Below are 44,874 nucleotides of genomic sequence, written 5' to 3'. Positions count from 1 at the left end.
ACTCAATCCCTCAAGATGCCCCCGGCCTCTCCCGAGCGTCTCCGCCGTCTCCAGCGTCCCAGCAACCGCCTCAGCAGCGCCGGTGAAGGGGTATTTACGGATTGGTCCGGGAACCTGCAACCCCCATTTTGAAAAAACTTCACATTTCTCAGCAGAAACTCACTCACTTTAATGAAAACAACAGGTTAGCTTTAGAATTTCCCTCGCTGCCGCCTGCGAATGCCGGTGGAAACCTCGGAAAGGTTGGTCCTTGAGCGGAATCGTACCCAATGCTTGGTATGCCCCCGAGACTCGGGCGCAAAAAAACGCCGCCCGAGTCCCCTCGGGCGGCGTCGCTTCGTGAGTGGTCGTCCTGTTTACTTCAAATCAAACCGATCCGCGTTCATCACCTTGTTCCAGGCTGAAACGAAGTCGCAGACGAATTTGCCCTCGGCATCGGCCTGACCATAGACCTCGGCCAGAGCCCGCAATTGCGAATTCGAGCCGAACACCAGATCGACGCGGGTGCCGGTCCATTTGACATCACCGCTGGAGCGGTCGCGGCCTTCGTAGACGCCTTTGCCGGAGGGCTTCCATTCGGTGCTCATGTCCAGAATGTTGGTGAAGAAATCATTGCTGAGCGTTCCGACGCGGTCAGTGAACACGCCATGCTTGCTGTCGCCGAAATTGGCACCCAGCACACGCAGACCGCCGACAAGCACCGTCATCTCGGGCGCGGACAGGGTCAGCAACTGCGCCCGGTCAACCAGCAGTTCTTCGGGTGACACTGTATAGTCGGCCTTCTGGTAGTTGCGGAAGCCGTCAGCGATAGGCTCCATCACCGAGAAGCTATCCACATCCGTCTGCTCTTGCGTCGCATCGGTGCGGCCCGGAGTGAACGGGACCTCGACATCCTGACCGCCCGCTTTGGCCGCCTGTTCGACACCTACAGCACCCGCCAGAACGATCACATCCGCCAGTGACACTTTCTTGCCGCCCGACTGTGCATCGTTGAAGGCTTTCTGAACGCCCTCCAGCGCGTCCAGCGCCTTGGACAGTTTCATCGGCTCGTTGACGTCCCAGTCTTTCTGCGGCGCAAGACGGACACGGGCACCATTGGCACCGCCCCGCTTGTCCGACCCGCGGAAGGTCGAGGCCGAGGCCCATGCGGTCGAGACCAGTTCCGATACCGACAGGCCGGTAGCAGCAATCTTGGCTTTCAGGTCGGCCACATCCGCATCATCGACCAGATCGTGATCCACGGCGGGTACGTTGTCCTGCCACAGCAGTTCCTCGGCCGGGGCTTCGGGGCCAATATAGGCCGCGCGCGGACCCATGTCGCGGTGGGTCAGTTTGAACCACGCACGGGCGAAGGCATCGGCGAACTCTTCTGGGTTCTCATGGAAGCGTTTCGAGATCGGGCCATAGATCGGATCCATGCGCATCGCCATATCGGCGGTGGTCATCATGGTTTTGACCTTCTTGGACGGATCATGCGCCGCCGGGGCCATGTCTTCTTCCTTAACACCGACCGGTTCCCAGATATATGCACCTGAGGGGCTTTTGGTCAGGTTCCAGTCATAGCCGAACAGCAGATCGAAATATCCATTGTCCCATTTGATCGGGTTCGCAGTCCATGCTCCTTCAATGCCCGATGTGGTGGTGTCATCCCCCTTGCCCGAGCCGAACTTATTGATCCAGCCAAAGCCCATCTCTTCAATCGGAGCAGCCTCAGGGTCAGGGCCGACCAGATCGGGGTCACCCGCACCGTGCGCTTTACCGAAGGTGTGACCACCGGCAACCAGCGCGACAGTTTCCTCGTCATTCATCGCCATCCGGCCAAAGGTATCGCGGATGTCGCGGCCCGAGGCCAGGACGTTCGGCTCGCCATCCGGGCCTTCGGGATTCACATAGATCAGGCCCATCTGCACGGCAGCCAGCGGGTTTTCAAGATCACGCTCACCCGAATAGCGGCTATGCGGGTTGTTGGTCGGGGCCAACCATTCGGTCTCGGACCCCCAATAGATGTCTTCCTCGGGTGCCCAGATATCTACTCGGCCACCGGCGAAACCGAAGGTCTTGCCGCCCATCGACTCGATTGCGCAATTCCCGGCCAGGATCATCAGGTCCGCCCAGGAGATTTGGTTTCCGTATTTCTGCTTGATCGGCCACAGAAGACGGCGCGCCTTGTCCAGGTTGCCGTTATCCGGCCAGCTGTTTAGCGGCGCGAAACGCTGGTTCCCGGTCGAGGCACCGCCACGACCATCGGCGGTGCGGTACGTCCCGGCGCTGTGCCAGGCCATACGGATGAAGAATCCACCGTAATGGCCATAGTCCGCAGGCCACCAGTCCTGCGAATCCGTCATCAGCGCATAGAGGTCTTCCTTCAGAGCCTTCATGTCCAGCTTCTTGAATTCTTCGGCATAGTCAAAATCCGAACCCAGCGGGTTCGACGCAGGCGTGTTCTGGTGCAGGATCGACAGGTTTAGCTGGTTCGGCCACCAATCCCGGTTTGACCGGGTACCCGCGCCGTGCATTACCGGGCAACCGCCCGTTTTGGGGTTATCACTTCCGTCCATATCGATCTCCAATCCTGGCTAATTTCCGGCAGGTTCGCGCGGTCAAAACTCGGTCGATCAAGAACACATGTAGAGGGCACTTTTACCCCGCCAAGGATGCGCGATGCGTCCTGTGCAAGGTATCGGCGACTCTGTTGTCTTGTCCCTTTCAGAAGTAACAAATCAAAGCCATGCAAAAAAGTTTTGTTTAGTGATGAGTTTAATAGGAAATGGTTATGATAATTTTAGAATTGGTCAGCCCGGACCTCAATAACCTTGGGTCACATCCCGGATACGGCAATTGTATTTTCCCGTCGCTCGGCCACAGTCTTGGACAAGGCTGACTTGGCACCACTCTGCCCGGTCGGGCAAGAGGGGGAAATCGGAATGGAATTCGACTATGTCATTGTCGGCGGCGGGTCCGCAGGCTCGGTGCTGGCCAGCCGTCTCAGCGAAGACCCAAGCAAACGCGTTTGCCTGCTTGAGGCTGGCGGGCGCGGCGACAGCATTCTGGTCCGGATGCCCTCGGCCGTAGTTGCCGCCCTTCCCGGACGTCCCAAGATCAACAACTGGGCCTTTGAAACGGTGCCGCAACCGGGGCTGAATGGGCGGCGGGGCTATCAACCGCGTGGCAAGGCACTGGGCGGGTCCAGCGCAATCAATGCGATGCTTTATATAAGGGGTCATCGTCAGGATTATGACGGCTGGGCCGAGCTGGGCTGTACCGGTTGGGGCTGGGACAGTGTGCTGCCTTATTTCAAATGGTCCGAGAATAATGAGGATGGCGCCGATGATCTACATGGCGCGGCTGGCCCGCTGCAGGTGTCAAACCAGAAAGAGCCGCGCCCGATCACCCATGCCTTCGTTGAGGCGGCCGAGCAGATGCAGCACCGCCGCACCGATGATTTCAATCGCGGCGACAACGAAGGGGTTGGTCTGTATCAGGTGACGCAGTTCCACGACCCGGCCAAAAACGGCGAGCGGTGCTCAGCCGCTGCGGCTTATGTCTTTCCAGCCATCGGCCGCCCCAACCTGACGGTCATTACTCAGGCCTATGCCAAAGAACTGACCTTTGATGGCAAACGCGCGACCGGGGTGATCTACAAAAAGAAAGCTAAGGGCGCCGATATCACGGTCACGGCAAAGCGTGAGGTACTGGTTTGCGCCGGAGCGCTGAAATCTCCGCACTTGCTGCAACTGTCCGGGATCGGTGCTGCCGAGGACCTGACTAAACATGGTATTGCCCTGCGCCACAACCTGCCCGGTGTGGGCAAAAACCTGCAGGACCATCTGGATTTCATCCTGTCCTACAAAACCAAGGACCCCGACAATTTCGGAATCAGCCCGATGGCGTCGGCAAAGCTGACCCGTCACCTTTTGCGCTGGCGTAAGACCGGCGTGTCGATGGCGGCGACTCCCTTTGCCGAAGGGGCCGGGTTTCTAAAAACCTCAGCCGATCTGGACCGGCCTGACATTCAGCTGCATTTCACCATCGCGCTGGTCGATGATCACGCCCGCAAGCTGCATTACGGCCACGGCTTCACCTGCCATGTCTGCAAATTGCGCCCCGAAAGCCGTGGAACGGTTGGCTTGAACAGCGCCAATCCTTTTGCCGCACCCGCCATAGATCCGGCCTTCCTGTCCGACGACCGCGATCTGGACACGATGATCAAGGGCGCGCGGATGATGCGGGATATCCTCGAAGCCCCGGCGCTGGCCAAATACCGGCACAAAGAGATGTTCGGAACCGACGCCGCACGTACTGACGCCGATTGGGAACAACACATCCGCGCCCGCGCCGACACCATCTATCACCCGGTTGGAACCTGCAAAATGGGGGTGGATGAGATGGCCGTGGTTGACCCGGAGCTGCGCGTACGCGGGATCGAGGGGCTGCGGGTGGTCGATGCCTCGGTCATGCCGACGCTGATCTCGGGCAATACCAACGCGCCAACCATTATGATCGCCGAGAAAGCCGCCGACCTGATCAAAGCCGCGGGGTGATCCTCAGACGTCTGTCATCAGAGCCTCAAGTCCGGTGCGATAGTCCGGATAAAGTAGGCGCACGCCCAGTTCATCCTTGATCCGGTCATTTCGGACGCGCTTGTTTTCATTGTAAAAGCTGCGGGCCATCGGGGTCAGGTCGGCCTCACCAAACGGAATGGCGGGCGGTAGAGGCAGGCCCTGCAGCTCGGCGGCATAGGCGATGACGTCCTGTGGTGGCACCGGCTCATCATCGCAGACATTATATATGGCGCCGGGATTGGGTGCAGCCATCGACGCCGCCAGAACCTGCGCGATGTCGGCCACGTGAATGCGGGAGAACACCTGCCCGGGCTTGATGATGCGACGCATTCCCGCCCGTTTGAGCTTGGAAAACGGGCCGCGACCGGGGCCATAGATGCCAGCCAGCCGAAAGATATGGACCGGCAACCTGGGGATGTTCTGCCATTGCTGTTCGGCCCTTACCCGCCACCGGCCTCGCTCTGCCGTAGGTGTGGGCGGCGTGGACTCATCCACCCATTCCCCCTGATGATCGCCATAAACGGCCGTCGTCGACAGGTATCCAACCCATTTGATTTGCGCAGCCCGTGCGGCGATCTCATCCTGAAACGCGGCCAGCACCGGATCACCGTCTTTTTTGGGGGAAGTCGAAATCAAAAGATGCGTCACCCCATCCAGATCCGGTGTCTGTCCGGGCCAGATCAGTGGTTCAGCGCCTGATGCCCGAATGGTGGGGGATTGGGCGGGATCGCGGGTGGTGCCGACGATGCGCCACCCTTGGGGTTTCAGTAGCTGGGACAAGGCTTGCGCCGAATATCCGTGGCCGAACGAAAAAAGAGTTCCAGTCATGCCGCCTTTGATGATCCGCAATCCCGGCGGATGCAAGCACCTGCGTCTGAATACTTGATTCGAATCCCTCAATGCGCCTTTCTTTTAAGCATGGCTGAGAAAACACCAAACCTGCACACCGCTTATTCCCTGGAAACGCCCGACGATCACAAAGAGCTTTATGCAGAATGGGCCGGGGACTATGACGAGACCTTCGCTGCGCGCGAAGACTATCAGCTCCATATTCACACGGCCCGCGCCTTTGTGGCTGCCGGTGGGCAAGGCCCGGTTCTGGATGTGGGTGCGGGTACCGGGCTGTGCGGCGCGGTTTTGGCCGGGCTGGGTGTCGGGCCGATCGACGCCACCGATATCAGCGCCGAGATGCTGGATCAGGCGATGCGCAAGGATATCTACCGCGACGCGATCGTGGCCGATTTGAATCAGGGCATCCCGGTTCCGCGCGACAGCTATTCCGGCATTGTGTCCTCGGGCACGTTCACCCATGGCCATCTGGGCCCCGAGGCCCTACCCGCCTTGCTACGCATTGCCCGCCCCGGCGCACAATTCGCTCTGTCGATCAACGCGCAGCACTATGAAAAGCTGGGCTTTGCTGAGGCATTGCACAAACTGGCACAGGGTCAGATACACAACCTGACCCTGCCCGAGGTGCGGATTTATGGCGATCTGGCCGTAGGCCCCAACAAGGACGACACCGCGCTGATTGCCTTGTTCGAGCGCACCTGACCCTTAAGTATACATCTGCTTTTTGAAGGCCCGGGTCCGCGTCGTCGCCTCGGCCGAGCCGTCGTGATAGGTGCCAAACCACTTGTCGAAGGGAATCTCGGACGTGCCGTAGTTGCACTCGAAATACCTGTGATGCAGCTGGTGAAAAAAGTCCCCCGCACGGGCGGCATCGGTCTCTCCGGCTTTCAGCTTTTCAAAGCCGGAATGCGACAGGACCGGGCTGATCTGCTGGAAGTATGTATGGAAAAGCACATGCAGCGGGTGTGACGGCACGATCAGGTGGATGAAGTAGGTGGTGAAATACAGCAGGTTTTCATACCAGTGGTTCGATATCCCCGACCACGGTCCGATATTGACGTTCCGGTGATGAACGGCGTGGACATGTTTATAGAGCTTGGGGTGATGCTCCAGCCGATGTACCCAATAAAAATGCAGCCCCGACCACATAGGAATGAACAGCATCCAGACCACACACCAGACCGGTGCGCTGGCCCATGTGACCGTCGGCACATAGCCATTGGCCATCGCCCAATAGATCACCCACTGATACACGGTCGCCACTGTCATCGCGCTACCCAGTGTCCACCAGATATTGTCCCAGACCTGATTGCGGAAGGTGAAGTTGCCATTGTTGCGGGTCAGGTCTCGGCGGTCGAACTTCTTATACATGCCCTGGCCTTTGCGCATGTAAAGCCACCAGTGCAGGCTGCCAGCAACCAGAATTTGCGGCACCATGTTCAGCAGCCAGATGCGGAACATCCAACCGGGCGCAAAGCTTTTCATCGTCTCTAACGCAGGGAAAAAGAAGACATAAGCCGTGACGGCCAGCACCATGCACAAGGTCAAAGCGGTGATCTGCAGCCACGCGCCGCTATACCATTTCAGCACAGCAGCAGGACGCGGAGGCCAGTTGAACAGCGGGTTCAGCCCCACCGGCCCCTCGGGGTGATAGTGCCAGCGGGCAGCTTCGGGGTCTTGGGTGACGTCGGTCATGGCAATACCCTATTTGTGGCGTAGTCGGGTTATGTGGCGTAGTCCGAGCCTTCGGCATCCAGCAGAGCCTTGATCTCGCGCAGATGCGCCTCACCCTGACCGGGATAGTCGTCAAGCTCCTGCGCTGTCTTCTCGGCGATCTCATCCGACAGCACGCGCAGGGGCTGACCGGTTTGCAGTGCTCGGATGTAGGTTTCCGCCGCGCGTTCGAAATAATAGAGGCGATTGAAAGTATCCGCCGGGTCGCTTCCGATCACCAGCACACCATGGTTGCCCATGATCATGACCTTTTTCTTCGGGTCCGACAGCATTCCGGCGCAACGCTCGCCTTCGCTTTCAAAGGCCAGACCGCCAAACTCCTGATCGACCACATAGCGGTTGTAGAAAGTGGCGGTGTTCTGATCGATCGGAGGCAAGGTGCTGTCTGCCAACGAGGCCAGAACCGTAGCAAATATCGAATGCACATGAATCACACAGCGCGCATGCGGACAGTGGCGGTGGATCGAGCCATGAAGCCCCCAAGCGGTAGGATCAGGCGCGCCGGGCTGAGACATCACGCCCGGGTCGTTGGCATCCAGCAGCAACAGATTCGACGCCGTGATCCGCGCGAAATGCATTTGGTTGGGGTTCATCAGGAACTGGGTGCCGTCCTCATTCACCGCAAGACTGAAATGATTGGCCACGCCTTCATGCATGTTCAAACGCTCGGTCCAGCGGAAGGCGGCTGCAAGGTCCACACGTTCCGCCCAATGGTCGATATTCGGGCGCAGGTTGGTGATGGTCATTTCGAGCTCCTGTTGGGCTAGCTGGGGCTTTGGCAAAAGCGTGCCTGCGGCGCGCATGTTTGACCAACGAAAAAAACAGACCTATCTCATTAGCTGAGCTAATGGCAGGGTTATGCACATGCAGAATTCACTTCCTCCGCTGGGCTGGCTGCGCACGTTCGAAGCCTCGGCCCGGCATCTGTCCTTTACCGGTGCGGCCCGGGATTTGAACATGACCCAAAGCGCGGTCAGCCAGCAGATCAAATCGCTGGAGGGCTATCTGGGCCAGCCGCTGTTTGTACGCCGCCCGCGCGCGTTGGAGTTGACAGAGGCGGGCATCACCTATCTGCCCGTGGTGCGCGAGGCGTTTCGAACACTGGTGCGCGGTACGCAGGCCGTCACCGGAGCGCAGCAAAATGCGGTGCAGGTGCAAAGCAACATCAGTTTTGCGGTCAACTGGCTGGCCCCGCGCCTGCCGCAGTTTCGATTCGAGCACCCTGAGGTGCAGCTGAATATCTTTATCGAGCTGTGGGAACCGCGCGAGATGGCAGAGGGGGCCGCGGTGGAAATCCGCTATTCGCTGCGGCCCTCCGACACGGTGCGCACCGAATTGCTGCGGACCGATCACTATTATCCGGTTTGCGCTCCCGGTTATGAGGTGACGCTGGACACGTTGCAGCAGCAGCCGCTTTTTGACTGCTCCAACCTGATGTCCAACTGGGCGAGTTGGGCAGAAGATCAGGCTCTAAATTGGGGAAATCCGCCTGTTACCTATTCGACGACCTATCTGGTCAGCCTGTCCGTTGCGATGGCCGGAGGAGGCCTGTGCCTGACCCACGACACCATCGCGCGCGATCTGATCCGGCAGGGGCGCTTGGTGGCGCCGTTCTCCCACCGCGCGGTCATGCCCGAGGCCTATTACCTGCTGTTGTCCCCACAGGCCGAGGAAACCCCGGGGGCTCTGGCCTTTGCCGATTGGTTGCGGCGCGAGATGGAGGCCGATCGGCTGGCGTAACCGGGCCGCTCCCGCCCATCGTCAATGCCGCTTTGCGGCATCTCCTCTGGTTGGGCAGGGCAGCGCTTGCGCGCTGCGTGACGGTTTCATGATAGCTGCGCGCCGGGGGTTGCACCTTTTTGTGCATTCGGGAAAGTTGAGCCATGGAATACACGCCTTTCCCAAGTTGGCCCGATGTCGCCCCCAGATTGATTGCAGTTGCCGCAGGACGCGAACCCGCCGATACGGTCATTCGCCGCGGGTTCTGGGTCAATGTCCACAGCCGCGAGACGCTGGCCGATCATGACATCGCCATTGCAGCCGGGCGTGTGGCCTTTGTCGGGGCGGATGCGTCCCACTGCATTGGACCTGGCACGCAAATCATCGAAGCGAGCGGCCGTTACATGCTGCCGGGCCTGTGCGACGCCCATATGCATATCGAATCGGGCATGTTGACCCCGGCTGAATTCGCCCGCGCGGTGATTCCGCATGGCACCACCTCGATGTTCACCGACCCGCATGAGATTGCCAATGTGCTGGGGTTAGATGGCGTGCGCATGATGCATGACGAGGCGCTGATGCAGCCGGTTAACATCTTCACCCAGATGCCGTCCTGCGCGCCGTCCGCGCCGGGGTTGGAAACGACGGGGTATGAGATCACCCCCGAAGACGTGGCCGAAGCAATGAATTGGCCCGGTATCATCGGGCTGGGCGAGATGATGAATTTCCCTGGCGTGATCCATGGTGATCCTAAGATGCTGGCAGAGATCGCGGCGACTCAGCGGGCGGGCAAGACGGTGGGCGGGCATTATGCCTCGCCGGATTTGGGGCCTGATTTCGCGGCCTATGTCGCGGGCGGCCCGGCGGATGATCATGAAGGTACCTGCGAGGCAGATGCGATTGCGCGTGTCCGGCAGGGAATGCGGTCGATGATGCGGCTGGGGTCGGCCTGGTATGACGTGGAAAGCCAGATCACCGCCGTTACCGAAAAGGGGCTGGATCCGCGAAACTTTATCCTGTGCACGGATGACTGCCATTCTGGCACACTGGTCAATGAGGGCCACATGAATCGGGTGGTGCGCCACGCGATTGCCTGCGGATGCGATCCGCTGATCGCACTGCAGATGGCGACGATCAACACCGCAACCCATTTCGGGCTGGAGCGTGAGATCGGCTCGATCACGCCGGGACGGCGGGCGGATGTTATACTCAGTTCGGACCTGACGGAGTTGCCCATCGAACTGGTTATCGCCCGAGGTCAGGTGGTGGCAGAGAATGGGGCGATCACCGTCGACTGCCCACATCTGAACTGGCCAGACACCGCCCGAAACACCGTGCATCTGGGTCATGCGTTGACCGATGCGGATTTCGAAATCAAAGCCCCAGCTGGCGCCAACCGGGTGCAGGCCAATGTCATCGGTGTGGTCGAAAATCAGGCCCCGACCAAGGCGCTGAAGGCGGAATTGCCGATCATCGGCGGGCTGGTTGAGGGTGAAGGTGACGTCTGCCAGATCGCTCTGGTCGAACGCCATCGCGCGACCGGCGGGGTGACCAACGCCTTTGTCTCGGGCTTTGGCTATCAGGGCAAGATGGCGATGGCCTCGACCGTGGCGCATGACAGCCACCATATGATCGTGGTCGGCACCGACCGGGAGCAGATGGCGCTGGCCGCGAACCGCTTGGCTAAGGTCGGCGGTGGCATCACCCTGTTCCGCGATGGAGAGGAACTGGCGCTGGTGGAACTGCCCATCGCTGGCCTGATGTCCGACAGCCCTGCCGCTGACGTTGCCGCCAAAGCGGACAAGATGGTCGAGGCAATGCAGGCCTGCGGCTGTCAGCTGAACAACGCATACATGCAGCACTCACTGCTGGCTTTGGTTGTGATCCCCGAATTGCGGATCTCGGATCTGGGGCTGGTGGATGTGCGCACATTTGAAAAGATCGACCTTCTGGAACCTCTTGCATGACAATAATAAAAACACCTGACGTCCCGACGCCCGAGAAATTCACTGACCCCGCCGCCGCCGTGGCCCGCCTGGAAGAGCTGTACGAGAAGGCGACCCAGTTCCTGTGCGACAGCTTTGCCAAAGCGATGGAACAGGGCGTACCGGCCGAACGTTATCGGGCGTTTTATCCGGAAATCCGCATCAAGACCTCTTCCTATGCGCAGGTCGATAGCCGCTTGAGCTTTGGCCACGTGTCCGAGCCCGGCACCCATGTGACCACTGTCACGCGGCCCGATCTGTTCCGATCCTACCTGACGCAACAGATCGCCCTGCTGATCAGGAACCATGATCAGCCGGTGACGATTCAGGCGTCCGACACTCCAATCCCGGTGCATTTCGCGGTAGCCAACAACCCAAATCTGGTGGTGCCACATCAGGGGGCCGCCGGATTCACCCTGCGCGATGTGTTCGATGTGCCGGACCTGACCACCACCAATGATGACATCGTGAACGGAGTGTATGACACCGAGGATGAGACCGGCCCGCTGTCCCTGTTCACTGCACAGCGGGTGGACTACTCGCTGGCACGACTTTCGCACTACACGGCAACCGACCCCGACCATTTCCAGAACCACGTTCTGTTCACCAACTATCAGTTCTATGTCTCGGAGTTCGAGAGCTACGCGCGTGAGCAGCTCGCTAACCCAAACAGCGGCTATACCAGCTTTGTCTCAACCGGAAATGTCGAGATCACGACGCCAGACGGTGTACTGGAGCAGCCTCTGAAACTGCCCCAGATGCCGACCTACCACCTTAAACGCGCGGATGGGGCCGGGATCACATTGGTTAATATCGGCGTCGGGCCGTCGAACGCAAAAACGGCCACGGACCATATTGCCGTTCTGCGCCCGCACGCCTGGCTGATGGTCGGCCATTGCGCCGGGTTGCGGAATACGCAGGCATTGGGGGATTTCGTGCTGGCCCACGCCTATCTGCGCGAGGACAAGGTGCTGGACGATGACCTGCCGGTTTGGGTGCCAATCCCGCCGCTGGCCGAGATTCAGGTCGCTTTGGAACAGGCGGTGGCCGAGGTCACCGAACTGGAAGGTTATGAACTGAAAAGGATCATGCGCACCGGCACCGTCGCGTCGGTGGACAACCGCAACTGGGAATTGCGCGACCAGTCCGGCCCGGTGCAGCGCCTCAGCCAATCCCGGGCGATTGCGTTGGATATGGAGAGCGCCACAATCGCCGCTAATGGCTATCGCTTCAGGGTTCCTTACGGCACTTTGCTGTGTGTCTCCGACAAACCGCTGCACGGGGAATTAAAGCTTCCCGGCATGGCTTCGGCGTTCTATACCACTCAGGTCAGCCGTCATCTGGCAATCGGAATACGTGCGATGGAGCATCTGCGCGGAATGCCATTAGAGCGCCTGCACAGCCGGAAATTGCGTTCCTTCGACGAAACGGCCTTTCTCTGAAGCAAAAAAGCAACGTTTTCCCCATATTTTTAGGGTTTTCCGCGCTACTATTCGTTGTGTTCGTCCACAATATCCCGTTACAGTTACGCGGTGAGGCCCTATTTATCGGGCACGTTAAGGAGACCAAGAAATGGCAAAGCCTATGACAAAGACTCAGCTGGTTGCTGCTCTCGCTGAGGAGATGGGGACTGACAAGAAAGCCGCAAACGCTGCGCTGGAGGCCATGACCGGCCTGATCACCCGCGAAGTTTCGGCTGGCGGTGCGGTGACCCTGCCCGGCGTTGGCAAAATCTACTGCCGCGAACGCCCCGAGCGCATGGTGCGCAACCCCGCCACCGGCGAGCAGTTCAAGAAAGAGGCCGACAAAGTGGTCAAGATGACCATCGCGAAGGCACTGAAGGACAGCGTGAACGGCTGATTTCAGCTTTCACCGCAACATGATCAAGGGCCGCCGGTTGGGGGCCCTTTTTCTTTGGCTCAGTGCAGGCTTAGCAGCACTTCCAGATCACGACGGCTGAGGCGGGTCAACAAAGCCCTGTCATCAGCAGACAGTTTTGCCCCCTTGCGAATGTAAGCCTCAAGATACACGGCAATTTCGCTGGTCGAGCGATAGTACAAATCCGGCGAAGACCGGCTGAATTCGTCTACAAGCCGAAACAGCAGTTTCTTCTGTTTTTCCGAATCCAAATCTTTGCGTTTTTCTTCCAGCATTAATGGCCTCATCCGTTTTGTGAAAAATCTAGCTCAACAGGGACCAATTCCAACTCTAAGTCGAAACGAAAAACGGGCGCCACGATGGGCGCCCGTTTTCAGATTGCGGTTTCGAAACAGATCAGTGAACCGTTTCAACCTTATGGAAGTCCAGATCGCGGTCCTCCGGCATCGAGTCGATGCTCAGCACCTCTTTGCGCTTGGCGATCAGGATATAGACCACACAGGCCAGATACAGACCGACGACCACGGCTCCGATCCACTGGATTTGCAGCCACTGGCTTTGGAACAGCAAGGTCAGGACGAACAGCAGCGCAACGTTGCCAGCCACGTAGGGGGCCTTGCCGAACCGCTGAACTGTCATGTTCAGGTTGTCGGTGTACAGGCGGATCAGCGAGTCCAGCGAGTTGATAACGAAGGTCACACCCACGATCACCATCGCGATGTTGATGAGGCCTGCGGTCTCGATACCGTTCAAATGGTAGTAGTATAGAACGGTGAACCAGATACCCAGCGGGATCGATGGGAAGATCAGCAGTGCCGCCAGCAGCTGCCACGTGGTCAGGCCACCAACAAAGCGCGAGGTGAACTGGCCGATCATGATCGACCACGCGAACCACCAGAACAGGTAGAAGGCGTGATAGTCGGTCAGCGGCAGGACGAACTTGTGGATGTTCGCGAAGTAGGCACCGATGTTACTGCCGGTTTCCATGAACCCGGTCACACCCATACCGGCTGCGGCCCACATGCCAAGGATCAGCGCCAGGAACAGGAAGGTCGAGCCCACCGAGAGGATGCGCACGTATTTCAGGTCGGTCGACGAATAGGCCGCAGCCAGAATGACGACGAAGACGATGATGTAGAAGGTGCCGACTACGGATTCACCGTCGCCCACTTCGGGCAGGTAACCCGGCAGGTAAATAAGGAACAGGCTGGCGGTGAAGGCGCAGGTGCCGATGATGACCACGTTGTTGACCAGTTTGACCAGCGGGATCTCAAAGAACTTTACGCGGGGCTCGATCACACAGAAATAGAACGCCGTCAGGAAGTAGAACGCCCAGATCAGAAAACCCCAAAAGCCAAACTCGATGGCAAGCGGATTGGCAAAGGCGTATGCGGGTTCTTCGGCATAACCACCGAACTCGGTCAACGGGAACATGATCAGGCCCACATCCAGACCGGATGTGAACAGGATCGCAATGAAAGTGAACAGATGGACGGGGGTAACGCCGACACAGCGCAGGTTCCACCACTTCACCACAAAGAAAGCGACCAGGCCCAGGGCCAGCAGGACGCCAAACGACAAGATGTATTCCAGAAGCACCAAAACGCCTCCCATGATATTTCGGATGCGGCTGCTGTTATCTTTTATTGGTCAGTCAATCAATAAAAACGACCTTAACGGTAAGGTAGCAGGCCGGATGTGCCTTTTTTGACGCAAAAAGGGGCGCATCTTGCGGCGAGTGCGAATTCGATCAACAGTGCGCGAAAGTTATAAGGGGGACCGGAATGGATCTTCGCGCCATTGCCATGGGGCTGACATTTGCGTTCATCTGGTCGTCGGCCTTCACCTCGGCCCGGATCATCGTTGCGGACGCATCACCGCTGTTTTCGCTGGCCTTGCGGTTCCTGATCTCGGGCCTGCTGGGCGTCGCCATTGCCCGTGCCATGGGCCAAAGCTGGAACCTGACCCGACCCCAGTGGCGGGCGACGATTCTGTTCGGAATTTGCCAGAATGCCCTTTATTTGGGTCTGAACTTCTATGCGATGCAAACGGTTGAAGCCTCCCTTGCCGCCATTATCGCCTCGACCATGCCGTTGCTGGTGGCGTTGGCGGGTTGGGTGTTTATGGGTGAAAAACTGCGACCGATTGCGGTGCTGGGCCTGTTTGCGGGCTTTGCAGGTGTAGCCCTGATCATGAGCACGCGGATCGGTGGCGGTGTGGATATGTTTGGCGTGGCCCTGTGTTGTCTGGGCGCCCTGGCGCTGACCTTTGCCACGCTGTCCATTCGCGGCGCCACCTCGGGCGGCAACTTCATGATGGTGGTCGGGCTGCAGATGTTGGTGGGATCTGCCGTTCTGTTCGTCGCGGCACCGGTGTTTGAGACGATTTACATCCACCCGACCGTGCCGCTGGCGCTGGCCTTCACCTACACAACCCTTTTCCCCGGCCTTCTGGCAACACTGATCTGGGTGCTGCTGCTGGACCGGATCGGCGCCACCCGCGCGGCGACCTTCCATTTCCTCAACCCCGTCTTTGGCGTCTCCATTGCCGCCATCCTGCTGGGTGAGAAATTGGGCCCGTTGGACGCGGTGGGGGTCGGGATCACCACACTCGGCATACTCGCGGTTCAACTGGCGCGACAGCCTGCTCAGGGCAGCAAGGCCTCGACCTGACGCAGCAGCTTGGGCGCATCCGGCTTCGTGTTCGCGCCATAGGTGGCAACAACCTCACCATTGGGGTCCAGAAGAATCTTGTTGAAATTCCACCGGGGCTCAAACCCCGTCTGCGCCGCCACCGCCTTGTAGAACGGATGCGCATCGGCACCTTTAACCGGGGTGATATCCGTCATCGGCAGGGTGAGGCCATAGTTCATCTCGCAGAACTCCTTGACCTCATTGGCCGAGCCCAACTCTTGGTTGAACGAATCCGATGGCACCGCCAGAACCACAAGGCCCTGATCCGAATAGGCCTCATGTACCTTTTGCAGGGCCGCATATTGCCCGGTGAAGCCGCAGTGCGAGGCGGTGTTCACCACCAGAACCGGCTGCCCCCTCCAGTCTTCGATCGACAAAGTGCCGCCGTCAATCGACGCAAACTCGCCTGCCAAGGGTGCCGCCTGCACCGCACGACCGAGCAGGATCAAAACCGTCAAAGCAAACATTCTGAGCATGATTTGGCCTCCCTTTACCTACATTACGTATCAAACTCGGCGGCAGATCACCCGCACGAACGCGCGAGGCCGCTGAAATAGGGCTTTGATTTCCCCGCCCCTGCCCCCAGATTATGCCACAAGAAAACCGACCGGAGGAGCCATGACCCGTTATACCAAAGACCCCGAGGCCATCGCCGCCCTGTCCCCCGAAGAGTTTCACGTTACCCAACGCAGCGGAACCGAGCGTCCGGGCACCGGCAAATATTTGGGCAACAAGGAGCCGGGGATTTACGTGGACATCGTCTCGGGCGAGCCGCTGTTCGCCTCGACCCATAAATACGAATCCGGCTGCGGCTGGCCCAGTTTCACCAAACCGATCACTCATGAGCATGTGGAAGAGTTTCACGACGCTACCCATGGTATGATCCGCACCGAGGTTCGCTCGAAACACGGCGACAGCCATCTGGGGCATGTTTTCCCGGATGGTCCACGGGAACATGGCGGGCTGCGCTATTGCATCAACTCTGCCGCGCTGCGGTTCATCCATCGGGACGAGATGGAGGCCGAAGGCTATGGCGAATACCTGATCCATGTGGAGGATATCCAATGACCGATGAACGCGCCGTATTGGCGGGGGGCTGTTTCTGGGGGATGCAGGACCTGATCCGCAAACTACCGGGCGTATCCCGCACTCGCGTCGGATACACCGGCGGGGACGTGCCCAACGCCACCTATCGCAACCACGGCACCCATGCCGAAGGGATCGAGATTTTCTTTGACCCGTCGCAGATCACCTATCGCGATCTGTTGGAGTTCTTCTTTCAGATCCACGACCCGACCACGCTGAACCGTCAGGGCAATGATCGCGGCATGAGCTACCGGTCGGCCATCTACTATTTAGATGACGCTCAGAAAAAGGTGGCTGAAGATACGATTGCCGATGTGAATGCCAGCGGCATCTGGCCTGGCAAAGTGGTGACCGAGGTCGAACCCGCAGGTGACTTCTGGGAAGCCGAGCCCGAGCATCAGGACTACCTCGAGCGTATCCCGAACGGCTATACCTGCCACTTCCCGCGCCCCGATTGGGTGCTGCCGAAACGCGACGCGGCTGAATAAAGGGAGCCCCTGCGGGGGCTATCCCGTCGCCACCCGTGGGCGGCCACTGGCCTCGACGGTGATCATGGCCTCGACAAACACGTCCTTCGCCTCGATCCGGGCGGTTCGGATATCCCGGTCAACCACGACCCGGATATCCTCGGCCCCGGCCTGACGCACGGCGCCCTCTGCCTCGGACCGCAGCACCGATTCCAACAGTGCCAGCGCCGCGTCGGATTCGTTGAAGTCTTGCGGGCCGTCTTCAAGATGAACCCGAAACCGGCCTTCGGACGGAGACGTGACCGTGCCGGTTCTGCGTAGGGTCAGGCGGCCCACCACGGCACCGATGGCATTGGCCACACCCGCATGTTCCGGCAGGATCATGCGACAGCGCAGACGCTCGCCGACCGCCGGATAATAGCTGGGCGCCGACGCCCCGAGGCCCACCACATCCACGTTCAAAGTGGTATCCAGTGCCAAAAGGCCGCGATGGCCGGACAGGCCTTTTTGCGTCAGGACATGGCGCGCCAGCTCGGCTGATGGCACGCCAAAAGCCTCGGCCTCTTCCGCAAAAGCAGTCTCTAACAAGGTCAAAGTGGTTTGTTCAGTCAGTTGATCCACGATGATCTGCGCCAATTCCTCGGGCGTCTTGGCCAGCCTGTCCCCGGTTCCAATCCGTTTGCGCGCGATCAGTTCAAGCGCCTTATGCGCCGCATCCGCATCCCAGGCGTCCAAACGACCCAGAACATGGCTGGCATCCGATGGCGTCACGCCCGAAACCTGTACGATCCCGCGATCCACCAACCGCGCCAAGGCTCCGTTTTCCATCCGGGTCCGCAGCAACCCGCTGAGCGGCAGAACCTTGTCGCCCAACCGCTCCAGCAGGGCCTCTTCCCGCGCGCCCAAGCCTTCGGCATGAATGCCGGGAACGCGCCGCGCAAACCTCGTATCGTGTTCGCCCACCGTCGTTGCACGCAATTGCGCGTCCAACACGGCATGAACGGCCTCGGGCGCTTCAGACGCAATCAACGAGACCGGCAGCACCCGACGCGGCCCCAGAAACACGCCGCCGCCCAGCCCTTCGGTCATCACATGCACCTGACTGTCGCCGCCCAGACCATGAGTGCGCATAGCGACCGCCTCAACCATAGTGCGGAACCCGCCAACCTGCGCGCCAGCGGGATCAATCGCGGGCTTGCCGTCGCGGATCAACGCCACATCGGTGGTGGTCCCGCCGATATCCGAGACCAATGCGTTCTCGGTTCCCGTCAGCCAACTTGCCCCAACAATCGACGCTGCCGGGCCACTGAGTATCGTTTCAATCGGTCGTTCGCGCGCCTGTTCTGCGCTCATCAGGGCACCGTCGCCCCGCACAACCATCATCGGTGCAGTGATGCCCAATTCCAGCAACCGGTCCTGCGCCCGCCCGATCAACCTGTCTATCATCCCGATCAGACGCGCATTCAGCACGGCGGTTACCGCCCGTTTCGGACCGTTCAGCTTAGCCGACAGGTGATGCGAACATGTAACCGGGGCACCGGTTCGTTCGGCGATAATCCGCGCCGCCTCAAGCTCATGCGCGGGGTTCCGTGTGGCGAACTGGGCAGCAACGGCAAAGCCCGAAATGCCTTTATGAGAATCTATAAATGCCTCAAGCGCCGCCAAATCCAACGGCGCAGCTTCGCCTCCGGCATGAGTGTGACCGCCCGCAACCACCAGGGCCGGATCACCCTTCAATGCGTCCCGCAGCCCGTGCTTGTCCAGATCACCGTCCTTGAAGCCGATATAGATCAGCGCCACGCGCCCACCCTGCCCTTCGACCAGCGCGTTCGTCGCCAATGTGGTCGACAGCGACGCCATCGAAATCTGATCCGGAGCCACCTGCGCCGCATCCAGAACCGCCTGAATCGCCTTGCCCACACCAATCGCCAGATCGGCCCGCGTGGTCAGAGACTTGGCCGAGGCGATCACCTCACGCTCATCCCGGACCAGCACGGCATCGGTATAGGTTCCGCCCGTATCCACCCCCAAAGCCAACGCCATCGGGATCTCCTTTCTGTTCGCTGCGGATGGGTTTAGCGGTTTGGACCGACACGTCCAGCCTGTTTGCGGCACTTATGGCAATCGTTGCACCGCCCAGCGCGCGGCGTCGGCAACTGTGGGGTCCCGATCTTCCGTCAACCCCTGCGCAACCGACCGCAACTCGGCCCTGCCCGAGTTACCGACGGCATAAAGCACATTGCGCACAAATCGATCCCGCCCGATGCGTTTGATCGGCGATCCGGAAAACTTCGCACGAAACGCTGCGTCATCCAGCGCCGCCAGGTCCGCCAAGGCAGGCGCTTTCAGATCCTCCCGGGCGGCATAGCGCATATCGCTGGCGGCAACCGCAAACTTGTTCCAAGGGCAGGCCGCCAGGCAATCGTCGCAGCCGTAAATCCGGTTGCCGAGCTTGGCGCGCAGTTCCTCGTCCACCGGGCCTTTGTGTTCGATGGTCAGGTAGGAGATACAGCGCGTTGCATCCAGCTGGTAAGGCGCTGGAAAAGCATCCGTCGGACAGGCATCCAGACAGGCACGGCACGATCCGCAATGATCCACCTCGGCCATGTCTGATTGCAGATCCAAAGTGGTGAAAACAGACCCTATAAAGGCCCAATTTCCCCAATCCCGGCTAACCAGATTGGTGTGTTTACCCTGCCAACCCAGCCCGGAAGCATGGCCCAAAGCCTTTTCCGGCACCGGAGCCGTATCGACAAAGACCTTCACCTCACCCCCGGCCTCGGCAATCAGCCAACGGGCCAGACGCTTCAGCCGTTTCTTGACCAGATCATGATAGTCCTTGTTCTGCGCATAGACCGAGATCGCCGCCTTGTCCGGGTGATTCAGCACTTCGGTCGGGTCATGATCCGGTGCATAACTTTCGGCCAGCATGATCACCGACCGCGCCTCGGGCCACAACGCCGCCGGATCACCGCGCCAATGGGTCCGCTCGGCCATCCACGCCATCTGCCCATGGTATCCGGCCTGCAGGAACGCCTCCAACCGGGATGGAACCTCTGGCACATCCCAAGGTCGGCACACACGACAAGATACAAACCCTTCGCTCAGCGCCTGCGCCACCAGCTTGTCTTTTAAACCCTCTCCGATCTTCATCTGGCTACAAATATCCTTGGGGGTCCGGGGACAGACAGCCCTCTTTGCCACCCTATCAGAAATCCAGATCGGCGTAATGAGCGGGCGGCCGGAACCCCGGCACCTGATCCGCCAATATCGATCGAAACGCTGGCCGCGATTTGATCTTGGCGTACCAGTCCTTAACCGCGGCAGACCGATTCCAATCCACGTCCGAGATATAATCCAGCGCCGACAGATGCGCCGCAGCTGCAAAATCCGCCAAAGTCATCTGGTCCCCCGCCAGCCAGCGCCGATGATCCAGCAGCCACGCCATGTAATCCAGATGGTATTTGATCGCGCGGGCGCCTTCCTTGACGTTCTTGCTGTCCGGATAGCCCTCACCGGTGACCTTCTTGTTCACCCGCTCATACAAGAGTTTCGAGGTCACCTCGTGGTGGAACTTGTCATCGAACCAGCCCACCAAACGACGCATCTCGTAACGGGCCTCAGGCGTTTTCGGCATCAGAGGGGGCTCAGGTCGCGTTTCCTCGATATATTCACAAATCGCTGCGCTTTCCGACATGATCTGCCCGTCCAACCGCAAAACCGGCACTTTACCGGCCGGATTGCGGCGCAGGAAATCCGGGTCTTTTTCCCAGTATCGCTCTTCGACCAGTTCGACCTCGATCTTCTTTTCCGCCAGAGACAGGCGAACCTTGCGGCAATACGGGGACAGGGGAACGTGAAACAGACGCGCCATGGGCTTCCAATCGAACCAGTGAATACCCCCCAGATTTAGCCTTGAGGGGCGATGGGTTTCAATCCTCGAAACAATCCGCGCGACCATCTGCGCGGATGGTGGCCGCCCCGTCCAAAATCGACGCAGCCCTTCGGCGCGTCCAAACCGAAGGATCGGTGACCGACCGGTTGCGGGGCGAGGGCAAGATCGCTGCGATGCGCGCGGCCTGCACCGGGCTCAGTCGAGCAGCGGGCACGTTGAAATTGCTTCGCGCTGCGGCCTCGACCCCAAACACGCCCTGCCCGGTTTCGGCTACGTTTAGATAAACCTCAAGAATACGTTGCTTGCTCCAGAAAATCTCGACAACCGGCGTGATCGAGGTTTCCAGCGCTTTGCGCACCCAACTGCGGCCCTGCCACAGGAAGACATTCTTCACCACCTGCTGCGTAATGGTCGACGCCCCACGCGAACCACCATCCTCCAGCGCGTCGCGGATCGCTTCGACGTCGAAACCCCAATGCAGGCAGAAATTGGCATCCTCGGCCGCCACGACCGAACGCGCCATAACGGGAGATATCTCTTCGATCGGAACCCAATCCCGCTCGACTTTGCCCAGCCGGCGCCATTCGGACCAGATCGTATGTGTTACCGGCGGGTTCACTACAGAAAACAGCGCCACCAGCCCGACCACAAAGACAACCGTTCCCAACACAGCCCGAGTCACCCAACGGCGAATCCGCAATTTGGTTGGTTTCTTTGTCTTTGACGCTTTGCTTTTCTTACTGCTCGATTTGCGCGCTGCTTTTTGTGCCATGTGCTTGCTATACGACGCGGCGCCGGGGTTTAAAACGATTTATATCGCCAGTGCCCGAGCCTCGCGCGGGCGGATGACGGGTCGTGCGGTCTCCGGCATTACAGGGTTGCGCCTGCACAGTTCGGGAAAAAGCCGGAATATCTCGGCCTGCGTATCCCGATCAGCTTGGGAAATCGCATGTCCGGGATAATAGCTTTCACTTTTTGCCCCGTTGGCAATGACAATCTCATGACGAGCAAACAACAGATGGATGTACTCGACCTCGTCTCCTTCAACGCGTGTGACCGTTTCACCGTTGACCAGACAATGGGCGGCGATCAGAACCTCGGAATGACCAAAGTGGTAAGGCGCCCGCCAATCCGCCACCAGCATCCGGTGCTGAGGTGACACGGTCAGAGGGCGATCCAGCCCCAAAACCCCAGCCTCGAAACGGATTGGGGCCAGTTTGCCCTGTGCCCTGACTTTGGTCCGGCCCACCCACAGCAAGGATTGCGGACCATTGTCGGTGGTTGTGATCAGATCTCCTGGTTGCAACTCTTCGACCCGACGCGGCCCGTCCGGTGTGTCGATCAACGTACCGGGCGTGAAGCAGGGAGGACCAAGATCATCGTTGGCGATATTAACCGAACCAAAGGAATCTCCGGTATCGCTGAAATCCGTGACGGATGAACTGACGAATGTGCCGTTTTGCAGAACCTGCCCATCGGTTGGCGTGAAAACCTCACGCCCGTCGGCCAGATAGAAGGTGACGCCGGTATAGGTAACCTCTGTCCCGTTCGCCAATTCGATTGTCACCATATCGTTGAAAAACGAAGACGTGATATCAACGCCGTCAACGGTGTCGCCCGGCGGGCCAACCGGAGGATCAAGCCGATCGATCAGGTCATCGTCGTTGAAATCAACGATGTCGAGCTTCTGAAATGACAGCGCCGAACCCGGAACCGTACCATTTGCGCCGGGGTTCGCCGGATCCAGAATAAAGAACTGATCTGTATAGGTCGTGGGCATGTGCCTGCTCCTGCCAACTCATTACATTGGGATGCAGTATGGCTGCATATCCCGAAGAAACTATGGCCATAGCTAGGCGTGATCCGCGCAAAAGTGCAATAAATGCGAAGAAATCAGCTAAAAATGATAAAACCCGCGTGTTTTCTGAGACACGCGGGTTTTCTTGTTCAGGGTCTGATACCGGCTTATTCCGCTGGAACCGCCTCAACCTCGTTGGTCAGAGGATGGCTGAGCTTGTTCAGCATCTCTTTCGGGCAGACCTGCAGGAAGTTGGCTTTTTCAACATCCCAGTGCTGCAGAATGTCGGCTGCCTTGCGGCTAAAGGTTTCAACCTGATGGGTTTCGATCAGCGATTTCAGCTGCTCTTCCCAATGGTCGACGGCCACCGGGCAGGTCACCAGCGTTTCCATGTTCATCAGCTTTTCGGCCTTGCCTTCGGGGTCGTACAGATAAGCCATACCGCCCGTCATGCCCGCGCCAAAGTTGGCACCAATATCACCCAGGATCACCGCAACACCGCCGGTCATGTATTCACAGCCGTTGGAACCACAGCCCTCGATCACCACCGTGGCGCCCGAGTTGCGCACCGCGAACCGCTCACCTGCGCGGCCGGCGGCGAACAGGTAGCCATCGGTGGCGCCGTACAGGACTGTGTTGCCGATGATGGTGTTGTCATCCGCCTTCAGCGGGCTGACCTGCGGCGGACGAACGACAATCATGCCGCCCGACAGGCCCTTGCCAACATAGTCATTGGCATCACCTGACACCTCCAGTTTCAGACCCGGCGCGGCAAAAGCCCCCAGCGACTGACCGGCCGACCCTTGCAGTTTCACATGCAGGTGATCGGACTGGAATGTGTTCCGCATCCCGAAATTCTGCACGATGTGGCTGGAAACGCGGGTGCCTACGGTCCGGTGCGTGTTCTGCACCGCGTAGGACAGCTGCATCTTTTCGCCATCCTTAAGGAACCGCGCCGCATCACGCACGATCTCGGCATCCAGAGTATCCGGCACCACGTTGCGATCCTTGTCGCGGTTATAAACGATGTCCTGAGCACCATCGACGGTGATCAACAGCGGGTTCAGGTCCAGATCATCCAGATGCGCGGACCCACGGCTGACCTGCGCCAACAGATCGGCCCGGCCGATGATCTCATCAATCGAACGCGCGCCGAGGCTAGCCAGCAACTCGCGCACTTCCTGCGCGTAGAAGGTGATCAGGTTGACGACCTTGTCCGCGTTGCCGGTGAACTTGGCGCGCAGGTCCTCGTCTTGCGTACACACGCCAACCGGGCAGGTGTTCGACTGGCACTGACGCACCATGATACAGCCCATCGCAATCAGCGCGGCGGTGCCGATACCGTATTCCTCGGCCCCCATCATCGCGGCCATGACAATGTCACGACCGGTGCGCAGGCCACCATCGGTCCGCAGGGTCACACGGTCGCGCAGGTTGTTCATCGCCAGAACCTGATGCGCCTCGGTCAGGCCCATCTCCCACGGAAGACCAGCATATTTGATCGAGGTCGCGGGCGAGGCACCCGTGCCACCATTGTGACCCGAAATCAGGATGATATCCGCTTTTGCTTTGGCCACACCGGCGGCAATCGTGCCAACGCCCGAGGACGCCACCAGTTTCACAGTCACCTTGCAGCGCGGGTTGATCTGTTTCAGGTCATAGATCAGCTGCGCAAGGTCTTCGATCGAGTAGATGTCGTGGTGCGGCGGCGGTGAGATCAGCGTAACACCCTTGGTCGAGTGACGCAGGCGCGCAATCAGGTCGGTGACCTTCATGCCCGGCAGCTGACCACCCTCACCGGGTTTCGCACCTTGGGCGACCTTGATCTCAAGCTCTTCACACTGGTTCAGGTATTCGGCGGTCACACCGAACCGGCCCGAGGCCACCTGTTTGATCTTGGCAGACGGGTTGTCGCCATTGGGTTCCGGCACGAAATGCGCCGGATCTTCACCACCTTCACCCGAGTCGGATTTCGCGCCGATACGGTTCATCGCCACGTTCAACGTCTTATGCGCCTCGGGACTCAACGCGCCCAGCGACATGCCCGGGGTCACGAACCGCTTGCGGATCGAGGTGATCGATTCGACCTCTTCAATCGGCACTGGCTTGCCCAGCGGTTTGAAATCCATCAGGTCGCGCAGGTGGATCGGCGGGTTCGACTGCATCTTGGCCGAATACTGCTTCCACAGCTCGTACGAGGCGCGGTTGCAGGCCATCTGCATCATATGCATCGAGGTCGCTTCCCACGCGTGCGTCTCACCCGATTTGCGCGCTTTGTAGAAACCACCGATGGGCAGCACGTCCAGACCGCTGGTCCAGGCTTTAGCGTGGATTTCCTCGGCCTTGGTCTGAATACCGGTGACACCGATACCGGAAATCCGGCTGGTCATGCCCGGGAAGTATTCAGCAACCATGGCACGGCTGAGGCCGACGGCCTCAAAGTTCAGACCGCCGCGATAAGACGAGATCACCGAGATGCCCATCTTGGCCATAATCTTCAGCAGACCCTGATCGATGGCCTCGCGGAAACGAGCCACGTTTTCGGTCAGGGTTCCATCCAACAGGCCGCGACCAATGCGGTCGGCCAGCGAATCCTCGGCCAGATAGGCGTTCACAACTGTCGCGCCACAGCCGATCAGCACGGCAAAGTAATGCGGGTCGACACATTCGGCCGAGCGCACGTTCAATGAGCAGAAGGTCCGCAGCCCCTGGCGGGTCAGATGCGAGTGAACCGCGCTGGTCGCCAGGATCATCGGCATCGCTACGCGACCCTCGCCCGAGTTCACGTCGGACAGCACCAGATGCCCAGCGCCCGAACGCACGGCCTCTTCTGCTTCGGCTCTAACACGGGACAAAGCGGCGCTTAGTGCACCTCGGCCGGGCTCAAAGCTACAGTCAATCTCAGCCAGCGGAGAGCCGAAGTTTTCGACTAGTTTGTCCCACTGCGCGTTGCCGACAAAGGGGCTTTCCAGCACGATGATTTCGGTCTGGCTGCTGTCTTCGTCCAGCACGTTTTTCAGGTTACCGAATCGCGTTTTCAGCGACATCACGCGGTATTCACGCAAGCTGTCGATCGGCGGGTTGGTCACCTGGCTGAAGTTCTGGCGGAAGAAATGGCTCAGCGGGCGGTATTGCTTGGACAGAACCGCTGACGGAGTGTCATCCCCCATCGAGGCAATCGATTCCTTACCGTCCTCGGCCATCGGCGCGAGAATCTGTTCCAGTTCCTCAATCGAATAGCCAGCCGCAATCTGACGCTTGCGCAGCTCTTCACCCGAAAAGATCGGCGCTTCGGCCACTTCGGCCAACGTGACGTCCAAATCGTTGATCTTGCCGACCCACTCGCCAAAGGGCAGCGCACGGGCCAGTTTGTTCTTAATCTGTGTATCGCGGTAGAGCTTGCCCTTTTTCATATCGACGGCCAGCATCTGACCCGGACCCAACGCGCCTTTTTCGGTTACGCTGGCCTCATCAATCGGCACCATACCGGCCTCGGACCCCGCGATGACCAGGCCATCGCCAGTCACGACATAGCGCATCGGACGCAGGCCGTTCCGGTCCAGACCGGCGCAGACCCAGCGGCCATCGGTCATGGCAAGCGCTGCGGGGCCGTCCCACGGCTCCATCACCGAGTTGCAGTAGGAATACATGTCGCGCCAAGCCTGCGGCAGCTCGACCGCCTGCTTGGACCAGCTTTCCGGCACCAGCATGGTTTTCGCCATGGGGGCCGACCGGCCTGCGCGCACCAGAACCTCGAAAACCGAGTCTAATGCGGCTGAATCCGACGAACCGCCTGCGATGATCGGCTTGATATCCTCGGCATAGTCACCAAAGGTGCCCGACGCCATGCGGATCTCATGGCTTTTCATCCAGTTGATGTTGCCTTTCAGCGTGTTGATCTCACCGTTATGCGCCAACATGCGAAACGGCTGCGCCAACCACCATTGCGGGAAGGTGTTGGTGGAATAGCGCTGGTGATAGATTGCAAACGCCGATTCAAAGCGTTCGTCCATCAGGTCGGGGTAGAACACCGCAACCTGCTCGGCCAGCATCATGCCCTTGTAGATGATCGAACGGCAAGACAGCGACGCCAGATAGAGACCGGAAATGCCCGCAGCAGCGGCCGCCTTTTCGATACGGCGACGGATGACATACAGCTCGCGCTCAAACGTCTCTTCGTCCACGCCTTTGGAATTCGAGATCAGAATCTGCTCGATCTCGGGACGGGTCGCGTTGGCCTTGTCACCCAGACAGGTGACATCCACCGGCACGTGGCGCCAGCCGTAGATGTAATAGCCCATGCGCAGAACTTCGGTTTCCACGATGGTCCGGCAGCTTTCCTGCGCGCCGAAATCGGTGCGGGGCAGGAAGACCTGACCAACTGCGATCAGCTCATCCAGATTAGGCTCGTGCCCGGTACGACGGATCTGATCATAGAAGAATGGAACCGGGATCTGCACATGGATACCGGCGCCGTCGCCGGTCTTGCCATCGGCGTCCACAGCACCCCGGTGCCAGATCGCCTTGAGCGCGTCGATCCCGGCATCCACCACCTTGCGCGACGGCTTGCCGTCAACGGATACAACAAGGCCTACCCCGCAGGAGGAATGCTCTTCTTCCTCGGAATAGAGACCGTTTTGTGCCATCCATTTGCGCTTGGCTTCCTCGGCCCGCACCCAATCGGCATCATATTTGGTCATTGGCTGTCTCCTTCTTCCGGCTGGGCAAACATGGCTTCGACCTCGGCTTTGGTCATCTGCTTGCGTTCACCTGCGAACGCGTACCCATCGGGCTTTTTGTCGATAAAAAGTTCCAGTTGCAGCAGGTTTCCTGTGTCTTCGAACAGGCCCGCTGCCATTTCAGTGTGTCCGTGCATCTCGCCCGGCGCGGTGACCCGGTACCAAAGGGCCGAGCCACACTCGGCGCAAAAAGCACGCTCGGCCCATTCGGACGAGGTATAGGTTTTGACCGGGCCCAAAGCGGCATAGCCGGGCTCGGCCTGAAACGTCACCAGCATCGAGCTGGTCCAGCGACGGCATTGGTCGCAATGACATGCGCCCAGCGAGTCCTTCGCCGGGGTGGCGGTCACGGTGACCGCGCCACACATGCATTGGCCTTGCAATTCGGGCATTCGAACCCTCCTGTCGCTGGGCGTTGGTTTACTCGGCTGCGATGGCAGCCTTGGCGTTGAACCGGTCGATGATCGCATCGGCGCAGTCGCGGCCGTCACGTATCGCCCAGACCACCAGCGAGGCACCGCGTACGATGTCACCAATGGCATAGACGCCTTCCATCTCGGTCTCGCCGGTCTGGAACGCGGCCTTTACGGTGCCCCAACGGGTCACGGGCAGGTCGGGCTGACCAAACAGGGTGGGCAGGTCTTCAGGCTCGAATCCCAGCGCCTTGATCACCAGATCAGCCTCTTCGACGTAATCCGCACCTTCGATCACTTCAGGCGCCTGACGGCCCGAGGCGTCGGGCTGACCCAAACGCATCTTCTGCACCATCACGCCCGAGACCTTGTCGTCCCCGGTAAAGCCCTTGGGCGCGCTGAGCCATTCGAACACTACGCCTTCTTCCTCGGCGTTTTGCGTTTCGCGCTGCGAGCCCGGCATGTTGGCGCGGTCACGGCGATACAGACATTTGACCGAGGTCGCACCCTGACGGATCGAGGTCCGTACGCAGTCCATCGCCGTGTCACCACCGCCGATCACGACAACTTTCTTACCGTCGGCATTCAGGCGCCCATTGTCGAAATCCTCTACGGCGTCGCCAAAGCTTTTGCGGTTCGATGCGGTCAGGAAGTCGATGGCTTTCTCGATGCCATTCAGACCGCTGCCCGGCATGGACAGGTCGCGCGACTTGTAAACACCGGTCGCAATAATCACCGCGTCATGCTTGGCGTTGATTTCTGCAAACTTTTCGGCGTCCACGTCGCAGTTCAGAACGAACTCGACCCCGCCATCAGCCAGCAGGTCATTGCGGCGCTGCACGATGTCTTTTTCCAGCTTGAAGCCCGGAATGCCGTACATCAGCAGACCGCCCGCGCGGTCATATCGGTCATAAACGGTGACCTGAATGCCAGCCTGGCGCAGCATATCCGCCGCAGCCAGACCGCCGGGGCCGCCACCGATGATGCCGACGCTTTCGCTGCGCTCAGCCGCGGGGATAACCGGCTTTACCCAACCTTTGTCCCAGGCCGTGTCGGTGATGTATTTTTCGATGGTGCCGATTGTAACGGTGCCATGGCCGGATTGTTCAATCACACAATTACCTTCGCACAGACGGTCCTGCGGGCAGATGCGACCACAGATTTCCGGGAAGGTGTTGGTGGCCTGGCTGGTCGTATAGGCCTCTTCCAGACGGCCGGTCGCGGTCAGGCGCAGCCAGTCGGGGATGTTGTTGTGCAGCGGGCAGTGCGACTGACAATAGGGCACACCACATTGACTACAGCGGCTGGCCTGTTCTTCCGCCTTGGCCGACGCGAATTCAGCATAGATTTCGTCAAAATCTTCTTTGCGCGCATCGGCGGCACGCTTTTCAGGCATGACGCGGTCGATCTGCACAAATTTCAGCATCGGTTGCTTGGCCACGGGTCAGACTCCATGAATTGGCTTGGTCGGACTTCTTTAAGAGATAAGGTTTCGGATGAAAAGTCAATTATGCTGACCTAAATTGAAAAACTTTGAGCCAAAAACCGAAATCGATGAAAAATATTCAGTTTTTTAGTACCGAATCGGACCTATTTCCGCGCTTTCCTTTTTGGCACCACACTTATACCCATTGCATCATAGAATACGTGACGGCGGCACGGCAGGTTAAATGAGTTTTTTTCAACTGATTCTCGCGGCAATTATTCAGGGAATCACCGAATTTTTGCCTATTTCATCGTCGGGCCATCTAATCCTGCTGCCCAGCCTGACCGGTTTGGACGATCAGGGGCTGACCATCGACGTTGCCGTGCATGTGGGCACTCTGGGCGCTGTGATCCTGTACTTCTGGTCCGACGTGAAACAGGCCGTCTCCGGCCTGCCGCGCGCACTGACCGGGCGGGTCGATACCCCGCAGGCCCGGCTTGCGATGGGACTGATCATTGCAACCATTCCCACCGTCATCGTCGGTGCCATCCTGTTTAAAACCGGTCTTAGCCAGTCGTTGCGCTCAATGGCTGTAATTGGCTGGACCATGCTGGGTTTCGGGTTGGTGTTGTATTGGATGGACCAGAAAGGGCCGCAGACCAAACAGGCCAGCGATTGGGGCCTGCGCGACGCCATGATCATGGGGTTGTGGCAGGTTCTGGCGCTGATTCCGGGCACCTCGCGGTCAGGCATCACCATCACCGGCGCACGGCAGTTGGGATATAGCCGCGAAGATGGCGCACGCATCGCGATGCTGATGTCGATCCCGACGATTCTGGCCTCGGGCGTGTTGTTGTCGGCGGATGTGATCAGTGAAGCGGATGCGCAGCTGGCCAAAGACAGCGCGATTGCCGCCTTTTTCGCCTTTGTCTCGGCCCTGCTGGCGCTGACCCTGATGATGCGCCTGCTGCGAAGCGTCAGCTTCACGCCTTACGTGATCTATCGCGTGATCCTGGGCGCAATTCTGCTGTTGATCGCCTACAGCTGATCAGGTCCGCAGGTTATCGGCCGAATTCTGGATGTCGTCATACTGACCGGCCGGGCGGAACTTCCACAGGTAATCCGGCAACACCGATTCCAGCGTGGCCGGTTCGATACCCAAATCGTCAAAGCCCTTGGCCCCCTCGGACACCACATTGTCGCGGCGCAGGTTCTTCAGCTGGTCGCGAGTTAGGATATGGTTCGGGAACAGCTGAAAGCTGACGAATTTCGCGATATCCAGCACGCCCGCCATAACCTTAGCCACAAAGAACGGAACGCCAATGATGACACGGCGGCGGTGGATCACGCCCAGCATCTGCTGCATCAATGCGCGGAAGGATTTCACCTCGGGCCCGCCCAGCTCATAGATACCGGCCTCAGCCTGACCCAGTACGCCCTTAACGGCGGCTTTGGCCACATCATCTACATAAACCGGCTGAAACTTGGTGTCCGCACCGACCAGTGGCAGGAACGGCCCCATGCGGGTCATGCCTGCAAATCGGTTAAAGAACTGATCCTCGGTCCCGAAAATGACCGAGGGTCGCAGGATTATGGCGTTCGGCATATGCGAAAGCACGCCAGCCTCGCCATGCGCCTTGGTGCGGGAATATTCACTGTTGGCCTCGGCATCCGCCCCGATGGCCGAAATATGCACCATCCGCGCAACACCCTGTTCCGCGGCGATCCGCGCGATCCGCTCGGCCCCTTCGGCCTGCACGGCGTCAAATGCGTTTTTGCCCAGTTCGTTCAACACTCCGACGCAGTTCACCACCGCGTCCGCGCCGTGCATCACCGCAGCCACCGAGGCATCATCGCGGATGTTGCACAGAATGGGTTCGACCTGACCGACCACACCATATGGTTTGACAAACATCGCCTCGTTCGGGCGGCGTACCGCGACCCGCACACGCCATCCTTCGTTCGCCATGCGACGTGCGATGTAACGACCGACAAATCCCGATCCGCCGTAAATCGTGACCAGTTTGGACATGCGAGGGCTCCTGCTGATGGATCTTGATCCGATCTACCGCCCAAAGCCCCGGCAAACAAGGCGCAATAACGCCGCGCATCCGGGAAAAAACCGTCGGTTTCCGGAGTGTTTGAGGCATGGGTCAAAAAACTTTCAAAAAACTTCCCGAATCCTGTTGACGCCCCCCGCCAGTAGGCTTAAACGCCCCTCCACGACACCTGCCCAGGTGGCGGAATTGGTAGACGCGCTAGCTTCAGGTGCTAGTGTCCGTATGGACGTGGAGGTTCGAGTCCTCTCCTGGGCACCATATCCCATCTCAATATGCTGCATAACAGACTGTTTTCGAAGGAAAACCGCACTGGCCACCGATTTCCGCAATGAATTCCTGTATCACATTTTGTATCACATTCTCGCGCTGATCAGTGTTGTGTTAATTCTGATCCACTGCACCATCGACCGTTTCGAATATCCCCCGTTATAAAACGGTGACTGTATCACTGCTTTCAGTGAAGCATCGGCAGGATACACACACGCCAATGTCCTCTTTGCGGACAGAGCCGCCATTCTACTCAATCTTCCCGATGCCCGCTTTCCGATAACCCGTGCGCTGCCAGGCGCGGCTTCTGGCACGATGTTCAGGCAATGTGGATACTTCCAAGTTTCATGAGAGCTTCGGTTACACCTCGCCCAGACGCCGCCCGCGTGAAAAGGCGCAACTTTTGAGCGAACGGGCCAGATGTGATAAAATCAAGCTTTCCCAAAATGGAGTGCGTCATCATGCTACTCAATTCGTATACAACATATTTCATTGCCGGTTTGCTCACTGTTGCCGGAAGTACCGCCCATGCCCAGAGCTACAGCCGGTATAAGACACTCGACTGTCAGGGAGGGAAAGTTCGGATCGAAATGACACGGGGCGAGTTGGCCTATTCACCCGATCCGGCAGGGGGTGCACCTTACGTCAGCGTGTACGGTGGCAGGCAGAGAGTGACAGACATAATCGCCTGTCCTCTGGGTGGAGTCATCACGCGGTTTAATGGCGGGGGCATCTATTATTCGCCAACCTGCTACAATCTGGGCGGCGGAGGCGCTACAAAACGGGTCTATTCCGGGAAGCAATCCCTGAAGGACTGGAACTACCACACGATGAACGGCAAACAGGGCATCCTGTCGGAGTTCAGTAGCGGCGGGCTCTATTTCAGTCCGGACTGCCTGAATGTTGGTGGCGGCGGGGCGACCAAACGGTTGAACTGAGGTTCGTGCGGTCTTTCTGCCGAGGCACCGCTGGCAGCGAGTGCATGTTGGCAGCAGGTACCTTCCAAAGCGTCATTCATGCGGCACGCGGAATTTGTGGTTTTGGGCTCAGAGCGGCCATTTGACTGGAGCGACGAAACCGCCCGTATCAAGGGCGGTCTCCGGTAGGGTGGCACGGGTGTGGTTCAGACGTTCACGTAGGCGTTTGCGCTGTCCAAAGCGATGTTGAGCTTGACTGCGCGGGCGTGTGCCATCTCGATAAGCGTCATGGTCTCATCGTCAGGATCAGGGACTGAACGCAGCGCCATCGATGCATTTAGCAAACTCTGAATAGCCAAGGCTTCGGATTGCATCTGGTCGCGGGTCATTTTGGTTTGGGTAGCCATCTACGGCCCTCCTATTGAGTGAAGTGGTGAACGTGCCCGTCAGCGGCGATCCGGGATACGGTGGCAAGGTTCACAGAGCGCGGGGCCTGTGCCTCAGTGTCCCAAACCGCCAACAAGTGAGGGTGGCGACGTGCGCGGGTCTCAATGGCCGTACGGGCGGCTTTCGATGCTGCATCGCCTTTGACGTTTTGGCGCAGGGTAGCAGGCTGCACACGCATGGTGCGCGGTGTGCCGTCCTTCTTGGTGAAGGTGACAGAGACGAACCGGCCTTTCGCCTTGGCAATCAGGTCGCGCTTTTCCGCGTTTTCCTTGGCCTTGGCTTCGTGATCCATGGCGACACGCAGATCCGATACGCCGCCGGACTCATTGGGTGCGCGGACACTACATGCGCAACCCATCTGGCGGGCTGTCTTGGCGCATGCCGCATCTACGTGGTGCTGGGCCGTTGATCCGACAAGAACGCCAAATAGCCGCTGAAAAGGGTGAAACCAGCGAGGGCTGAAAGGTTAGAGTTTTACTATTGGGCGGACTTGGATAAACGCTTTCCTTTTTCTGGGGAGGCCCCGCTATTCACCGCTAGAAAGCGGGAACAGTGGACCCACTTTAGCCCGCCGCGAATAGACTCAATCTGACTGAGGGTATTCGGGCGGATCACAATCTGTGCAGATTTCGCGCGAAACTCTGGCGGGCCAACTGTTCCCACCAATCCTCAGATGTGAGGAAAGGCCACTTGATTGTTTTTCAAGCTGGGGCCGCGCTAAATGTGGATTGGCAATCCAGTTTTACCTGTTTTCACCTGTATTATCAGGGCTGGTATTAACCGGTGTTGCCGTGTCGTCGGTATCAGTTATTCGGGGAATTCCGAAAAACTCGGATTTGAACCTGACCCCCCGCTACATCCGCTACACGGGATGTGTTCCACAGCGGCGCACGCTCGGCAATGACGCACTGATATTCGCCTAGGTTAGCTATCTATCAGAATCGCGCTTTTTCAGGTATGCCCTCAACATTGATTTATTCTTTGAGGTATTGCCATGACCATTGTCCGCACCCTTACCGAGTACCGTGCCGCTTTGCGGGAAATCGAATACTTGTGGGGATCTGAACCAGACACAGACGAAGGCAAACGGCTCAAAGAATATCTGTCGGCGGTCGATCAATACGAACAGCTTTCAATCACGGCACCTGTGAAGCTGAGGACGGCTTGAAGCCATAGGTGTCAGCCGCTGTTCGATCCGTTCACCGCGCTGGGAGAATAGATATGAACAAAAACTACGTGATAATTGCAGTTGCGATCCTTGCTCTTGCGTTGGTCTTTTCAATGATGAGGTCAGGCGGCGAGGATGGGGCTACCGAAGAAACCGCACCGGCTACTGATACGGAAACTGCACCCGCCGCTACGGAATAAGCGCGCCACAGGACCGTGAAAGCGTCTGGCAGGGCGCACCGGGGCCGATATCGGCTTAATGTGCCTGACGGGCATATTAGGGGCCTGTGGGGCGAAACGTGGGCTGATCCTATATTTGTGACGCGGTGGAACAATTGGCCCCACCTTGGACTTCAGTCGCTCAGCGTACTCTGGCTTCCTGCGTGACGCCTTCGGCCCGCGATACTGCCCGATTAACCTGTTGCCGGGTTGTTCCCGTCACTTCAGCGGTTTCGGTCGCGAACTGCTTTTCGTGCTGCGGCCTCTTGGTGGAACAATTTGTTCCAGCTAGACGCCTTTGCGCCACTGCAGAATCGAGCTTTGGGTGCGTAGCTTCGGCTTGTTTCAACTTGGAGATATTTATGCCGCGCTCTCTTTGGATGGGCCTGTTTGTTCGAGGTCTAGTTAACCTGCTCTTAAACGTCTGTTTGGCTTGGATGATTACCAATCTTCTCGGGGGAACGGAGCAACTTCTTACTTTCGCGTTTTTCTTGGCAGTGTTGGTATTTGGACCCATTGTCTTCAACTTAAAGGATGCGCTGGTGACAGCGTGTCTAAATTGGTTTGGCCTCAAAACTATGCGGCAGAGGCTTTTGATTGATATTCAACGAGCCAACATGCCAACTGATGAAGAATACATATATTTCGATGCTGACGAGTATCTAGCACAGGTCGCTCAGAATGAAGAGGCCACGCCTCAACAGCGAATGAAAGCCGTGGAGTACACGGCAACACTTGCTGCTTTTCGGCAAACTGCAAGGGTGTTCTCAATGTTTTTTACAGCGGCATTAAATGGGGCAGTACAAGACCACTTCCTAAGAAACCCGCCGCCGCGAGACGAAGCGTAACCGTCAAATCGCCTGGATCGGCGTCCCGTTATATCAGAAAATCAATCTGCTCTGCGCTCCCGCCGTCCACGCGCAGCCATCTTGCGGCAAACCGAGCAATTCCGCGTTCTGTATCTCGACCGAAAGAACGTTCTTATTGCCGATGAGGAACAATCCAAGGGAACGGTTGACCACGTGCCGGTGTATCCGCGCGAGGTTGTCAAACGCGCATTGGAATTGAATGCAAGCTCGCTTATCCTGGTTCACAACCACCCATCAGGTGATCCGACCCCTAGCAACTCAGACATTCTCATGACCGAGCGCATTCTGGACGCCTGCAATACCATGGGCATTCAGATTCATGACCACGTCATAATTGGGAAGAAAGAGGAATACTCATTCAGCACTCATGGGTTGCTAACGAGAGTTTAGCCGCATACCTCGACAGCAAGCCTTTCCTATTGAGCGATCCCCTGATTGATGAAGCACTTTCTTGCCGCCGCTGTCCTTTCACTTGCCACGTCTGCCGCAGCAGGTTCCCTCCATGTCCGCGATGCTGACACCATTGTTGTTGATGGCACACCTGTTCGCTTGAACGGGGTAGATGCTCCTGAGCTGGGCACCCGATCCGGTCAGAACGCCAAGCGGTGGATGGTCAATTACCTTCGCGGCAAATCGATTTCCTGCGAATTGAACGGAGAGCGCACCTATGACCGCTGGGTGGGTGTATGTTATGCGGATGGGCAGGACGTAGGGGCCGCTGTTATCGCCGCAGGGCACGCCCTAGACTGCGCGCGGTACAGTGGTGGCAGGTACAGGCATTTAGAGACCGCAGCAGCCAAATCACGGCTCAAGCGGGCAAGCTACTGCTAGCACCCTTCTTTCGACGCTTAAAGGTAAGAAATCCTACACCACCAATAAGTAAGGGAGCGCTCGCGGGACGATGGACAGGTGAAGGTGAAACTCGTTCTACACCCGTGACCGACACACCTGGATTTTCAAAACCTCTTTGGCCCGGCCTTTTGTCAAACACCGTTAACGAAAGTCTAGTTAACTGCCCATCAAGCACTGGCAAGTATCAGAGCTTCTGAGAAAAGAACCAACCAAAAACAAGCAATAACAAAGGGTAATTTGAGTATTTTCGCTTCCTGTGATAACCTTAGGCGATTGCAAAAAAAGGATTAATCGGTTTCTACAGGGGGGGCAATGAGACTCTTTGTTTTTCTAGTAACAGTATTTTTCGCCAATTCCAGTTACGCACTTACAATTGACATCCCAGACGGGACATTAACTTTTCGAAATGACGGTACGATATCTGGTGCATCAAGAGAAATCTATCCAGTCCCAAACTACACCGACGAAATTTATGATACCGCCTTCTCCGGAAGTTACACTCAATCTGGTGCGTTAAACGGATCCGCAAGCCACACAAACCAAATCAACTTATGTTGCGTTGGTGGCGAAGTTTATCGGGAGGTGGAAACGGGGACGAGTTCGATTTCCGGCAATATAAACTTGGACACTGGGGAATATAGAATAACTCAGTCTGGGTTTTATTCAGGGCTCATTACAGGAGAAGACCCTCGCCTAAGGGCACTACGAACGAAAGCTTACCATGCCATTGTAAAAGACAAGCTTGGCAGCTGTATCTCTGGGCTCAGCAACATAGAGAGAGCTGGCTGTGCACTTTCCGCAATTGTCAACGAGCGGGAATTGCCGGGAAACTCTACAGACGAAAACCTCAGAGATGCCGAGTACTTTGTGAGAAATTACATCGGTAGGCAAGTCTTGAACGCCTACGTTAACGGAGATCCAATCCCGCCGGGATATGATGACTTTGTAGGTGAAGTTGTGCTGCAGAATCCGGCTGCCGTTGCCGGTTACAACGCGGTTAAGGCTGTTGCAGATTTTGTGGGGCTAGACGAGCTAACACGCGCCCAGGAAATAAATCCGAACTCAAATCCTGGTGGGTTCGATGCTTCCGTCGAAGGATTTGACAAAGGCGGATCTGACATGACCATCGATGAGGCTGTGACAAATGGGCTAGTTGATGAAACACGAAACAATGAGCCAATCGCACCACTGAATATTCCACTAAGTTCTCTAGGAGATGTCGCTCCGAATGCGGAAAACAGGGATGTTTTCTTCTTAGCTAATGCTACACCAAAAACAGTTTATAGCTTCGATCCATTGGTTGGAGTTTTGTACGACTATTCACTGTTGCTAGGGAGCGGCATAGATTCAATTGGATTCTCGCCACTATTTGGAGAAACCTTGCCGATGGACTTTAGACTTCAAGTATTTGACGGCACTGGGTTGTCTTTGACACTGGGTTCCGGTGAGACCGCATTTTCGGACGACCTATTTGAAGCCTTCGGTGTGACCTCCCTGACCGACTTTTCGGTGTTAGCGACTTCCAGCCAACTCTCGGAGTACTTGCTTGATCTCACATTCCTCTCGAACGGTGGGGTTTTGTTGGCACGAGAAGGAACGGTGGGTGACGATGTTCCGCCTTTGGCACCTGTTCCGCTTCCCGGTTCTTTACCACTTTTCCTTGTTGGTTTGGCCGGTCTGGGCTTGATGAAGCGCAAGCATCGGGCAAACTAGATTGAAAACGTCGGCAATTTCGCCGCCTGCAATCGACACTGCTTTTGCGTGATTGCTTCGGATTGGCCCTCAAGCAGCTCCTAAACCGCTCTTGTGACCCTGTGCAGTGCACCATGTGGCCGTCCTGAGTTGCCCGGCGCAAACGTGCCGTCGGGGTTTCTATCGTCCGTATTGGTGCAGTTATTACGGTTCTCGTAGCTGCTCATGTTTCCTGTTCCCATTGTTGTGTAATTCCATTCCACACCTTGCTGTTCGGGCCGTGCCGTTCCCAATCTGACAGGCTCCGCCATTCATCCAGGCTGACTACCTTGCCGGTCCATGTGACAGGCCTGCCGCCCACGCCGACCTTGTCAGGCGCTGGCCCTGATTCTGGGTGCTGCCGTTCAGGTGGTGAGTGGTCGGGATGGGGAGGCTCCCTCAACTCATCGCCGCTTACCCGGCACCCATTAGAAACCAGCAAAAAGGTATGTTCTGGTTTTTCCCCACCCCTTTTTAATGGTTCTTGCTGGGTGCCGGTATAAGAGCCGGGTTGTTCCTTGGCCTTGCGCGCTATGTCTAGCCACCTGCTCATTTGTCGGCCCCCAACTTGGGATTTACTGCGTAATCTACACTCGGGCTTCCGCCGGTTGCTGACCTAACCTCTCTCAACCAATCGGCTTCAATCAGAACCGCCAGCGCCTCTTTCACCTGCCGGGATTTAGTCAGGCCTGACCGACGACGATTATAGATATCGCGCGCCTTGAAGACCTTCAGACCCTCGGAGCGGATCACATTTGCAATAGACTGCGCCCCCTCAACCTCTGGCGGGACCTTTGCTGCGCCATAGGCCCGGTAGGCATGGTGACGGAGGTATTCTCCAACAAAATGACATGCGCGACCAACGTGGCTTTCGTCGATAACTGAAGGCCAAAGCGGCTGGCAAATACAAAGGCCGCAAACCAACTGCTCAAGCCAAGTCGATGGAGGTTCTTGCATTGCGCAAAGCGGGCGCAGGAGCGACTCAAATCGCCAAGCAGTTGAGAATAGGACGTGCGTCGGTCTATCGCATCTTATCCCAGCAGAAAGACACTGAGCTCGGCTAATTGCATTGCCTTCCACCGACTTTACCCAATCCTTAGAGGGCGGGTTAATTTAAATTCACTGATATCACATTCTGACCGAAAGAATGCGAGCGGCCCTTCAAAAAATGCAGCGCTAGGATCCTACAAGCGCAATATAGTTAGTTGGGCACAATAGTCGAAATTTCCGGTCTCAGCCAAATGGGGCCTTCGGTCCGCCTTTGTGCATAGTCTTCCACATGGCCAAACGTCTCAAATGCGACCCAACACCTGAGTTTTGAACGAATTGGAGACTCCAAAATCACTAGGTGAATGCTTCAACAAAATGCGCGTTGAGTTTATATATGGATTCTACGTTTGCTAGGCCGTCGTAGAATGTAACATCGCTGAATCTGCGTTCGGCTAGAAGTTCGCCTTCGATCCAAAATGCATCGAATATCGATTTAAATTCGACGCCCTTTGGGTAATCAACATGAATGATCTGGTTGGGTGACGGCGAAGGTGTATGAACGCAAGAACCTGCAACCGGGACAAACAGGAACTCGGTTACAGTTCCTCCATCGATTGTCAGTGGTACTATGTACCCGGGTAGCCTGATTGTCGTGCCCAGTTTTTCTAAATTTGGACCGCGCCCGATTGAGTTGTTTTGCGCAATGATTTTTCGGCGCTCTAGCATTAGCTTTTCTACGTCGACTTCATTTGCGGCCAGAACACCATTGGCCGCCTTGTATTCTTTAATTAGATCAGGATCAGAGCGCTCACTGGTACTGGATGTTCGCCAACGAACTTGCGTTCGCATAGCGTTCAACAACGGATCTGGCAGCGTTTCAAATGGGGTTTCCAGAGACTTTAGGGTTGGCTTCAAATCACGCCAGCTAACCGCAACATGTTCCTGAATAGCTTCATCTAACGCTGTGGAGTTTGGAGCAATAGCCAAATCAAGTAAGCGCTCAGGCACATCAAAACGCTTCGCCCCTGAAGGAGACGTTTGGGCAGCAGATTCTTGTGGGCCTTGGGCAACCTCTGCCTGAGCAGCTTGAATGTGTGCGAACGCAAAAACTGTAATTGCCAGAGCGATCAGGTTGCTTGTCATTTCAGAGCTCCAGTTGTTCCTCTTAGTTGCGACGCAGCCAAGTTTCGGCCAAGGTCGACTATACAAGGGATCGTTCACTCCCGCGTTATTGTTGCACCCAGTCGCTAAAAGCAGTCTCTCGAATCATGCTTCAAAAGTGCCCGTCAAAAAAAGAACGACAAACCCAATTTAAGTTGTCTGTCCGGCCCGCCGTCAGGTTTGCGCTCTAGAGTGTAGTATCCCACACTGACATCCATAGCGGTGCCTTTGGCTTCATTGATGATGGACGTTTTTCCAGCCGTCAAACCCAATGGAATTGCCCATGCTTCGTCATTGCTTGCGGAATTCCAGTTGTACGAAACGACGTTGTTGTACCCAACGTACCAACCCTCTCCCAAACCATAGTTCAAAATAGGTTGAAGGATGGTCACGTTGAAATCGTTCTCGCCCCACATATGGGCAATGACGCCACCCCACGACAGATCACCTGTTTGCCCAAACATGACAAAGGCAGGACCAGCGCCCCAACCTGCACCTTGCAAGGCGTCATTCGTGTGCGTTGGCAGGGAAACTTGCAGGCCGTAGCCCAGTGCGATTCCGCTTTCTCCCGGCGTAGGTGAATAAAATGCCTGCACGGTTGAATCGCCGATGCCCCAGGTCAAATCGTCTTCTTCGGAGGGGTCGACAATTCCAGGCGGCAACACGGCTCCGGGCTGGACACCTTGAATCGGAACAATTCCCCGAAGCACTAAGGTGGCGTCTGTCAGGGGAACTGAATAGACGGGCTGTAGCTGAAAGTTGTAACTGTCGTCGTCGTTCGTCCCGGTCCTGAAAGCGATTGTGTTATCGGTGATCAGCGCTTTTGTGTCCGCAAGCGGGTTCGCGGCCTTCCGCGCTGCCTGACAAGCCGCGTCACAAGCTTGAGCTTCATTGGCTTGAACACTCATCAGCCCAGCGAATAAGACAGCACAAGTGCAAAGTCGGCATTTCGTCATTTGCTCCAGAGTTCCGCTTAAATTTTTCTCTAGATTTTCTCTGAGCCTTCTTTGCCATCGCGCATTCATTTGGATGGCCCTTGCGCTGCAGCGGCAATTGGTTGGCCAATCTCTGCCCCAATGCTTCGGAACAGTTCCTGATGGTCATCCGTAAGCTGCGATAGGGTGACAATCTTCTCGAACTGCGCCAAATCAACCAACTGCGGAATGAAGGACTCGATCAAGGCTTCGTGCCGGGCGTGGGCAGCCGCATCCACATAACGTTCATAGCCGTACACCGTCTCGCCAACTCGGGCGAATTCGTAAACTAAAAGCCCGTCATCGGTGACAGATGCCTCAACCATATCGTTGGCCAATGCATCAAAAGCCTGTGCGTTTTCAGCGGGAACGTTCAGTATGGCGATAAAAGCGACTTCTTCTGCTTGCACATGAGCAACCATTGAAAGGATTGCGGCTAGTAAGGCTGCTGTGCATCGGGCCAGTCGTCTCATTTCTGGCTTCCTTTCTAAAATAGCGAGGGGCATTGTGCGCCCCCAGCCTCAACTGTCCTCAAAGTCAAATGCCGTCCCGATGCGTGAACCGCCCATCCATAAGCGTGCCTAACACCTTGATGTTCGAGATTTCACGCGGTTCGACTGCAGTAATGTCCTGATCGAGAACGACGAGGTCAGCATACTTGCCCACTTCGATGGAGCCTATTTTGTCCTCCATCGCCTGCTGAGCCGCAGGATAGATTGTGATTGCTTTCAAAGACTCTTCCAATGAGGCCGGTTTGCGTGACAACGGGAACGGTTTGCTGTCCGGATTAAGCGGATCCTGCAAGGTCATCGCAATTTCAACGTTCAGGAGCGGACCGATCAGATCAATCGGCGCGGATGGCACATCCGAAGAAATCGACACGTTGTGCCCCAATGCCATCAGCGAGGAATAGCGGGCAAAAATCGCCTCGACCTTAGCGCGCCCCAACAAGTCCAATGCGTTTACATCCTGTGCTTCCCAGTCAACGTGGAAAAGTGGGGTCGTGTTCACCATGATCTCGTTTTCGATAACAGTCTCGTGGTCCTGATCAGATACCCAGAAATAGTGGTGCAACAGATTGTTTGGAACGTCATAGCCCGCTCCGCGCGCGGTCATGATCGCGTCTACCGTGTTGCGCACTGTTTGTGATCCATCGACGTGAGTGCCCACCGGAAGTCCGTTCTGATTGGCCTGCAGGTAGACCGAAGTTATCATTGGGCCTTCAATGGCAGCCGCACCGCGCGTTGCAGACCCATCGGCGTAATCGTCCAGCATCCAGGCCGTCTTTGAACTCCAGTTCCCTTCTGGATGGATTTTGATGCCCCAGATGCGCAGCATGTCGCTGTCGTATTGCTCGCGTAACTCGAGTGTGTGTTCTACGATTTCGTCAGCAGTGGCGGTCGGGTCCTTGAACCCCGTCGCAACAAAGGTGCGGATCGTTAGCTCACCGTTCTTTTCCAGTTCGTGTAGGTGGGCCAGCGCGAGTTTTTCGTCATCTTTCACAAGAGACAGATCGGTAACTGTCGGCATAGCCATCAGAGGCACGTGAACGGCTGTAATTCCGGTTTTGACGGCCTGATCGTAGAGGTTTTTCTGAATGTCAGGAATTTCACCTGCCGGGTCCCAAGCGCCTGCATTTCGAAATGCCGCAGCCCACTGGAACTCGATGCCGATACCGGTCTGGTTGCCTTCCGCGTCACGCTGCCAGAACATAACGCCCGGCACCTGATCCTCTTCGTCAGGACTGACTTGACCCGCTTCGAAAGCTTTGGAGTTCATCCAAATATCGTGGATTGTGAAGTCGAGGATAAAAGCCGGACGGTCGGGCACCACAGAATCCAGATCTTCTTTTGTGGGCCATCCACCATACGATACTTGATTGAACCCATAGCCGAGTATCAACTCCTCGTCAGGGTTCGCATCGGCATACTCCTTGATTGCGGCCAAGGCCTCCTCAAGTGTTTCAATTCCAAACAAGCTGACACCGCGTGTCGTCCAGCCTGATGCAACGATGTGATCGTGGCCTGACACAAAGCCCGGCAACAGGGTATCCCCGCCCAAGTCCAGAACTTCGGTGTTATCGCCGATCAGCGCCTCTGCTCCTGAGACATCGCCAACATAGCTTATCTGGTTCCCCGTGACCGCAACGGCCTGCGCCGTCGGCGCATCGTCATTCATGGTAAGTACTGAAGCATTGGTAAAGACCAGATCGGCGGCCTGCGCGTACAGAGCGGTTGACGATATCAATAGCGCAGCAATGGAAAGTGTTAGCTTTTTCATGAGGCACTCCGAGGATGTGGCAGATTTTCGAAATTCGAGATCGATAGTGTAACCTGAGTTTAAACCTGGCTATCCGAATCGTGCAAACTATTATGAATAATTGAATTTCATTGTGCTGCTGCTAGAGCCGTACGAAATGTGAGTTAACTCAGACGCTATGTTCCTGTCCGAAACAATACGTTCAGTGGAAGACCTGCCCAGCTACAATGACGTTCAATACGAAGCGCTGGTGTTATCTCCCCAAGGACCAAAGCTGAATTGGCGCAGTGCCCAATACAATGGTTTTGGTCTTCACTCTGAAGCAGTTTATTCGCGCATACGTTATCAAGAGGTTCAACATAGCGGTACAGTCTTCTACGGTTTGTTCTTGCCAAATGGTGATCCGGTTCGATTTCAGGGAACCCTGTACGAGGGTCCGTTCATGGGGTGTTGGCATGGACAAAAGCCAACGGAATATGACTACGTAGCCGAAGCTGGTACTCAGATTTACATGCTGGAAGTTCCATGGTTACAGGTCGAGAAGCGTGGATGGGCAACGTTTAAAGCACCCATCCGCCTGTCCAGATCCGACGCTCTGAATGCTTATGCCCGATGCATTGAGATGTGGCTTTGCCACAAACAAACGACCGCGGATGGGACAGATGCTTGGATGCTGAATGACATTTTCGAGAGCCTCGAAAACTTGGCAGGTGAATTTCTTTACAGTGCCGAACCACAAATTGCCGCAGAAAAGGCTGGCCATAGTCAATGGAAGACCGTTGTGGCAGCCGAAGAGTATTTTTCAGAAAACCCATGTGGCACAAAACTAACGGTTCAAGAGCTTTGTCGCGAACTTGGGGTATCGCGGCGGGCACTCTTTTTGGCTTTTGAAAAACAACTTGGTGTTGGTCCAAGCAAGTTCCAGTCGATAGTCCAGCTACATCGGCTAAGGTCACTTCTGCTGGAAAGCACCTATGAGAAAGGTGTCGTTTCAAAACTCATCGGCGAAGCCGGGTTTAGTCACCTTGGCCGGACATCAGTCGCCTACCGCCAATTCTTTGGTGAGACGCCAATAGAAACGGCAACGCGATCCCAAAACAAGTCAGGCTCAACGTCAGTCCAGCAATAGGCGCAATTTCCATTTTATTGTACATCATGTCTGAACTGAACGTTCGCCAAGCTTAGCAAGGGACAAATCAAGTTGGTTCAGCCAATTATGCGGTCGATTCAGAACGCACACTCACCATTGGATTGTCCACTTTCAGCGCAAAGCAATCACAATCGCACACCGCAGCCTCAAACACATTAAGCTGCAAAAGACCATATGCCGCAAATAGGATTATTTGGAACATCAGTGTCGACGTATTTTACCTTGGTGCACCAAAGTCAAAATATCGGGTTTTTTGTAAAACCAAAGGCTTAGAAAAATTTAACTTATCATAGCCCGAAATCCAGAACCGGCCAGGGAGAACTGCGTAAACCCGACTGCTTCAAGTGTTTGATTTCATGCCCCGCTGTACCATTTGACGGAAATATTTGTGGATACATCTTTGAGGGGGTCGAGTTCCTTTTCATCGATCTGAAAAACAGTGCGAAGACCATCCAATTCGTAGTCGTAATGATCCTCCGACCACCTTGCAGGTGCGACGCTTTGATGTGCCGAGCTTCTGGCGAGCATGAATGACGGCCTGACGAAGTTGGCTCGTCGTCAGGCCCT

Annotated in this window: 41 protein-coding genes, 1 tRNA gene and 1 pseudogene; 20 read left to right on the top strand and 23 right to left on the bottom strand. The window is 57.1% G+C overall.

From position 1 onward, the window contains the following. Positions 1-356 precede the first annotated feature (356 nt). A complete protein-coding gene (gene katG, locus ACR0ER_RS22660) occupies positions 357-2,558 on the bottom strand; it encodes a catalase/peroxidase HPI (protein WP_480770847.1) in 2,202 nt (733 codons plus the stop codon). A 366-nt stretch (positions 2,559-2,924) separates the two neighbouring features. Between katG and ACR0ER_RS22655 the strand changes: the two genes are divergently transcribed. Continuing rightward, positions 2,925-4,541, top strand: coding sequence for a GMC family oxidoreductase (locus tag ACR0ER_RS22655; protein WP_480770846.1), 1,617 nt, complete (start codon positions 2,925-2,927; stop codon positions 4,539-4,541). 3 nt (positions 4,542-4,544) lie between these two features. On the opposite strand, the gene ACR0ER_RS22650 is transcribed toward ACR0ER_RS22655, so the two are convergent. Next, entirely contained in the window at positions 4,545-5,390 is an 846-nt protein-coding gene (locus ACR0ER_RS22650) for an SDR family oxidoreductase (protein ID WP_480770845.1), read from the bottom strand. A 90-nt stretch (positions 5,391-5,480) separates the two neighbouring features. Between ACR0ER_RS22650 and ACR0ER_RS22645 the strand changes: the two genes are divergently transcribed. Continuing rightward, entirely contained in the window at positions 5,481-6,113 is a 633-nt protein-coding gene (locus ACR0ER_RS22645) for a class I SAM-dependent DNA methyltransferase (protein ID WP_480770844.1), read from the top strand. A 3-nt stretch (positions 6,114-6,116) separates the two neighbouring features. Here the strand turns inward: ACR0ER_RS22645 and ACR0ER_RS22640 are convergent, their stop codons facing one another. Together ACR0ER_RS22640 and ACR0ER_RS22635 are read right to left on the bottom strand one after the other, a co-directional pair. After that, positions 6,117-7,106, bottom strand: a complete 990-nt coding sequence (locus ACR0ER_RS22640) for a sterol desaturase family protein (protein ID WP_480770843.1) — start codon at positions 7,104-7,106, stop codon at positions 6,117-6,119. Positions 7,107-7,135: 29 nt separating this feature from the next. Then, complete coding sequence (locus ACR0ER_RS22635) at positions 7,136-7,891, bottom strand: class II aldolase and adducin N-terminal domain-containing protein (RefSeq protein WP_480770842.1); 756 nt, start codon at positions 7,889-7,891, stop codon at positions 7,136-7,138. A gap of 118 nt (positions 7,892-8,009) precedes the next feature. Between ACR0ER_RS22635 and ACR0ER_RS22630 the strand changes: the two genes are divergently transcribed. The 4 genes from ACR0ER_RS22630 to ACR0ER_RS22615 all read left to right on the top strand — a co-directional run bounded on the left by ACR0ER_RS22630 (position 8,010) and on the right by ACR0ER_RS22615 (position 12,709). Then, on the top strand, positions 8,010-8,885 hold the full coding sequence (locus tag ACR0ER_RS22630) for a LysR family transcriptional regulator (protein WP_480770841.1): 876 nt from the start codon (positions 8,010-8,012) through the stop codon (positions 8,883-8,885). A 143-nt stretch (positions 8,886-9,028) separates the two neighbouring features. Then, complete coding sequence (gene ade / locus ACR0ER_RS22625) at positions 9,029-10,831, top strand: adenine deaminase (RefSeq protein ID WP_480770840.1); 1,803 nt, start codon at positions 9,029-9,031, stop codon at positions 10,829-10,831. Continuing rightward, positions 10,828-12,291, top strand: coding sequence for an AMP nucleosidase (locus ACR0ER_RS22620; protein ID WP_480770839.1), 1,464 nt, complete (start codon positions 10,828-10,830; stop codon positions 12,289-12,291). The genes ade and ACR0ER_RS22620 overlap by 4 nt, the downstream gene beginning before the upstream one ends. 130 nt (positions 12,292-12,421) lie before the next feature. Continuing rightward, a complete protein-coding gene (locus tag ACR0ER_RS22615) occupies positions 12,422-12,709 on the top strand; it encodes an HU family DNA-binding protein (RefSeq protein ID WP_039533371.1) in 288 nt (95 codons plus the stop codon). Positions 12,710-12,768: 59 nt separating this feature from the next. On the opposite strand, the gene ACR0ER_RS22610 is transcribed toward ACR0ER_RS22615, so the two are convergent. After that, entirely contained in the window at positions 12,769-13,002 is a 234-nt protein-coding gene (locus ACR0ER_RS22610; RefSeq protein WP_480770838.1) for a hypothetical protein, read from the bottom strand. A gap of 121 nt (positions 13,003-13,123) precedes the next feature. Continuing rightward, positions 13,124-14,341, bottom strand: coding sequence for a BCCT family transporter (locus ACR0ER_RS22605; protein WP_480770837.1), 1,218 nt, complete (start codon positions 14,339-14,341; stop codon positions 13,124-13,126). A gap of 170 nt (positions 14,342-14,511) precedes the next feature. Here ACR0ER_RS22605 and ACR0ER_RS22600 point away from each other — a divergent pair, with 170 nt between their 5' ends. After that, a complete protein-coding gene (locus ACR0ER_RS22600; protein ID WP_170334463.1) occupies positions 14,512-15,399 on the top strand; it encodes a DMT family transporter in 888 nt (295 codons plus the stop codon). Here the strand turns inward: ACR0ER_RS22600 and ACR0ER_RS22595 are convergent. Next, complete coding sequence (locus tag ACR0ER_RS22595; RefSeq protein WP_480770836.1) at positions 15,375-15,896, bottom strand: glutathione peroxidase; 522 nt, start codon at positions 15,894-15,896, stop codon at positions 15,375-15,377. The two genes, ACR0ER_RS22600 and ACR0ER_RS22595, sit on opposite strands and share 25 nt — an antisense overlap. Before the next feature lie 142 nt (positions 15,897-16,038). On the opposite strand from ACR0ER_RS22595, the gene msrB reads away from it, so the two are divergent. Together msrB and msrA are read left to right on the top strand one after the other, a co-directional pair. Then, a complete protein-coding gene (gene msrB, locus ACR0ER_RS22590) occupies positions 16,039-16,488 on the top strand; it encodes a peptide-methionine (R)-S-oxide reductase MsrB (protein WP_480770835.1) in 450 nt (149 codons plus the stop codon). Next, a complete protein-coding gene (gene msrA / locus ACR0ER_RS22585) occupies positions 16,485-16,994 on the top strand; it encodes a peptide-methionine (S)-S-oxide reductase MsrA (RefSeq protein WP_480770834.1) in 510 nt (169 codons plus the stop codon). The genes msrB and msrA overlap by 4 nt, the downstream gene beginning before the upstream one ends. Positions 16,995-17,012: 18 nt before the next feature. On the opposite strand, the gene ACR0ER_RS22580 is transcribed toward msrA, so the two are convergent. The 8 genes from ACR0ER_RS22580 to ACR0ER_RS22545 form a co-directional block, all read right to left on the bottom strand. Further along, a complete protein-coding gene (locus ACR0ER_RS22580; RefSeq protein ID WP_480770833.1) occupies positions 17,013-19,016 on the bottom strand; it encodes a hydantoinase/oxoprolinase family protein in 2,004 nt (667 codons plus the stop codon). A gap of 72 nt (positions 19,017-19,088) precedes the next feature. Next, a complete protein-coding gene (gene queG / locus ACR0ER_RS22575; protein ID WP_480770832.1) occupies positions 19,089-20,126 on the bottom strand; it encodes a tRNA epoxyqueuosine(34) reductase QueG in 1,038 nt (345 codons plus the stop codon). A 55-nt stretch (positions 20,127-20,181) separates the two neighbouring features. Beyond that, entirely contained in the window at positions 20,182-20,847 is a 666-nt protein-coding gene (fzlA, locus tag ACR0ER_RS22570; RefSeq protein ID WP_480770831.1) for an FtsZ-binding protein FzlA, read from the bottom strand. A 58-nt stretch (positions 20,848-20,905) separates the two neighbouring features. After that, on the bottom strand, positions 20,906-21,640 hold the full coding sequence (gene mtgA / locus ACR0ER_RS22565) for a monofunctional biosynthetic peptidoglycan transglycosylase (protein WP_480770830.1): 735 nt from the start codon (positions 21,638-21,640) through the stop codon (positions 20,906-20,908). Between the two features lie 39 nt (positions 21,641-21,679). After that, entirely contained in the window at positions 21,680-22,648 is a 969-nt protein-coding gene (locus ACR0ER_RS22560; protein ID WP_480770829.1) for a Hint domain-containing protein, read from the bottom strand. Between the two features lie 185 nt (positions 22,649-22,833). After that, positions 22,834-27,366: a glutamate synthase large subunit gene (gene gltB, locus ACR0ER_RS22555; RefSeq protein ID WP_480770828.1), complete on the bottom strand. Its 4,533-nt coding sequence runs from the start codon at positions 27,364-27,366 to the stop codon at positions 22,834-22,836. Further along, positions 27,363-27,797, bottom strand: coding sequence for a GFA family protein (locus ACR0ER_RS22550; RefSeq protein WP_480770827.1), 435 nt, complete (start codon positions 27,795-27,797; stop codon positions 27,363-27,365). The genes gltB and ACR0ER_RS22550 overlap by 4 nt, the downstream gene beginning before the upstream one ends. Positions 27,798-27,825: 28 nt before the next feature. Beyond that, positions 27,826-29,259: an NAD(P)-dependent oxidoreductase gene (locus ACR0ER_RS22545; RefSeq protein ID WP_480770826.1), complete on the bottom strand. Its 1,434-nt coding sequence runs from the start codon at positions 29,257-29,259 to the stop codon at positions 27,826-27,828. A gap of 229 nt (positions 29,260-29,488) precedes the next feature. Here ACR0ER_RS22545 and ACR0ER_RS22540 point away from each other — a divergent pair, with 229 nt between their 5' ends. After that, on the top strand, positions 29,489-30,292 hold the full coding sequence (locus ACR0ER_RS22540; RefSeq protein ID WP_480770825.1) for an undecaprenyl-diphosphate phosphatase: 804 nt from the start codon (positions 29,489-29,491) through the stop codon (positions 30,290-30,292). Here the strand turns inward: ACR0ER_RS22540 and ACR0ER_RS22535 are convergent, their stop codons facing one another. After that, the gene (locus ACR0ER_RS22535) at positions 30,293-31,276 is read right to left on the bottom strand and encodes a complex I NDUFA9 subunit family protein (RefSeq protein ID WP_480770824.1); all 984 of its coding nucleotides are present in this window, start codon (positions 31,274-31,276) and stop codon (positions 30,293-30,295) included. It lies immediately after the preceding gene. 199 nt (positions 31,277-31,475) lie between these two features. Here ACR0ER_RS22535 and ACR0ER_RS22530 point away from each other — a divergent pair. Together ACR0ER_RS22530 and ACR0ER_RS22525 are read left to right on the top strand one after the other, a co-directional pair. Continuing rightward, positions 31,476-31,562 (top strand) — tRNA-Leu (locus ACR0ER_RS22530). Positions 31,563-32,032: 470 nt separating this feature from the next. Then, positions 32,033-32,509, top strand: a complete 477-nt coding sequence (locus tag ACR0ER_RS22525) for a hypothetical protein (protein ID WP_480770823.1) — start codon at positions 32,033-32,035, stop codon at positions 32,507-32,509. A 185-nt stretch (positions 32,510-32,694) separates the two neighbouring features. Here ACR0ER_RS22525 and ACR0ER_RS22520 read toward each other — a convergent pair whose 3' ends face one another. Further along, on the bottom strand, positions 32,695-32,895 hold the full coding sequence (locus ACR0ER_RS22520) for a hypothetical protein (RefSeq protein WP_480770822.1): 201 nt from the start codon (positions 32,893-32,895) through the stop codon (positions 32,695-32,697). Positions 32,896-32,906: 11 nt separating this feature from the next. Further along, positions 32,907-33,293, bottom strand: coding sequence for a hypothetical protein (locus ACR0ER_RS22515; protein ID WP_480770821.1), 387 nt, complete (start codon positions 33,291-33,293; stop codon positions 32,907-32,909). 636 nt (positions 33,294-33,929) lie between these two features. On the opposite strand from ACR0ER_RS22515, the gene ACR0ER_RS22510 reads away from it, so the two are divergent. From ACR0ER_RS22510 to ACR0ER_RS22485, 6 genes and pseudogenes are all read left to right on the top strand, one after another. Continuing rightward, positions 33,930-34,103, top strand: coding sequence for a hypothetical protein (locus ACR0ER_RS22510; protein WP_480770820.1), 174 nt, complete (start codon positions 33,930-33,932; stop codon positions 34,101-34,103). Between the two features lie 53 nt (positions 34,104-34,156). Further along, positions 34,157-34,303 carry a hypothetical protein gene (locus tag ACR0ER_RS22505; protein WP_480770819.1) on the top strand — a complete coding sequence of 49 codons (147 nt, stop codon included), beginning with the start codon at positions 34,157-34,159 and terminating at the stop codon, positions 34,301-34,303. A gap of 380 nt (positions 34,304-34,683) precedes the next feature. Continuing rightward, positions 34,684-35,169, top strand: coding sequence for a hypothetical protein (locus ACR0ER_RS22500; protein ID WP_480770818.1), 486 nt, complete (start codon positions 34,684-34,686; stop codon positions 35,167-35,169). An 18-nt stretch (positions 35,170-35,187) separates the two neighbouring features. Further along, a pseudogene (locus ACR0ER_RS22495) lies at positions 35,188-35,580 on the top strand (JAB domain-containing protein); the annotation flags it as partial. 48 nt (positions 35,581-35,628) lie between these two features. Then, positions 35,629-36,021, top strand: coding sequence for a thermonuclease family protein (locus ACR0ER_RS22490; protein ID WP_480770817.1), 393 nt, complete (start codon positions 35,629-35,631; stop codon positions 36,019-36,021). A gap of 333 nt (positions 36,022-36,354) precedes the next feature. Continuing rightward, the gene (locus ACR0ER_RS22485; protein WP_480770816.1) at positions 36,355-37,755 is read left to right on the top strand and encodes a hypothetical protein; all 1,401 of its coding nucleotides are present in this window, start codon (positions 36,355-36,357) and stop codon (positions 37,753-37,755) included. A 567-nt stretch (positions 37,756-38,322) separates the two neighbouring features. On the opposite strand, the gene ACR0ER_RS22480 is transcribed toward ACR0ER_RS22485, so the two are convergent. After that, complete coding sequence (locus tag ACR0ER_RS22480) at positions 38,323-38,730, bottom strand: hypothetical protein (protein WP_480770848.1); 408 nt, start codon at positions 38,728-38,730, stop codon at positions 38,323-38,325. Here ACR0ER_RS22480 and ACR0ER_RS22475 point away from each other — a divergent pair. Further along, positions 38,715-38,837, top strand: a complete 123-nt coding sequence (locus ACR0ER_RS22475) for a helix-turn-helix domain-containing protein (RefSeq protein ID WP_480770815.1) — start codon at positions 38,715-38,717, stop codon at positions 38,835-38,837. The genes ACR0ER_RS22480 and ACR0ER_RS22475 overlap by 16 nt on opposite strands. A 280-nt stretch (positions 38,838-39,117) precedes the next feature. Here the strand turns inward: ACR0ER_RS22475 and ACR0ER_RS22470 are convergent, their stop codons facing one another. The 4 genes from ACR0ER_RS22470 to ACR0ER_RS22455 all read right to left on the bottom strand — a co-directional run bounded on the left by ACR0ER_RS22470 (position 39,118) and on the right by ACR0ER_RS22455 (position 43,178). After that, complete coding sequence (locus ACR0ER_RS22470; RefSeq protein WP_480770814.1) at positions 39,118-39,906, bottom strand: DUF3299 domain-containing protein; 789 nt, start codon at positions 39,904-39,906, stop codon at positions 39,118-39,120. Positions 39,907-40,049: 143 nt separating this feature from the next. Beyond that, positions 40,050-40,949 carry a hypothetical protein gene (locus tag ACR0ER_RS22465; RefSeq protein ID WP_480770813.1) on the bottom strand — a complete coding sequence of 300 codons (900 nt, stop codon included), beginning with the start codon at positions 40,947-40,949 and terminating at the stop codon, positions 40,050-40,052. Then, positions 40,946-41,404 carry a putative quinol monooxygenase gene (locus tag ACR0ER_RS22460; RefSeq protein ID WP_480770812.1) on the bottom strand — a complete coding sequence of 153 codons (459 nt, stop codon included), beginning with the start codon at positions 41,402-41,404 and terminating at the stop codon, positions 40,946-40,948. Before ACR0ER_RS22460 ends, ACR0ER_RS22465 begins: the two co-directional genes overlap by 4 nt. A 31-nt stretch (positions 41,405-41,435) precedes the next feature. Next, entirely contained in the window at positions 41,436-43,178 is a 1,743-nt protein-coding gene (locus ACR0ER_RS22455; protein WP_480770811.1) for an amidohydrolase, read from the bottom strand. A 157-nt stretch (positions 43,179-43,335) separates the two neighbouring features. Between ACR0ER_RS22455 and ACR0ER_RS22450 the strand changes: the two genes are divergently transcribed. After that, complete coding sequence (locus ACR0ER_RS22450) at positions 43,336-44,286, top strand: helix-turn-helix domain-containing protein (protein ID WP_480770810.1); 951 nt, start codon at positions 43,336-43,338, stop codon at positions 44,284-44,286. The last annotated feature ends 588 nt before the right edge of the window (positions 44,287-44,874 follow it).

The organism is Ruegeria sp. CH8, from assembly GCF_056536985.1.
Note: the sequence above shows the minus strand (reverse complement) of the source record. Positions and strands in the feature narration are given on the sequence as shown.

Coding starts and splice junctions, on each gene's coding strand:
- ACR0ER_RS22600 (WP_170334463.1), top strand. CDS start 14,512: ATGGATCTTCGCGCCATTGCCATGGGGCTGACATTTGCGTTCATCTGG.
- ACR0ER_RS22650 (WP_480770845.1), bottom strand. CDS start 5,390: ATGACTGGAACTCTTTTTTCGTTCGGCCACGGATATTCGGCGCAAGCC.
- msrB (WP_480770835.1), top strand. CDS start 16,039: ATGACCCGTTATACCAAAGACCCCGAGGCCATCGCCGCCCTGTCCCCC.
- ACR0ER_RS22470 (WP_480770814.1), bottom strand. CDS start 39,906: ATGACAAGCAACCTGATCGCTCTGGCAATTACAGTTTTTGCGTTCGCA.
- ACR0ER_RS22550 (WP_480770827.1), bottom strand. CDS start 27,797: ATGCCCGAATTGCAAGGCCAATGCATGTGTGGCGCGGTCACCGTGACC.
- msrA (WP_480770834.1), top strand. CDS start 16,485: ATGACCGATGAACGCGCCGTATTGGCGGGGGGCTGTTTCTGGGGGATG.
- ACR0ER_RS22630 (WP_480770841.1), top strand. CDS start 8,010: ATGCAGAATTCACTTCCTCCGCTGGGCTGGCTGCGCACGTTCGAAGCC.
- ACR0ER_RS22615 (WP_039533371.1), top strand. CDS start 12,422: ATGGCAAAGCCTATGACAAAGACTCAGCTGGTTGCTGCTCTCGCTGAG.
- ACR0ER_RS22640 (WP_480770843.1), bottom strand. CDS start 7,106: ATGACCGACGTCACCCAAGACCCCGAAGCTGCCCGCTGGCACTATCAC.
- ACR0ER_RS22635 (WP_480770842.1), bottom strand. CDS start 7,891: ATGACCATCACCAACCTGCGCCCGAATATCGACCATTGGGCGGAACGT.
- ACR0ER_RS22535 (WP_480770824.1), bottom strand. CDS start 31,276: ATGTCCAAACTGGTCACGATTTACGGCGGATCGGGATTTGTCGGTCGT.
- ACR0ER_RS22620 (WP_480770839.1), top strand. CDS start 10,828: ATGACAATAATAAAAACACCTGACGTCCCGACGCCCGAGAAATTCACT.
- katG (WP_480770847.1), bottom strand. CDS start 2,558: ATGGACGGAAGTGATAACCCCAAAACGGGCGGTTGCCCGGTAATGCAC.
- fzlA (WP_480770831.1), bottom strand. CDS start 20,847: ATGGCGCGTCTGTTTCACGTTCCCCTGTCCCCGTATTGCCGCAAGGTT.
- ACR0ER_RS22580 (WP_480770833.1), bottom strand. CDS start 19,016: ATGGCGTTGGCTTTGGGGGTGGATACGGGCGGAACCTATACCGATGCC.
- ACR0ER_RS22610 (WP_480770838.1), bottom strand. CDS start 13,002: ATGCTGGAAGAAAAACGCAAAGATTTGGATTCGGAAAAACAGAAGAAA.
- ACR0ER_RS22645 (WP_480770844.1), top strand. CDS start 5,481: ATGGCTGAGAAAACACCAAACCTGCACACCGCTTATTCCCTGGAAACG.
- ACR0ER_RS22520 (WP_480770822.1), bottom strand. CDS start 32,895: ATGGCTACCCAAACCAAAATGACCCGCGACCAGATGCAATCCGAAGCC.
- ACR0ER_RS22460 (WP_480770812.1), bottom strand. CDS start 41,404: ATGCCCCTCGCTATTTTAGAAAGGAAGCCAGAAATGAGACGACTGGCC.
- ACR0ER_RS22605 (WP_480770837.1), bottom strand. CDS start 14,341: ATGGGAGGCGTTTTGGTGCTTCTGGAATACATCTTGTCGTTTGGCGTC.
- ACR0ER_RS22505 (WP_480770819.1), top strand. CDS start 34,157: ATGAACAAAAACTACGTGATAATTGCAGTTGCGATCCTTGCTCTTGCG.
- queG (WP_480770832.1), bottom strand. CDS start 20,126: ATGAAGATCGGAGAGGGTTTAAAAGACAAGCTGGTGGCGCAGGCGCTG.
- ACR0ER_RS22480 (WP_480770848.1), bottom strand. CDS start 38,730: ATGCAAGAACCTCCATCGACTTGGCTTGAGCAGTTGGTTTGCGGCCTT.
- ACR0ER_RS22490 (WP_480770817.1), top strand. CDS start 35,629: ATGAAGCACTTTCTTGCCGCCGCTGTCCTTTCACTTGCCACGTCTGCC.
- ACR0ER_RS22540 (WP_480770825.1), top strand. CDS start 29,489: ATGAGTTTTTTTCAACTGATTCTCGCGGCAATTATTCAGGGAATCACC.
- ACR0ER_RS22485 (WP_480770816.1), top strand. CDS start 36,355: ATGAGACTCTTTGTTTTTCTAGTAACAGTATTTTTCGCCAATTCCAGT.
- ACR0ER_RS22465 (WP_480770813.1), bottom strand. CDS start 40,949: ATGAATGCGCGATGGCAAAGAAGGCTCAGAGAAAATCTAGAGAAAAAT.
- gltB (WP_480770828.1), bottom strand. CDS start 27,366: ATGACCAAATATGATGCCGATTGGGTGCGGGCCGAGGAAGCCAAGCGC.
- ade (WP_480770840.1), top strand. CDS start 9,029: ATGGAATACACGCCTTTCCCAAGTTGGCCCGATGTCGCCCCCAGATTG.
- ACR0ER_RS22455 (WP_480770811.1), bottom strand. CDS start 43,178: ATGAAAAAGCTAACACTTTCCATTGCTGCGCTATTGATATCGTCAACC.
- ACR0ER_RS22475 (WP_480770815.1), top strand. CDS start 38,715: ATGGAGGTTCTTGCATTGCGCAAAGCGGGCGCAGGAGCGACTCAAATC.
- ACR0ER_RS22510 (WP_480770820.1), top strand. CDS start 33,930: ATGACCATTGTCCGCACCCTTACCGAGTACCGTGCCGCTTTGCGGGAA.
- ACR0ER_RS22450 (WP_480770810.1), top strand. CDS start 43,336: ATGTTCCTGTCCGAAACAATACGTTCAGTGGAAGACCTGCCCAGCTAC.
- ACR0ER_RS22515 (WP_480770821.1), bottom strand. CDS start 33,293: ATGGGTTGCGCATGTAGTGTCCGCGCACCCAATGAGTCCGGCGGCGTA.
- mtgA (WP_480770830.1), bottom strand. CDS start 21,640: ATGGCACAAAAAGCAGCGCGCAAATCGAGCAGTAAGAAAAGCAAAGCG.
- ACR0ER_RS22595 (WP_480770836.1), bottom strand. CDS start 15,896: ATGCTCAGAATGTTTGCTTTGACGGTTTTGATCCTGCTCGGTCGTGCG.
- ACR0ER_RS22525 (WP_480770823.1), top strand. CDS start 32,033: ATGCTACTCAATTCGTATACAACATATTTCATTGCCGGTTTGCTCACT.
- ACR0ER_RS22500 (WP_480770818.1), top strand. CDS start 34,684: ATGCCGCGCTCTCTTTGGATGGGCCTGTTTGTTCGAGGTCTAGTTAAC.
- ACR0ER_RS22655 (WP_480770846.1), top strand. CDS start 2,925: ATGGAATTCGACTATGTCATTGTCGGCGGCGGGTCCGCAGGCTCGGTG.
- ACR0ER_RS22560 (WP_480770829.1), bottom strand. CDS start 22,648: ATGCCCACGACCTATACAGATCAGTTCTTTATTCTGGATCCGGCGAAC.